Origin of the sequence: Nocardia sp. NBC_00508, from assembly GCF_036346875.1 — a bacterium.
Taxonomy (GTDB): Bacteria; Actinomycetota; Actinomycetes; order Mycobacteriales; family Mycobacteriaceae; genus Nocardia.
The window spans coordinates 2,065,643-2,120,869 of sequence record NZ_CP107852.1 but is presented as its reverse complement, the minus strand read 5'-3'; the positions used below and the strand labels follow the sequence as shown (position 1 = coordinate 2,120,869).

Sequence of the window (55,227 nt, the reverse complement as noted above, 5' to 3'; positions counted from 1 at the left end):
GGCCGGATCGACTGGAACCGATTGGAGTACTCGGTTCCGGCGTTCGTCACCATCGTGATGATGCCGCTGACCTACTCCATCGCCAACGGTCTGGCCATGGGCATGCTGCTGTACCCGGTCGTCATGGTGGCCAGGGGCAGGATCAAGGAAGTGCACCCGGCCATGTGGGCGCTGATGGTGGTGTTCCTCGGCTACTTCTTTTTCCTCGCGGAGTAGCCTGCCGCTCGCCTGCGCGCTGAACCATCCCACTGACCGGACCGTGGAATAGTCCGAGGGGTTGGGCGATCGACCCCTTCGTGCAACAATCGGACCGCAGTCCGGTTTGCCGTAGGCATTATGTCCGGGACGACATTGCAGGGATGAGGACCAGCATGACCATCAAATCCGTACTCGAACGCACCAGCGGGAACACGCAGCTGGATGGAATCTCCACCGACATCGGCTTGCTGATCATGCGAGTCGTCTTCGGCGGATTGCTCGCCGCGCACGGCGCGCAGAAACTCTTCGGCTGGTGGGGCGGCCCGGGGTGGCGAGCCAACGCCGACGGTTTCGAGCAGATGGGCTACAACCCCGGCAAGATCTTCGGGACGCTGGCGGGCCTGAGCGAACTCGGCGGCGGCCTGCTGCTCCTACTCGGCCTGCTGACACCGCTGGGCGCGGCCATCGTGCTCGGCACCATGATCAACGCGATCAACGCCACCTGGAGCGGCGGGTTGCTGACCGGCAAGGGATACGAGATGGGCGTGCTGTTCGCGGCGGCCGCCGCGGCGCTCGCCTTCACCGGTGCGGGCAAGTTCTCGTTGGACGCGGGGCGTCCGTGGGAGCGCAAGGGATTCGCGTGGGGCGTGGGAGCGGTGATCCTCGCGGTCGTGAGCGGCGTGCTCACCCTGATCTTGAAGTGGGTGCTCTGAGCCAGAGCCGAATTCGCGGCGCGGTGACCTCGGGTCGCCGCGCCGCGGTCGTTTGTGGCCAAGGGCATGTCACAAACCAGCCTGCTGTGTCGTCGACTTGCTGTTGCGGCACACGACAACCGAGCAAGGAGCAAAAATGGCCGTCGAGATCAGCAACCCCGCCGACCTGCACGACCCGACCGGGTTCGGCTACAGCCATGTGGCGACGGCGCGGGGTGAACTGGTGTTCATCGCGGGGCAGTACGACTCGGACGCCGAAGGGCAGACCACCAGTACGGATTTCGCGGCTCAGGTGGACAACGCGTTCGGAAACCTCGGGATCGCGCTGCGGTCGGTGGGATTGGACTTCGCCGACGTCGCGCAACTGCGGACGCATATCGTCGATCACGACCTGGACAAGCTGGCCGTGCTCGGCCAGAAGATCGCCGCGATCTGGGGTGGCCGGCCGCCCGCGCAGACGCTGACCGGAGTGGCCGCGCTGGCGTTGCCCGGCATGCTGTTCGAAGTCGACGCGGTGGCCGTGCGCGGCTGAGATCGCTGTCCGACAAGGGGATTCGGTGTCCCCGCGCCGCGTGCAGGGCTTGGCGCGGGGACCATCGGCACGTTCGGTGTGGGAATTGGGGGTCACCGAAGCACCGGCCACCAATCTACTTCCGTATGGAAATATGTACCGACAGGTGTGTGCGGTATCACACCGTCGCGGCGGCAGCGAGGCGGCGCAGCGCTTTGACCACGACGTCGGGGTCGGCGGTCTCCCAGTAGGGCGGCAGCGACGCGCGCAGGTATCCGCCGTAGCGGGCGGTGGCCAGGCGGGAATCGAGAATGGCGACCACGCCGCGATCATCGACGCTGCGCAGCAGGCGCCCGGTGCCTTGCGCCAGCAAGAGCGCGGCATGGCTGGCGGCTACTGTCATGAATCCGTTTCCGCCGCGCGCCTGGACCGCACGCTGTCTGGCCGTGAGCAGGGGGTCGTCCGGGCGCGGGAACGGGATGCGGTCGAGGATCACCAGGCTCAGCGAAGGTCCGGGCACGTCGACTCCCTGCCACAGTGACAGCGTGCCGAACAGCGAAGTCTCCGGATCGTCGGCGAACTTGCGGACCAACGCGCCCGTGGCATCGTCACCCTGGCACAGGATCGGCGTCCGCAACCGGTCGCGCAACGCGTCGGTGGCCGCGCGGGCCGCGCGCATCGAGGAGAACAGGCCGAGCGTGCGCCCGCCCGCCGCCGTGATCAGCCGCTCGATCTCGTCCAGGTACGTCGGCGCCAAGCCGTCGCGGCCCGGTGCGGGTAGGTGTTCGGCGACGTAGAGGATGCCGGACTTGGCGTGGTCGAACGGCGAGCCGACATCGAGCGAGTTCCAGCGGACCGTATCGGCATCCGACGGCGCCTCGGCGCCATTCGCGGTGGCAGGGTCGGTGCGGCTGCCCGACTGCGCGGGCAGGCCCCAGGTGGTCGCGAGCCCGTCGAACGAGCCGCCGATCTGCAACGTCGCGGAGGTCAGCACGACGGTCGCGGTGCCGAAAAGCCTGCTGCGCAACAGTCCGCCGACCGAGAGCGGGGCCATGTGCAGCGAACGGCGCACGACACCGCGGACCTCGTCGGCCGCCAGCCAGATGACGTCGCGCCGGGCGGCCGGATCGGACTCCTCGAACGCCGTCAGCGCGCGGACCGCGCTGTCGTGCACCTCGTCGATCGCGGCGAGCGCCAGATTGCGGGCCGCAGCGCCTTCCGGATCGCCCTGCGCGGTGGTGCCGCCCGGCGGCGCCAGCGCGGTGCGCGCGTTCCATGCGGCATCCCGGATCAGTGCCAGCACCGGCGCGACGCCGTCGGGCAGGATGTCCCAGCGCGCGGCGGGCAGCTCGTCCAGCACGGTGTGCCAGGCCTCGCCGGCACCTTCCAGGCGGTCCACTTCCTGCTCGTCGATGAGTTTGGCGCAGCGCCGGGCGGCCGCGCTGATCGTCGAAGGGGCGAGCTCGGCGGTGGCCACGCCGGTCACCCGGTCGACCAGCTCGTGCGCCTCGTCGATGACCACCACGTCGTGCTCGGGCAGCACCTGGATGCCGCTGATCGCGTCGATCGCGAGCAGCGCGTGATTGGTCACCACCACGTCGGCCTGCGCCGATTCGGTCCTGGCCCGCTCGGCGAAGCAGTCCTGGCCGAACGGGCAGCGCGACTTGCCCAGGCACTCCCGCGACGACACGCTGACCTGCCGCCAGGCGCGGTCGCTCACCCCGGGAGCGAGTTCGTCGCGGTCTCCGGTCTCGGTATCGGAGGCCCACTCGTTGAGCCGCTGCACCTCGCGTCCGAGGCGCGAGATCGCGAACGCGTCGAACAGCTCCGCCTCGGCGGGCTCGTCCGGGATGACGCTGTTGATCTTGTTCAAGCACAGATAGTTGTTGCGTCCCTTGAGGATCGCGAACCCCGGGGTCCGGCCCAGCGGCGTGCTCAACGCCTCGGCCAGCCGCGGTAGATCCCGGTCCACCAGCTGGCGCTGCAACGCGATCGTCGCCGTGGAGACCACCACCGTGCGGCCGGTGCGGACCGCGTGCCGCAGGCTCGGGACGAGATAGGCCAGCGACTTGCCGGTGCCTGTCCCGGCCTGCACCGCGAGGTGTTCCTTGGTGTCGATGGCGTGGTCGACGGCCGCCGCCATCGTCACCTGTCCGGCGCGTTCCTTCCCGCCGAGCGCCTGCACGGCGGTGGCCAAAAGATCGGAAACGGGCGGCAGTTCGGGCACGCGAGCAGCCTACTCGGTGCCTCCGACAGACCAGGCCGGTCAGCCGGACCGGACGGTCTACCTGCTGATGCTTCCTTCCAGATCGACTCCCGCTCCGCGCATGCGGTCCAGCGCGGCGGTGACGGTGTCGGGTGCGACACCGGCGGTGAGATCGAGCAGGACGCGGGTGTCGAAACCCTCGATGCGCGCGTCCAAGGCGGTGGCGCGCACACAGTGATCGGTGGCGATGCCGACCACGTCGACGGCGTCCACGCCGCGGTCGTGCAGCCAGTCGGCCAAAGCGGTGCCGTTCTCGGTCGTGCCCTCGAAACCGGAGTAGGCCGCGGCGTACTCGCCCTTGGAGAAGATCTCCTGGATCGGGCCGGTGGTCAGGGCCGGATGGAAATCGGCGCCTGGTGTGCCGACCAGGCAGTGCGGCGGCCAGCTGTCCACGTAGTCGGGCTGGTCGGAGAAGTGCGCGCCGGGATCGATGTGATGGTCGCGCGTCGCGACCACCGCGCTGTAGTTCGTCGCCGAGAGGTGCTCGCTGATCCGGGCGGCCACCGCGGCGCCGCCGGTGACCGCGAGCGACCCGCCCTCGCAGAAATCGTTCTGGACATCGACGATGATCAGTGCTCGGGGCATGGTGACCTCCCGCGGTGTGACTGGTGACCTCTCACGATTCTGCCGCCAGGTCGGACGACCGGTTCAACCGACGCGCGGGAAATTCCGGTGGATGCGATGTAAACACCTCCACCCCACGCGGTGATTACTGTGTGCCCTCTTTTTCCCGGCCCGGTCCGCCAGGTCGGCCGACTCCCAGCATGGAGACCCCATGAGTCACGCCCGACTGTTCCTCAGCGTAATCCTCGGCACCCTTGTCTATCTCGTGATCTCTTTCGTGCTGGGTGACCGGCCCGCCGAGCCCGCGGCGTGGGTGCGGTTCGCGCTGATGGGGGTCGTGTTCGCGCTGATACTCGGCACCGGGCTGCTCCTGCTGCGTCGCGTCAGCAAGCGCATCGACTGACCTCAGACGAAAGTGGTCACGACGGCCGGTTCGCCCGCCGAGAGCTTGAGGCCCTCCCAGGGCAGGCTGATCAGCCCGCGGGCGACCAGGTCGCGGCTCTCGGACAGCGTGGGCAGGTCCTCGACCTGCTCGCCCCCGCGGATCAGTGGGACGAGGAGCTCACGGGCCTGGAAGCCGTTCGAGGGCGGCACGGGCCCGGCCGCCGGGTACACGATCTCCTCGACGATCGTGCCGGTGTCGCGGGCCAAGCGGATCGCCTTCTTCGTGCCGCCGCGCGACTGCTTGTGACTGCTGCGCTTGGCCACCGGTACCCCGTCCACCTCGACGAGCTTGTAGACCATGCCCGCGGTCGGCGCGCCCGACCCGGTCACCAGCGCCGTGCCGACGCCGTAGACGTCGACCGGTTCGGCGCGCAGCGCGGCGATGGCGTACTCGTCGAGATCGCCGGAGACCACGATGCGGGTCTTGGTGGCGCCGAGCACGTCGAGCTGGTCGCGCACCTGGCGGGCGAGAACGCCGAGGTCGCCGGAGTCGATCCGGACGCCGCCAAGGCCGGTGCCTGCCACCTCGATGGCCGTCGCCACGCCCATGGTGATGTCGAAGGTGTCCACCAGCAATGTCGTCCCGATCCCGAGCGTCTGCACCTGGCTGCGGAACGCTTCGGCCTCGTGCGCACCGTCGGGACCGCTGTGCAGCAGGACGAACGCGTGCGCGCTGGTGCCCGCGCCCGGAATGCCGTAGCGGCGCACCGCCTCCAGATTCGACGTGGCGTCGAAACCGGCCAGGTACGCGGCGCGGGCGCTGTCGGGAGCGGCGAGTTGGTGGGCGCGCCGCGAACCCATCTCGATCATCCGGCGGCCACCGGCGGCGCTCACCATGCGGGCGCCCGCCGACGCAATCGCGCTGTCGTGGTTGAGAATCGACAGCGCCAGCGTCTCCAGCACCACGCATTCGGCGAAGCTGCCGCGCACCGAGAGGATCGGGGAGCCCGGGAAATAGAGCTCGCCTTCGGCGTAGCCGTCGATATCGCCGGTGAATCGGTAGTCGCGCAGCCAGTCAAGGGTCCGCCGATCCGAGAACGGGGCGACGACGGCGAGTTCCGATTCACCGAAACGGAACTGCCGCAATGCGTCGAGCAGCCTGCCCGTACCGCCGACCACGCCATAGCGACGACCATTGGGCAAACGTCTGGCGAACACCTCGAAGGTGCATCGGCGCCGCGCCGAACCGTCGGCGAGTGCCGCGGCGAGCATGGTCAGTTCGTACTGGTCGGTCAGCAGCGCCGTGCTGGCGACGCCGTCACGCAGGTCCACGCAGTCACTGTAGACAGCACGTTCGGGTCACGGCGGCCGGCATCGTCCCGGTGAACCGGGGAATGCGCGAATCGGGGCTGTGTGGGTGTTGTTTATCCGGAGTCGAGTCGTACCCTTGACGTTATGGCCTTGCGCAACATAGTCCGGGGTGACGTCGTCATGGGCGCCGCGAACGCGACAGTGTCGGCGCCACAGGCGACGCCAGAGGCGGTCGAGTACACCGAGATCCTGGAGGCGGAGGATCGCCCCTGGGTGACCGTGGTCTGGGACGACCCGGTCAACCTCATGCACTACGTCACCTACATTTTCCAGAAGCTCTTCGGCTACAGCAAAGCAAAGGCGACCGAGCTGATGCTGAAGGTCCACAACGATGGCAAGGCGGTGGTCTCGTCCGGCTCTCGGGACAAGATGGAACACGATGTCCAGCGGCTACACGCCGCGGGCCTCTGGGCCACCATGCAACGGGACGACTGACCAGGACGCTACCCTGACGCCGTGCGTAAGTGGAGCAGGAAGAACTCGCTGAGCGGTCTCAAACTGCGTTCCGAAATGGACGCACGCGAGGCCAATGTGCTTCGGTCGCTGGTGGGCGCGGTCTCCGGACTGCTCACCGAGCGCGGCGCGTCCGCCCCCGATGACGATCTGGCGGCGCTGACCGGATTGCGATCCGGCAACACCGCCCCGCCGGAGGACCCGCGGCTGCGCCGACTCCTCCCGGACTTCCACCGCAGCGAGCCCGGCTCACCGGACGCCGACCGCGCCGATCTCAACAGCGCGCTGCGCGGCCTGCACGAGCCCGACATCATCGACGCCAAGCTGGCGGCGGGCTCTGTCGTGCTGGACACCGTGCCGAACGCGGGCGGCAAGATCGTGCTCACCCCCGAACAGGCCGACGCGTGGCTGGCCGCGCTCACCGACGTGCGGCTCGCGCTCGGCACGGTGCTGAACATCGACGCCGACACGCCCGACCATCTCGAGCCCGACGATCCGCGCGCTCCGCACCTGGACGTGTACCACTGGCTGACCTGGATGCAGGACTCGCTGCTGCAGGCGCTGGCTCCCTGACGGCTCCAGTGCGAAGATCGGCGCGGTCGACCAGCACCTTCGCGCCATGAGGAGTAGAGATGGTGAATGCCGCGCCGGGGCAGAACAATTCGCTCACCGACGTCCCAGGAGTACTGGTCGGACATCACCACGTCCTCGATCCGGATGCCGCACTGGGCGCCGGGGCGGCCACCGGATGCACGGTCGTGCGCGTGCCGGGTGGCGCGGTGGCGTCGGTCGACGTGCGCGGCGGTGGTCCGGGCACGCGCGAGACCGATCTGCTCGATCCGATGAACACCGTCCGCCAGGTCGACGCGATCCTGCTGGCCGGCGGCAGTGCCTACGGTCTGGCCGCGGCCGACGGCGTGATGCGCTGGCTGGAGGAGAACGGCGCCGGCATCGTGATGGATCCGGCCGACGCGGGCCGGGTGGTGCCGATCGTGCCAGGGGCGGTGATCTTCGATCTTCCGGTCGGGGCATGGGACATTCGTCCCACGGCCGAGTTCGGCTACCGGGCAGCGGAGGCGGCGGCCGTCGATTTCGCCCGCGGGTCGGTCGGCGCCGGCGTCGGCGCACGTGCCGGATCGATCAAGGGTGGGGTGGGTACCGCGAGCATCGTGCTCAGCGACGGCCTCGCCGCAGGGATCACCGTCGCCGCATTGATCGTGGCCAATCCCGTTGGCTCGGTGTTCGATCCGCGCACCGGGCTGCCATGGGGGTGTGGCACCGACGGACCCGACTACTTCGGGCTGCGCGCGCCGACCGCCGAGCAGCTGGCGGCGGCCAATGCGCTGCCGGTGAAAGGCACAGTGCTCAACACCACGATCGGCGTCGTGGCGACGGATGCTCCGCTCGACCCGGCCGGATGCCGGCGGGTGGCGGTCACCGCGCACGACGGCCTGGCCAGGGCGGTCCGTCCCGCGCATTCGCCGCTCGACGGTGACACGATCTTCGCGCTCGCCACCGGGACGGCCGAGGAGGGCTCGGACCTTCCGCTCCCGCCCGCTTTCCCGCCCGACCTCGTTGTCCTGGACGAGATTTGCACGGCGGCCGCGGTGGTCGTCGAACGCGCCATCGTCGACGCGATCCGCTCGGCGCATTCGGTCGCGGGCATTCCCGCTTACCACGACCTGTTGGGTGCGTGATTGCAGCCCCTCCAGCGCTGGGTGCCGGAACCGGGGACCGGTCGATGCCGCCTGGGGAATACCCGAATATTCTGACTCGTTGTCGACTGCGGTAGGTCGGCGTTGCGGAAAGGTGTTCGACTCGTGCTGGTGATCAGGGCCGACCTCGTGGAGGCGATGGTGGCGCACGCGCGCGCCGATCACCCCGATGAGGCCTGCGGCGTCATCGCGGGGCCGGAGGGCTCGGACCGGCCGGAGCGCTTCATCGCCATGGTCAACGCCGAGCGTTCGCCCACTTTCTACCGCTTCGATTCGGGCGAGCAGTTCAAGGTGTGGCGGGAGATGGATGAGGCGGACGAGGCGCCGGTGGTGATCTACCACTCGCACACCGCCACCGAGGCCTACCCGAGCCGGACCGACGTGTCGTACGCCTCCGAGCCGTTCGCGCACTACGTGCTGATCTCCACTCGCGATCCCGAGCAGCACGAGCTGCGCAGCTACCGGATCGTCGACGGCGAGGTCACCGAGGAGCCGGTGCGGATCGTCGACGCGTATGAGACCTAGACCGATACTTGTTCCTGAAACCGAGGAGTACCCATGCCGGTAACCGTGTCCATCCCGACCATCATGCGCGGCCTCACCGGAGGTGAGAAGCGGGTGCGGGCCGAGGGCGCAACGCTGGCCGCGGTGATCGACGACCTCGAGGCCAACCACCCCGGTCTCGCCGAGCGCCTGCTCTCCGGCGGCAAGCTCAACCGCTACGTCAACATCTACGTCGACGACGAGGACGTGCGCTTCGCCGGTGGTCTGGAGGCCGAGGTGCCCCAGGACGCGAGCGTGACCATCCTGCCCGCCGTCGCCGGAGGCTGATCGGTCCCGTGGCGCGTTACGAATCGCTGATCGCGACCCTCGGCAACACCCCGCTGGTCGGCCTGCGCACGCTGTCTCCGCAATGGGACGGCGAGAACCATGTGCGGCTGTGGGCCAAGCTGGAGGATCGCAATCCCACCGGCTCGATCAAGGACCGGCCTGCGCTGCGCATGATCGAACAGGCCGAGGCCGACGGGTTGCTGCGTCCTGGCTGCACCATTCTGGAACCCACCAGCGGCAACACCGGTATCTCCCTGGCCATGGCCGCCAAGCTCAAGGGCTACCAGTTGATCTGCGTGATGCCGGAGAACACCTCGGTGGAGCGGCGGCAGTTGCTCACCATGTTCGGCGCGCAGATCATCGATTCTCCCGCGGCGGGCGGCTCCAATCAGGCCGTCGCGCTGGCAAAGCAGATCGCGGCGGAGAACCCGGACTGGGTGATGTTGTACCAGTACGGCAATCCAGCGAACGCGCTCGCCCACTACGAGGCCACCGGCCCGGAGATCCTGGCCGACCTGCCGGAGATCACGCACTTCGTCGCCGGTCTCGGCACCACGGGCACGCTGATGGGCACCGGCCGCTTCCTGCGCGAGAAGGTGCCGGGCATCGAGATCGTCGCCGCCGAGCCGCGTTACGGCGAACTGGTCTACGGGCTGCGCAACATCGACGAGGGATTCATCCCTGAGCTGTACGACGAGAGCGTGCTGACCACCCGTTTCTCGGTCGGTCCTTATGACGCGGTCAAACGCACTCGCGAACTGGTGCTGGAGGAAGGGATCTTCGCGGGGATCTCCAGCGGCGCCATCCTCCACGCTGCGCTCGGCGTGGCCCGCAAGGCGGTGCAGGCGGGCACGCGCGCCGACATCGCGTTCGTGGTCGCCGACGGCGGCTGGAAGTATCTGTCCACCGGCGCCTACGACGGCACCATCGAGGAGGCGGAAGAGCGGCTCGACGGCCAGCTCTGGGCCTGATTTCCGCCCCGCGCCGGTACCCTCGGTGAGGCGGGGCCACAACCCCGCGCGGCGAGGAGGTGGCCATGACCGGCGCGGGACTCGGGCCGTCGTTCGACCCTGATCGGCTCGCGGCGATCCGTGCGCAGTTGGGCAAGCCCACCGGTGTGCCGGGGCCGTCCACGCGGCCGGAACCGACGCCGACCGGGGGATTCGCCGCTATCAAGCGGCTGTGGGTGCGCTCGGGGGTACTGATCCTCGGATTCGTGGGGCTGCTCTACGGCATCGAAGGAGTCGACAGCATCCTCGACGGTCGGCTCGACTACGGGGGCATCGAGCCGCGCGAGGCCGACGGGCTGACCGGCATCCTGTTCGCCCCGGTTCTGCACGGTGACTGGGGCCACCTGATCGGCAATACGCTCCCGGTGCTGGTGCTCGGCTTCCTCGTCCTGCTGGCGGGGATCGGCCGCGGGTTGGTCGCCACCGCGATCGTCTGGCTCGTGGCGGGGATCGGCACCTGGCTCACCGGAGCGACGGGGAGCGTGCATATCGGCGCCTCCGCCCTGGTGTTCGGCTGGCTGACGTTCCTCATCTCGCGCGGCTGGTTCGCTCGCAACGTCGGTCAGATCGCGCTCGGTCTCGTGGTGCTTGCTCTCTACGGGTCGCTGCTGTGGGGCGTGCTGCCGGGACAGCCGGGAATCTCTTGGCAGGGGCATCTTTTCGGGGCGTTGGGTGGGCTGTTCGCTGGCTGGGTACTCTCTGGTGATGAACGTCGACACCGCCGCGGGGATCGAGCCGGAGTCAGTGCGTCGCCGCGGTGAGCCTGTGACCGGTGGGGAGCTGTGGGGGGATGCTTCCGCGAGCCGGAATTCCGCGTGGCAGCATGGGGGAATGCGCCTTACCGTCCTCGGGTGCTCGGGCAGTGTGTCCGGCCCGGACTCTCCTGCGTCGGGTTACCTGCTGACCGGCCCGGACATGCCGCCGACGGTCATCGATTTCGGCCCGGGAGTGCTCGGCGCGTTGCAGCGCTACGCCGACCCAGGTGAGGTCGACATCTTCCTGACCCATCTGCACGCGGACCACTGTCTGGATTTGCCTGGCCTGCTGGTATGGCGGCGTTACCATCCCACGCCGCCGGAGGGGAAGGCTATCGTTCGCGGCCCCTCGGACACCTCGCTGCGTATCGGCAATGCCTCCGCCGAGGTCGGCGGCGAATGCGACGACTGGTCCGACGTGATCGACATGCAGCCGTGGGCGGAAGGACAGCCGGTCGAATTCGGCCCGGGCCACACCGTCACCGCGCGCCGGATGTATCACCCGCCGGAGTCCTACGGCCTGCGGATCGACACCGCGAGCGGACGCACCTTCGTCTACACCGGCGACACCGCGCTGTGCCCGCAGGTCCACGAACTCGCCCACGGCGCCGACGTCCTGATGGCCGAGGCGTCCTGGACCCACGATCCGGCGAATCGCCCGCCCGGCATTCACCTTTCCGGCACCGAGGCAGGCCAGATCGCCGCCGAGGCAGGCGTCAAGGAACTGCTGCTCACCCACATACCCCCGTGGACCTCCCGCGAGGACGTGATCGCCGAGGCAAAGGCACAGTTCTCCGGTCCCGTGCACGCGGTAGCGCCGGGCGAGACGTTCGATCTCTGACCGACCCGGAAAGAATTCCTCGTGGGCGCTTCCGCCGTGGAGTGCGAACACGCGCCGCAACGGCTCTGCGGCGAGTCGGATGGCAGTATCACGACCATGTGCGCGCAAGACCATCGAGCGCCATTCACGGCTCGTGGTGTGGCCGAGTAGCTGCCGTATTCGTCTCGTAGTCGCCAGCGACATTGGCCTGACCTGGCGGCCAGCAGCAAGCACCGCTCACTGCTTCGCACGATTACCCCTTCGAGCAACCACACTGGCCCCACCCCCGTTTTCGAGCGAAGCGAGACCGAGCATTCCCTGTTCGCGGCCCGGCTCGCGTCCGAGCGGCCGCCGCGTCCGCGACGAAGTCGCCAGCGGCGGTCGCTCGGACGCGAGCCATAAGGGGGCCGCGAACACGCGGCGCCGCAGGCGCCGCAAATTAGACACAGTAGGCTGTGGCCGTGTCGAGACGAGCCGATGGCAGGGCGGACGATGAGCTCCGCGAGGTACGGATCACCCGTGGATTCACCACGCATCCAGCCGGTTCGGTGTTGGTGGAGTTCGGGCAGACACGGGTGATGTGCACCGCGAGTGTCACCGAGGGCGTGCCCCCGTGGCGCCGCGACTCCGGGCTGGGCTGGCTCACCGCTGAATACGCGATGCTGCCCGCCGCCACGCATACCCGCAGCGGCCGCGAGTCGGTGAAGGGCCGGATCGGCGGACGGACCCAGGAGATCAGCCGCCTGGTCGGCCGCTCGCTGCGCGCCTGCATCGACTTGGCGGCCATCGGCGAGAACACCATCGCGATCGACTGCGACGTGCTCCAGGCCGACGGCGGAACCAGGACGGCCGCCATCACCGGCGCCTACGTCGCGCTGGCCGATGCGGTGGCCTACCTCGGCGCGGCGGGCGCCTTGGCCGACCCGCAGCCGATCTCGTGTGCGATCGCCGCGGTGAGCGTCGGCGTGGTCGACGGCCGGGTGCGCGTGGACCTGCCGTACGAAGAGGATTCGCGCGCCGAGGTCGACATGAATGTGGTGGCCACCGACACCGGCACGCTGGTGGAGATCCAGGGCACCGGCGAGGGCGCCACATTCCCGCGCTCCACGCTGGACAAACTGCTCGACACCGCGCTCGCGGGCTGCGAGAAGCTGTTCGTCGTGCAGAAGGAAGCGCTGGCGCTGCCGTACCCCGGCGTGCTGCCGGAGCCGGCCGAGTCGAAGAAGAAGTGATGACCCGCCGTCTGCTGGTCGCCAGCCGCAATGCCAAGAAACTGAACGAGCTGCGCCGCATCCTCGACGAGGCCGGCATAGCCGGCATCGAGATCGTCGGGCTGAACGACGTCCCCCCTTACGACGAAGCTCCCGAGACCGGCGCGACATTCGAGGAGAACGCGCTGGCCAAGGCCCGCGACGGTGCCGCGGCCACCGGTTTGGCCTGCGTCGCCGACGATTCCGGCCTCGAGGTGGACGCGTTGAACGGGATGCCCGGGGTGCTGTCGGCGCGCTGGTCGGGCGGGCACGGCGACGACGCAGCCAACAACGCGCTGCTGCTGGCACAGCTCGCCGACGTTCCGGACGAGCGCCGCGGCGGGCGGTTCGTGTCGACCTGCGCGCTGGTGGCGCCGGGCGGCGCGGAGACCGTGGTGCGCGGCGAATGGCCGGGCTCGATCGGACGGAAGCCGGTGGGCGACGGCGGTTTCGGCTACGATCCGCTGTTCGTCCCGGCGGGTGGCGACATCACCGCGGCCCAGCTGACCCCCGCCCAGAAGGACGCGGTATCGCATCGCGGGCGGGCACTGGCCCAGTTGCTGCCCGCGCTGGCGGCGCTGGCCGCCGACTGACGCGCAGTCAGACGCCGAAGTCCTGCTTGACCTGCTTCGCGTTGACGTGCTCGACGAAGAACGACAGCAGCGGGACGGTGCCCGCGAGCAGGGTGCCGACGGTGCGCAGGACCGGCCAGCGCACCTTGACCGCGAGATCGGCCGTGACCAGCAGGTAGACGAAGTACACCCAGCCGTGCACCACGGCGATCCAGCTCGGGGTGTGCACGCCGAAGCCGTACTTGGCGATCATCTCACCGGTGAGCAGCAGCAGCCAGAGACCGGTGATCCAGGCCAGCGTGCGGTAGCGCAGCAGCGCCGGGGCGATCTTGGCGGCGTTCGCCGTCGGCGCGGGGGCGACGGCGATCTCGGTGGAATTCTCGCTGGTGGTCAACCGGCGCTCCTCTCGCGGGTGTGCAGGCCCGCCGTGCGGACCTGCGCATCGATGTCATTGGCGTGCAGCTCGGCGAGGTATCGGTTGTACTCGGCGAGCACCGGGTCCTCGTCGCGGACGGCCTTCGGACGCTCGGGCAGCAGGCCCGCCGGGATCTCCCTCGGGGCGACCGGTTCGGCAGCGCGCTCGGATGCGGCGGGAGTGCGCCGCGTGTCGGCGGATTCGTGCTGTTGCTCGGCCTCGCGCTCGAGCCGCACGAACCGGAAGTAGGCGAAGACGGCGAACCCCGCGAACAGCGGCCACTGCAGCGCGTATCCGAGATTCTGGCCGGTGCCGCTGGCGGAGTCGTACCGCTCCCACTGCCACCAGGCCAGCGCCAGGCAGCCCAGCGCGGCGACGACCACCAGCGCGATGAGGGCCGGACGATTGTGTGCCGAGCGGCGAGGTGAGGCGGACACGGCTTCTACGGTACCGTGTCTGATTTGCAGCGCCTGCGGCGCTGTGTTGTTTTGCCGCGACTGCGTCGCGGCGTGTTCGCGGCCCCTTTGTGGCTCGCGTCCGAGCGACCGCCGCTGGCGACTTCGTCGCGGACGCGGCGGCCGCTCGGACGCGAGCCGGGCCGCGAACGGACAATGCTCGGTCTCGCTGCGCTCGAAAACGGGAGCGGGGCCGATGTGGTTGCGTTGCGTGGTAGAGGCGGCACCAGGTGTCTGCGGTTGGCTGGTGGCTGATGACGCAGCCGGGCCAGTGGTGCTCAGAACGAGTAGATGACGCCGGTGAGTCGCTCGGATTCCGTCCACAGTCGCTGCCACAGGTCTTTGTTCTTCGACAGGCGGGTGGACGAGGAGGCGCGCACCGGGCCCTGGGTGCCGAAGAACCTGGTCGGGCCCCAGTACACCGTGGGGTCGGCGTCGGGCATTGTCGCGGCGAACAGCGACGAGTGCGCCGCCTTGGCGGGGGAGTGTCCGATCAGGCGGATGAAGGGCTTGGCGACGTGGTCGATCGGCGTCTCGGTGTGCGCGAAGAGGTCGGTGGCCGAGACACCGGGGTGCACGCCGTAGGAGCGTTTGGCCGATCCGGACTCCGTCAGCCTGCGTTGCAGTTCCCGCGCGAACATCAGATTGCACAGCTTGGCCTGCGCGTACGCGAGATTGCGCTGGTAGCGGCGCTTCTCGTAGTCGAGGTCCTCGATCCAGAGCTTCGGGGTCTGCTTGTGCGCGATGCTCGCCAGGGTCACCACGCGATCGGTGATCCGGTCCAGCAGCAGCCCGGTGAGCGCGAAGTGCCCGAGGTGGTTGACCCCCCACTGGGTTTCGAAACCGTCCTTGGTCCGGGAGAACGGGAGATTCATCAGCCCGGCGTTGTTGATCAGCACGTCGAATTCGCCGCTGTCGTCGGCGAACTTGCGCACCGACGCCAGGTCGGCCAAGTCGAGTTCGGCCACTCGGACATCGCCGTCGATGCGGGCGGCGACCTCCTTCGCCTTGGCCGTGTTGCGGCAGGCCATGATCACGGTCGCGCCTTTGGCCGCGAGGACTTCGGTGGTCACGGCGCCGAGGCCGCCGTTAGCGCCGGTGATGACAAAGGTGCGTCCCGTCTGATCCGGGATCTCAGTAGGTTTCCACGCCATGGGCCAACCTTACTTTGGAGTAAGTTCCGGGGGAAGGTCTGTGCGGGTATTCGGCTTAGATCGTCTCAGACGCGGCAGCCCGTGTCCGGGGATCGCCGCCGCGACACGGGCATTCGCATGGTGGGCTAGCGTCCGCTGCCGATCGGCTGCCCGAAGGCGGCCGCGAGCACACATCGACGACCACGGGGTCGGTGAAGGGATTCTTGGTCAGCATGCCGATGTCGTCCGCGAACGGGAACAGCGCCGCCTGATAGCTCGCGCAGAGCTGTTCCTTGCCGGCCATCATGACCTTGCCGAGGCCATTCATGTTGTCGTCGAGTAACTTTCGCAGTTCGGGATATTCCCGCGCGACGCCGAGCGCGCCCGCGAAGATCAGTCCGGCCGAGAGGTTGTCGTTGGCCATCCGCAGGGCCGCGGCTAGGGCAGCCAGCAGCGTCGCTGCGTGCTTGCGGGGAGTGACCACGCGAGAACCTCTTCGTTCCATGGGCAATGTGAGCCCACTTGGTTTCAGACTGGTCGAGTATGCGGTCTGATGACCTGGATCACAAGACGTCGATCGACAGCGGCCGGCGCATCGCGATGTTCGCGCGGATCGGCCGTGGTCGCCGCGATTTCGCTACGGTGAGAGATGTGACGGCGACAGTGGGAAGGCAGTACGGCGGGCGCGCCGTCGTGGAGCGGAAGGCCGAGCGACGTCAGCGGTTCCTCGAGGCGGCTACCCGGATCTTCGCCGAGCGCGGTTACGCGAACTGTTCGCTGGCCGAGGTGTGCGCGGCCGCGGGCCTGTCCAAGCGGCAGTTCTACGAGGAGTTCCATACCAGGGAGGACGTGCTGGTCGCGGCATACGATCGGATCCAGGACGAAGCCGCCGCCGCCGTGCTGGCGAGGATGGGGGAACTCGACGCCCGCTTCGATCGGACCGCCGCGATGACCGCTGTGTTGACCGCCTATCTCGCATCAATCGGTTCCGACCCCTATCGCGCGAAGGTTGCCTTCATCGAAGTGGTCGGGGTGAGCGATCGGATGGAACGGCACCGTCGCGAGCGACGTCATGCCTGGGCGTCCGTGCTGGAGTCCCACGTCGCGCCGGTGATCGCGCCCGGTTCACGGGTGCGCGGCGCGCCCGGATGGGGGGCGAGCGCGCTCATCGGCGCGATCAACGGGCTCGCGCACGAGTGGGTGCTCGCCGATCCGCGTCCGACTGTCGACGAACTGGTGGATCTCCTCGTCCCGATCGCGATGTCGCTGCTCGAGCGGCCGGAAGAGAGCTAGCCGCCGCGGATGGCGTAATCGCCGATCGCCTGCTCCAGCGTGTCGAACGCGGTGCCGATGTATTCGGTGAGGGCGGTGGCGATCTCGTCGTTGGATCGGCCCGCCAGGGTGCGGCGCGCGGTCTCGTCGAACAGCACGCGGTGCACGCCGCCGAGCAGCGCGGCCACCACGCGCGGCGCGATATCGCCGGCGGCGGAATCGGTTTCGGCGGCCAGTGTGACGGCGAGCGCCCGTTCGCGCTCGTCGTGGAACTCGCGCAGCCGGGTAACCAGCGCCGGGCTGTCGGTGATCATCCGGGCGAATTCGGGTCCGGAGAAACCCACCACCGGATCGTGCCCGGCCACCGCGGCCAGATAGGCCCGCCGCAGTGCGGCGAGCGCGGACTCGCCTGATTCGCGTTCCCGGACGACACGGGCGAGCTGGTCGACGAACACCTCGTGCAGATCGAGGGCGAGGTCCTCTTTGCGGGGGAAGTAGTTGGTCACCGTCATCTTGGCGACCTGTGCCGCGGCGGCGACGTCGGCGATCGTCACCTTGTCGAAGCCGTGCTCGAGGAACAGCAGGGTCGCGTGGTGGGAGATGTTGTCCCTGGTCTGCTGCTTTTTCCTGGCACGAAGCCCGAGGTCCGCTGTGCTCATGCCGCCACCATATCTGATATCGACACAAAAATCTGCTTGACATATTTTTAGGTTCATTCTAAGTTTGTGATCGTCATCAGAACGAAGGAGTGTCAGCGCGGATGAACCACGGACTTGTCGAAGCGACCTCGGCTCACATCAGCTCCACCGTCGACCGAAAGGGATCAGCCACCATGACCGACAAGGCCAGCGCTGACGCCGTCCTCGAGACCGCGGTTCGCTTGCTCCTCGCCGAAGGAGATGGCGGAACCGGCGCCCGACGGATCACCGCCGCGGCTCGCTCCACCCCCGCATATCCGAGTGTGGTGCGCCGAGAACGAAAGGGAGTCAAGCCGATTCGGCCTGCAATGGCCTATCGCGCCAAGCCGCAGCGTCCGCTGCGGATTCCCGGGCGCGGCTGACCGCCGCCCCATCCCCGCCCGTTCGGCGGCGTGCTCGACACGCCGCCGAACGGTTCGCCCGGCAGAAAGGAACGTTCTGTGACCCAGCTGTGCACCCATCCCGCCCGTTTCACGGGCACCGTCAGCGAGGACCCGATCAAGGACTATCTACGGCTCATCGGCCGCACCCCGCTGCTCACCGCCGCGCAGGAGGTCGAGCTCGGCGAGCGGATCGAGGCGGGCCACCTGGCAGCGCGTCGCCTCGGCAACGCCGGTGCCGCAGAGGAACTCGCCACCGGAGAGCGTCGAGAACTGCGTCGTCGGATCGCAGACGGTCAGCGCGCCAAAGACCATATGGTCGAAGCGAATCTGCGCCTGGTCGTCTCGATCGCCAAGCGGTATCCCACGCCGACGGGCACGTCGCTGCTGGACCTGGTCCAGGAGGGCACGCTCGGCATGATGCGCGCGGTGGAGAAGTTCGATCACCGACGTGGCCTGAAGTTCTCCACCTACGCCACCTGGTGGATCAAGCAGTCGATCGGGCGCGCACTGGCCGACCAGAGCCGCACCATCCGCATCCCGGTGCATGTCGTCGAGGTGCTCAACCGATTGCACCGGGCGCAGCGCACGCTCGCGCAGCACCGGGGCCGGGCGGCCACGGTGGCGGAACTCGCCGCCGAGCTGGAACTGTCCCAGGAGAAGGTGCGCGAACTCCTCGACATCGGCCGCGAACCGCTCTCGCTGCACACACCGGTCGGGGAGGATGCCACCGAATTCGGCGAGCTGATCGCCGACACCGCGCCGGACCCGTCCGACACGGTGACCGCGTCCGCGCTGCGTGGCCAGCTGGACAAGGTGCTCGGTTCGCTGACCGAACGCGAGGCGGAGGTGATCGCGCTGCGCTTCGGCTTGCGCGGCGGCGAACCGAGGACACTCGACGAGGTCGGCAAGTCCTACGGAGTGTCGCGCGAACGCGCTCGCCAGATCGAGGCCAAGGGGATGGCGAAGCTGCGGCGGCCCGGGCGAGCGACAGCGTTGGAGGGCTTGCTCGGCTGATTCGCTGCTGTGTCGCTGGGATGCTGTCGCGGCGGCAACGTCCCATACTGAGCTAATGACCGGTGCGGTTGCTGTCGCCGACGACCCCGCTGCTCCACTGGGCAGGGCCAAGACCAACATCGTGTTCGGCACGATCGTGCTCGGCATGCTGATGGCGGCGCTGGACCAGACCATCGTGTCCACCGCGCTGCCCACCATCGTCGCCGATCTGGGCGGGGCGGGGCATATGGCGTGGGTGGTCACGTCGTACCTGCTCGCCGAGGCGGTGGCGACCGCGCTGGCCGGAAAACTCGGCGACCTGTTCGGGCGCAAGCTCGTGTTCCAGATCAGTGGGCTGATCTTCATCGTCGGTTCGATGGTCGCGGGCCTGGCCAACGGCATGCTGTTGCTGGTCATCGCCCGCGGCGTCCAGGGCTTCGGCGGCGGCGGACTGATGGTCACCTCGATGGCGTTGATCGCCGACATCATTCCGCTGCGGCAGCGCGGCAAGTATCAGGGCGCGCTGGGCGCGGTGTTCGGGGTGACCACGGTGATCGGCCCGACGCTGGGTGGTCTGTTCACCGACCACGCCAGCTGGCGCTGGTGCTTCTACGTCAACGTGCCGCTCGCGGTGCTGATGATCGCCCTCGCCGCGCGCACCGTTCCGCGGGTACGCGCCGCCGCCAAGCCGATCATCGACTACGCCGGTATCGGGTTGGTGGCGCTCGGCGTCTCCTGCCTGATCCTCGGATTGGAATGGGGCGGAGAGCAATACGCGTGGGGTTCGGCGATGATCAGCGGCCTGTTCGTCGCGGCGGCGATCCTGCTGGGTGCGTTCGTAGCCGTGGAGTTGCGGGCCGGCGAGCCCATGCTCCCGATGGGGTTGTTCCGCAGTCGCGTGTTCACGGTGTGCTCGGTCCTCAGCTTCATCGTCGGCTTCGCGATGCTCGGTTCGATCACTTACCTCCCTGCGTATCTGCAATATGTGAACGGGGTTTCGGCCACTGCGTCCGGCATACGCACGCTGCCGCTGGTGGCCGGACTGTTCGCCACCTCGATCCTGTCCGGCCAGGTGGTCGGCAAGACCGGGCGCTACCGATACTTCCCGATCGCGGGCACGCTGGTCATGGCGATCGGCCTGTATCTGATGTCCACCATGGGCCCGGCGACGGGCATCTGGCTGGAATCGCTGTACATGCTGGTGCTCGGACTCGGTATCGGCCTGGCCATGCAGGTGCTGACCATCGTCGTGCAGAACACCGTGCCCTATGCCCAGCTGGGCACCGCGACCTCCGGGGTCACGTTCTTCCGCACGCTCGGAAGCGCCTTCGGCACGGCCATTTTCGGCACGCTGTACAGCAACGAGATCGGCCCGAACCTGACCGACGCGCTGACGCGGGTCCGTGTGGTGCCGCCGGAGGTCGCGGCCGATCCGCAGTCGCTGCGCGCTCTGCCCGCTGAACAGTCTGCGCCTATCATCGACGCGTACGCGACCTCGATCGATCACGTGTTCTTCTGGGTCGTTCCGGTCGCGCTGGCCGGGTTCGTGGTCGCCTGGTTTCTCCCGGAGGTGCCGCTGCGGGACAGCGCACGGGCGGGCGCGGGCGATGTGGGCGAAGGGTTTTCGGTACCCGATTCGCCGGATCGGGTGGTGCAGCTGGAACGGGCGATCGCCGCGGCAGTGCGCAAAGCGCGGGACGAGGAGCCGATCGGCCCGCGCATTTTCGCCGACGCCGACAGCGATCTGACGCCCGGCGAAGCGTGGGCGCTCGGTCAGGTGTATCTGCGCGACCGCATCACCGGCGATGCCACGCTCGCCGCGATCGCACGGGCGCACAACTTGCCGGACGAGGTGATCGAACCGATCTACGACCAGGTCGGTGCGGAGGGCTACCTGAGCAGAGAGGGAAAACGATTGCGGCTCACCGATTCCGGCGCCGCCGAACTCGATCGGATCAAAGCCGCGTGGCGGCGCTGGCTCGACAGCAGGCTCGACGACTGGAACGACGCCGATCCCACCGACCGCGCACTGCTGGATCAGGCGCTGACGAACATCGCCACCAAGTTGCTGGAAGACCAGGCGCGCGCGGAGGAATCCGTGCCCGCCTGAACACTTGCGCCCGTGATATTCGTGCACGTATATTCGTAGACGAGTAAAGGAGGTGCCGCGGTGCAGAAACGTAAGGTCGACAACCTGCTCGCGCTCGCGGTGCTATCCGTGATGGTCGAGCGGCCGATGCATCGTTACGAGATCGCGCAGACCCTGCGCGACCGGGGCAAAGAGCGCGACATGACGATCAAGTGGGGTTCGCTCTACACCGTCGTGCAGAACATGGCGAAGGTCGGCTTCCTCGAGGTCGTCGGCAGTGAACGCGAGGGCGCGCGGCCGGAGCGGGTGATCTATCAGATCACCGATGCGGGCCGCGCCGAGATGGCCGACTGGACCAGGGAACTGCTGTCCACGCCGGAGCCGGAACAGCACCGTTTCGTGGCGGGGCTGTCCATTCTCGCGGTGCTGCCCCCCGACGAAGTGATCGAGTTGCTCGGCGAACGCCTCGACGCGCTGGAACGGACCACCGAGACGGTGCGCCGCGAACTCGATGAACTCGCCACGACGACGCTGCCCCGGCTGTTCACCGTCGAGACCGAGTTCGGTGTGGCGATGCTGGAAGCCGAAGCGGCATGGACGCGTTCCCTGCGCGACGAGCTGACCGAGGGCACCTTTCCCGGGCTGACGCAGTGGCGGGCGTGGCACGACCGTGGCATGCGCCCGTCCGAAGTCGCCGACCTGGAGGAGAGGGGGATGGCCGAGAACTAGCCGAGACCGGACCCGGCGAGGTGCGGCAACACCACCGCCGGGCCCGATCGAAACAGTCTCGAACCGTGCCCGCGAACGCGCACCCGGCTACAAGGCTGGCAACCACAGGATAACCGGGTGGATGGCGCGCGGGTCGGTTCGGGGAACCGAAACCCATCGCACGAATCCTGGAGATACCTATGTCCACGACACGTACCGCCCTGGTGATCGGAGGCGGCATCGCCGGTCCCGTCGTCGCGACGGCCCTGCGCAAAGCGGGCATCGACGCCCGCGTCCACGAGGCGTACCCCGGCCCGTCCTACGGCATCGGCAGCGGGCTCGCGCTCGCGCCGAACGGCATCGCCGCGCTCGACATCATCGGAGCAGGTGATCCCGTGCGCGCTATCGCGCTGCCCGTCACGGGGATGACCATGTCGATCGGCGACAAGCTGCTGTCCCTGCCCGCCCTGTCCGATGTGCCGCCCCTGCAATTGGTCGATCGCAGCGAACTGCACCAGGCGTTGCACCGGCACGCGGTCGCCGCGGGCGTCCCGTTCGAGTACAACAAGCGCCTGGTCGACGTCCGCGAGGACGAGTCGGGCGTCACCGCCCGGTTCGCCGACGGCAGTACGGCCACCGCCGATGTGCTGATCGGTGCCGACGGCATCCGCTCGACCGTTCGCACGCTGATCGACCCGAAAGCGCCGGGCCCCGACTACACCGGCATGCTCGGCTTCGGCGCGATCACCGAGTGCGATACCGACATCCCGCCCGGCACCATGACTTTCGCGTTCGGCAAACGCGCGTACTACCTGTACTGGCCGCTCGGGGACGGCCGGGTGGCATGGGGCGCCAACCTGCCGCACAAGGAGTACCTGTCGTTCACCGCGGCACGGGCCATCCCCAGCACGCGGTGGCTGCAGATCCTGCGCGAAACCTACGCCGACGACACCCCCGGCGGCGAACTGGTCCGGCGCACCACAGAGGAGCAGTTGGAGGTGGTCGGCGCGCTGCACATCATGCCGCCGGTGCCACACTGGTACCGCGGACAGATGGTGCTGGTCGGCGACGCGGTGCACGCGCCGTCCAACAGCTCCGGCCAGGGCGCTTCGCTGGCGATCGAGAGCGCCGTGCAGCTGGCCCGCTGCTTGCGCGATCTGCCCGCCGCGGAGGCGTTCGCGGTCTACGAGCGTTTGCGGCGCGGCCGGGTGGAGGGTGTCGCGGCGCGTGCGGCGAAGATCAACCACAGCAAGACGCCCGGTCCGGTGGCGCGCAAGATGATGCAGCTGCTGGCGCCGGTCATGGTCAAGACGGTGATGAACCCGGAGAAGACCATGGGTCCCGAGCAGCGCTACCGGATCGACTGGGACGCGCCCGCCGACAGCGAACTCGCGGCGGCCTAGTGGAGAAGTCCTGCCGGTCCGCCGGACCGGCAGGACATCGCACCACCAGGGGGTCTGTCATATCGCCAGGGAAATAGACTTGTGCGGTGAGTGATAGAGATTCCGATGGGAATGTCGATCTGAACCAACTGCGCACGTTCCTGGCCGTGCACCGGGCCGGATCGATCACGGCGGGGGCGCGGATGGTCGGGCTGTCTCAGCCGACGGTAACCGGTCAGTTGCAGGCATTGGAGAAGCGGCTCGGCGCGCGGCTGTTCGAAAGACTGCCGCGCGGGGTGGCGCCGACCGCGGCCGCAACCGAGCTGGCGGCGCGGATCGCCGCACCGCTGGACGCGCTGGGCACGGTCGCTGCCCGTCGCGGCGAACCCGCTCCGCAGCCCGCGGTCCGGCTGGCGGGTCCCGCCGAAGTACTTGCGGTGCACGCGCTTCCGGCGCTGGCGCCACTGGTCGCCCGGGGCGTGCGGCTGGTGGTCGGCGCGGGGCTGTCGGACGAGCTGCTCGGCGCGCTGCGCGCCGGACAGTTCGACGTGGTGGTGTCCGCGGTTCGGCCCAGAGGCCGGACGGTCATCGCCGAACCGCTGTTCGACGAGGAATTCGTCCTCGTGGCCGCGCCGTCGGTCGCCGCGCGGATCGACACGGGAGTGCTGCGCGCCGAAGCACCGGCAGCGCTGTCCGGCTTTCCGCTGCTCAGCTACGCCCCTGACCTGCCGATCCTGCGGCGGTACTGGCGACACGTCTTCGGCATCCGGCTCACTGCGGAGGCGGCGGTCGTGGTCGCCGACCTGCGGGCGGTCACCGCGGCGGTGGCGGCGGGCGCGGGTATCAGTGTGCTGCCGCGTTACCTCTGTGCTGCCGAACTGGATTCAGGGGCGCTGGTCCCGCTGCTGGAGCCGGACGATCCACCGATCAATACGGTGTTTCTGGTGCGCCGTCCCGGTTCGCCGGCCCCACACGTCGAGTTGGTCTACCAGCGGCTGATCACGGCCGCTCGGCAGTGGTGACCGGCGGCGGGCGCTATCGAGTTTCCCTGACGCTCAGGGGCAGGCGCTCAGTACCCGGACCATGGCGTCTTTCTCGGACTGGGTGACCCAGAGCTGGTAGGCCGCCTTCACCTGAATCTGCCTGGTCACGTAGGCGCAGTGGAAGCCTTTGTTCGGCGGCAGCCACTCGGCCGCGTCGGAATCGCTCTTGGACTGGTTGGTGGGGCCGTCCGCGGCCTGCAAGTTCAGCGGATCGTTCGCCAGGTCGCGTCGGCGTTCGGCGGAAAGCTTCTGAGCGCCTTTCTGCCAGGTATCCGAGAGCGCGACGACGTGGTCGATCTGCACATCGTCGGAGGACTTCACGCCGCGCTCGAAGTGAATGGTCTTGCCCGTGTAAGGGTCGCCGAGCGTCCCGGTCGAGACGATGCACTTGCCCGACTTGAACGTCACGTCGGTCAGGTCGCGCTGCAGGATGTCGTTGCGGGTGTCGCAGCCGTTGTTGCCGCCGGGCACCGAGACGTTGTCCGACCACGGCGGGCCGAATTCCTCTCGGCTGTAACCGGTTCTGGCGGCGCGGTCCGCGACCCGCAGGGAATTCAGTAGGGCGAGGGCCTCGCGACTGGGTATGGCGGCGGTGCATGCCTTGCCGCCGGAACCGCAACCTGTCGCCGCGGTCGACTCGCTGGTTGTGAGGGAGGAGCAGGAGACCAGTCCGAGGGAAGTCGCGACCATCACGCTGATCAGGGCAAGGCGGTGTGCTGTGGATTTCATGGAACTTCCTAACGCCGAACCCACCGGAAACTGTAACCGGCGTCAAACTATCCATTGCTCGCGCCGACACAAATGACTGGCGCATATGAGATTCGGCACAGCCGCCCGGATCGGACTGGTGCCCCAAGGTGATTCGACAGCAGTAGTGGGCCCGCCCCCGAATCGCCGTGCCGGCGCCGACTCGGGGGCGGTTTGTCACGAGCAGACCATGCGAGCCGCGCGGTTGTGCGGACGGTTGTCCACTCCGAAGACCGCACTGGGACGACACCACGGGGCTGATGAGGGGGAGGTCCCGAGGTGTCGAGCCGCGCCTGCTCCGGACTCACTCGTGACGATCAGGGATGATCGGGATCCGGCGGGTGCGGGTGGTTCGGTCCACCTGTATCCGGTTGTGCACCAGCACCTTTTCGCTCCGTCTCGATCACGCTTTGTTCTACGTATCGAGACAGTAGATAGCCGAGACGTTGATTGGCAAGTTCGTTCGGATGTTCCGGAAGATTTCTCAGATGATCTTCAGTTTCCGCTATTTATCTACTGCATGGCTACGGATGTACGCGTCGCGACGGCGCGTCGACGACTGTGATGAGCATCACCTCGCGGCCGGTCACAGGTGGCCCTGATCGTGTGTCGAAACGGGTGAAGGCAAGCAAGCCGGAACCTGGAAGGACGACATCATGCCCACCGTCGAAGTACTCGACTCGTTTCTCAACTACCGCGACACCGGCGCTGGCACGACCCCGGTGGTGTTCCTGCACGGCAACCCCACCTCGTCGTACCTGTGGCGCAACGTGCTTCCGCACGTCGCCGATCGGACCCGAGTGTTGGCGCCCGACCTGATCGGGATGGGGGAGTCGGGCAAGCCCGACAGCGGCTACCGCTTCACCGATCATGCCGCCTACCTGGACGCCTGGTTCGACGCGCTCGGCCTGGACCAAGTTGTCCTGGTCGGTCACGACTGGGGTGGCGCGCTCGGCATGCACTGGGCTGCTGGGCATCCCGGGCGGGTGCGTGGCATCGCGCTGATCGAGACCTTCTTGCGGCCGATGGCCTGGGACGAGCTGCCCCCGCTCGGCGCCGAGCTGTTCCGCAAGTTCCGGTCCGCCGATGGCGAGCGAATGATCCTGGAGGAGAACACCTTCATCGAGTTCAACCTGCCGAAGGGCGTCGCGGACCTCGCCGTCGAGGACCATGACGTCTACCGAGCACCGTATCCGACCCCGGTGTCGCGCAAGCCGCTGCTGGTATGGCCGAGGGAGTTCCCGCTCGGCGGGGAACCGGCCGACGTGGTCGCCATCGTGCGCGAATACGGCGCGTGGGCGGCCGCGACGCCCGAGGTGCCGAAATTGCTGATGGCGCTGGATAACGGCGTCGGCTTGGGGTCGCCGGAGATGATCGACTGGGCCGCGACCACCTTCGCGAGCGCCGAGGTCGCGCCGATCGGTCCCGCGGGGCACCACGCGCCGGAAGATCGGCCGGACGAAATCGGTCGCGCGGTCGCGGACTGGTTGGACCGGCACGCTCTGGTCGGGGCAGCCGCGCGGTCGTGACGCGGGCTCCGCGCCGAACGACCCCGGCGGGGCCCGCACCAGGCTGCTTGCGTCAACCGCGAGGCAGGCCGAATGATGGCCGGATGGGCACCGAGCACGACCTGGTCGCGGCAGAGGAGAAGGACATGGTCGCCCGCGCGATCGCGGGCGACCGGGACGCGGTCGCTCAGGTGGTGCGCCGGCTGCAGGACCCGCTCTACCGGCTGGCCCTGCGCATGGTCTGGCGGCCCGCGGAGGCCGAGGACGCGACCCAGGACATCCTGCTGCGCGTCCTCGACCACCTGCACACCTGGCGCGCCGAGGCGAAGCTGCTCACCTGGGCCTACCGCATCGGCGTCAACTACCTGCTGAACCTGCGACGGCAGACCCCGCAGGAGGCAGCCCAGCTGAGCCTGGACGCTTACCGGGAAGGGCTGGCCGACGGCTTGGCGGACGCGGACTACCGGGGACCGGAGGCGCAGTTGCTGACCGCGGAGGTGCGGCTCACGTGTAGTCAGGGCATGTTGCAGTGTCTGGCACGCGACGAACGGATCGCCTTCGTGCTGGGCGACGTATTCGAGCTGAGTTCGACAGAGGCAGCTTGGATCCTCGGTATCACCCCCGCCGCCTACCGGAAACGGTTGCAGCGAGCGAAGCGACGGCTGGGCGAGTTCCTGAACGCCACCTGCGGCCTGGTCGACCCGACGGCATTCTGCCGCTGCTCGCGCCGAGTGGACAAGGCGGTGGCCCTCGGCCGGGTCGACCCGCGCAAACCGGTGTTCGCACACCATCCGGTCAGCGCGGGCGGTCGCACCGCGGCCGAGGCCGAACAGCAGATGATCCACCTGCATGACGCGGCATCGGTGCTGCGCGCACACCCGGACTACGCGGCGCCGCAAGCGAAGATGGACGCGATTACCGGCCTGCTCGGCTCGGGCCGCTTCCCGATGCTCGGTGAGGCGTGATCTCGACAGGACCTCAGCCGGGTGCCTGGATCAGCGCCGCGCCTTTGACGATCCTGCACCGCCGGATTCCGGTCGGCGCCCTGGCTGCGGCAAAGGATTCGCGGTAGGGGGATCTCCTGACGGCGGGCTCTCGACCGAAGGCTCAGCGGGGCGACGGACCGGCGGACCCGAGATCGGTCGCGGTTGAGGTTCCACGGAGCTCTGATGCGAGGCGGGCGATGTGGGCGGGGCCGACGCGGCAGCATCCGCCGATGACGCGGGCGCCTCGTGCGACCCAGGCGGGTGCCAGAGCTGGGGCGAACTGGGCGGGGCCGGTCCACCTGTGGCGGGCGGGGTCCCACCCTTCGCCGCTGTTCGGGTAGGCGATCACGGGTTTGCCGGTACTCGCGGCGAGGCCGATCGCGGCCTCGACATCGGCGGGTGCGCAGCAGTTCACACCGATCGCGACGATCGCGTCCGACCCCGCGGCCACAGCGAAGGCGTCCGCGAGCGATTGCCCCGCCCGGGTGCGGGTCCCCTCGATGGTGTAGCTCAGCCACGCGGGTACGCCGATGCCGGTCACCAGGTCGACCATTGCCTCGGCTTCGTCGATGTCGGGAACGGTTTCCAGCGCGAGCAGATCGGCGCCCGCGTCCGCAAGCACCTCCATTCGCGGCCGGTGCCAGGCCCGCAGTTCGGCCACGCTGCGTCCATAGCGCCCGCGGTATTCCGAGCCGTCGGCAAGGGCCGCGCCGTACGGGCCTACGGAGGCCGCGACCCATCGGCGTCGCCCGTCCGTCCAGGCGGCACGTGCCGCGCGGGCCAATGCGACGCTGCGGCGTAGCAGCCGAGTCGACTCCGCTCGGCTGAGCCCGCGTGCGGCGAAACCCTCGAACGAAGCCTGGTAGCTCGCGGTGGTCGCGATATCGGCGCCCGCCTGGAAATAGGCCGCGTGCACGGCCTCGATAGCGCCGGGATCGTCCACCAGCAGCCGGGCCGACCACAGCGCGTCGGACAGGTCGTGCCCGCGCGCCTCCAACTCGGTGGCCAAGCCGCCGTCCGAGATCAGCACCCCCGCCGCGGGGTCGAACAGCACGGTTCCACCCTACCCGGGCAGGAGGAGAAGGAGTCGATCCAGACCCGCTAGCGCAGGCTCGAATTCATCGGAATGCTTTGGCGCACACCGATTCCGGCGCCGGGTTCGGGAGGCACGGTCGAGCTCGGGAACCAATCGCGCTCACCCACCCCGCTCGGTGGACTTCGGCTCTACCAGGTACTCGGATCGGGGGGACGCCGGCCGGTGCGCAGGCTCACTCGTCGTCGTTGGGCTGAGCGGTCGGGGGGACGCCGGTGTCGAGGAAGCGGATCAGCCGATCGATGCGTGCGGTGTGATCGACACAGCGCTCTAGGTGGTGCCCCAGCAGTGCGTTGTCGATCGCCATATCGGTGGACGGTTGAGATGTGGGGTCGCGCAATGCCGAATGCAATTGCTGGTGCAGCGTTTCCATCGACGGGTCGGTAGGAGTCTCCGCGGACAGTGGTTGGTGGCCTGCGACCGCCCAGCCTGCCAGTGCCGTGCGCTCGGCCGCCAGCTTCCCCATCGCGGCGAGGATGTCGAGCATCGGTTGCCGCGCCACTGGTCCCGGGTGGCGCTGGTACACCTGGTCGGCGACCCGGCTGGCCAGCCATCCGATTCGGGATAGTTCCCCGGCGATCTGGATCGCGGTCACCACATGTCGCAGGTCGCGGGCGACCGGCGCCTGCAACGCCAACAGCACCACGGTGCGCGCCTCGCACGCGCCGTACATCTTCTGCAGCTGCTCGTCGAGCGCGAAGACCTCGTAGGTGGCGGTGAGGTCGGCGTCGACGAGCGCGTCGGTGACACGCTCGACGGCGTCGTGGGCGAGCGTGCACATCAGCGTCAAGTCTTTGGTCAACGCGATGAGCTCGGCAGTGAACTGGGTCCGCACCGCCAAATTCTCACCCATCGATCGGTACCGGGTCGATTCCTTGCCGGATGTTCTTCGGTAACGACATCGCCTCGGCGCCTCTCCGCAACGCCCGCCACGGTCGAACAGACGAAGGGGCCGGTGATTCCGCCCTGGTGCGATCACGTGAAATCGCTGTTGCTGCCGCTGGTCCAGTGTTGCCCCGCCCGCTGTCGCGCGGTTCGGCGAAATGATAAGGCGGCGATACGGCACGGTTCAGCCCCCATGTGCCCACCGCCGATAACTCGCGACAGCTGGTGCGGCACTGCGGAACGCGGCTCGGCCGCGGCCGAGCCGGTCCGTTGGGCTGACATGCAGAGGCCGAGGAGTTGTGGCATATATCACGCAATGAGATTCGTGGACATGACGACTCGTTCGATTACGCACAGTGCGACCGGCCACCCCGGGTGGTGCGGCCGCCGGTCAGTACTGCGCTATGCCGCTGCCGGGTGTTCGCGACCCGGTGCCTACGCGTGCGGAAAATGCGTCTCGAGTTGTATGCGCCCTGCTCGGTGACCGAAACGCGGATGCGCTGACGCCTGCCGACGAGTACCCGGTGTTACCGTCGCGGCATGCCGAACATGCGCGACATTCAGCATCGGGTGGTGACGGCGCTGCAGCGCCGAGTCGGCAATCCGATTCTTCGCACTGTGCCCAGTCAGACGCTCCTGGAAACGACCGGCCGAGTCAGCGGTCAGCCGCGAATCACCCCGATCGGCGGACGAAAGTTCGGAAACCAGTTCTGGCTCGTCTCCGAGTTCGGCGAGCGATCCCAGTACATCCGGAACATCAAGGCGAACAACCACGTCCGGCTACGCCTGCACGGACGCTGGCATACGGGCACCGCGCACCCGCTGCCCGACGACGACGCGCGTACCCGCCTCGCCTCCCTGCCACGCGCCAACAGCGCGGCCGTCCGATTGGTCGGCACCGACTTGCTCACAGTCCGGATCGATCTGGACGACTGAATCACGGTCCCGACGTTCGGCGGTGCATCAGGCACAGGTGGTGCAGGGACACCGGCCGGTAATGACTTGCGCACGGTACGTATGGATCTCGACGCCTGGCCCCTGGTCGCGTGGGGGTGGAGAGTGATCACCTGATCGGGATGCGAAGAATTTGCTGGGAGGATGGTGGGCATGATCCGTGTGTTGATCGCCCGCTGGACCGTTCTCGTACCACTCCTCGCTCTGCTCGCTCTCGCGGCTGTTTGGGGCCGAAGCCTGCCCGGTGTCGCGGTGACGATGGTGATGGTCGCGTTGATCGGTGCGGTGCTCGCGGCGGTGCACCACGCGGAGGTGGTCGCGCGCCGGGTCGGTGAGCCGTTCGGTTCGCTGGTGCTCGCGATAGCGGTCACTGTGATCGAGGTCGGGCTCATTCTCGCGCTGATGAGCTCGGGCGGCGATCAGACTGCCACGCTGGCCCGCGACACGGTCTTCGCGGCGGTCATGATCACCTGCAACGGCATCCTCGGTCTTGCGCTGTTGGTCGGGGCGGTGCGCAGGCGGGTTGCGGTGTTCAACGCGGAAGGTACCGGCGCGGCGCTGGCCACCGTCGCGACCCTGGCCACGCTCAGCCTCGTGCTGCCGACCTTCACCACGAGTAAGCCCGGACCGGAATTCTCCCCTGCGCAGCTGGCCTTCGCCGCCGTGGCATCCCTCGCGCTCTATGGGTTGTTCGTGATGGTGCAGACGGTGCGTCATCCGGGCGACTTCCTGCCGGTCGAGGCCGACGGCGTCGTCATCGAGGACGAGCACGCCGAGCTGCCGAGTGCGCGCGCCGCCGTGATCAGCCTCGCGATGCTGTTCGTCGCCCTGATATGCGTGGTCGGGCTGGCAAAAGTGGTCTCACCCGCTGTGGAATCGGCGGTCGAGTCGGCAGGTCTGCCGCAATCGGCAGTCGGTGTGGTGATCGCACTGCTGGTACTGCTGCCGGAAACGCTCGCGGCGGTCCGCGCCGCTCGCCGCGACCAGGTACAGATCGGCCTCAATCTCGCGCTGGGTTCGGCGATGGCCAGCATCGGCTTGACCATTCCTGTGATCGCCGTGGCGAGCATCTGGCTGGACGGACCGCTGGTGCTCGGTCTCGGCGCAACCCAAATGGTGCTCCTGGCCCTGACCGTCGTGGTCGGCGGGCTCACGGTGGTGCCAGGACGCGCGACTCTCCTGCAAGGCGGCGTCCACTTGGCTCTGTTCTCGGCCTTCGCGTTCCTCGCCGTCAGTCCCTGACGCGACATCTCCGCGCGAGATCCGGGCGCAGGCGCGGCTGCTCGATACCGTGAGATCCATGCACAACGACGCGGGTCCGCTACGTATCCCCGAACTGGACGCGGTTCGGGGATTTGCACTGTGCGGGATGCTGGTGGTGACTATCTGGCAGATCACGGGCATGGCGGTGACGGACGAGACCGGCATGGTGAATCCGGTCCGGCATGCGCTGACGGTGGCGTTCGAAGGACGGTTCTTGCCGATCTTCTCGTTCGTGTTCGGGCTCGGCTTCGCCTTGTTGCTGAATGAACAGAGCGAGCGCCCGCGACTCGTCCTGGCCCGCCACCTGGTCGCGCTCGGGGTCGTCGGTCTGGTCCATCAGCAGTTCCAGCCGGGCGCGGCGCTGCTGCCGTACGCGCTGGTCGGGGTGGCGATCCTGCTGCCCGCGTCGGTGCTGCCGAATTGGGCGGTCCTGCTCGCGGGCCTGGTCGGCACCGTCGGCGTGGCTCTGGCGCTCGGTGGCGAACTAGCTCTGGTGCCCGGGTTGTTCCTGCTCGGCTCGGCCACCGCCCGTGCGGGGATCGCCGAGACACTCGGCGAGCGAGGTTGGCAGATCGGCGCGGTCTTCGCTCTCGCGCTACCCGCCGCGGTGGTGGCGGGCAGGTGGGAGTATCGCACCCCGTATCTGGAGCTGTGGTCCACACCGGCCGCGGCAGTGGCGGGCCTGCTCGGCGCGCTCGCCTACGTGACCGGATTTCTGCTGTTGCTGCGCATCGAACCGGGACGGGTGCTGTCCGAAGTACTCCAGCCGCTGGGCCGCATGGCAGCGACGAATTATGTCGGCGCGACGGCGCTGATCCTGCTCGCCGAACCGCATCTCAGCCTGTCCGGCTCCGCCGACTATGCGGCGCTGCTGGGTTCGGCGGTCGCGATCATCATGGGGCAGGCGCTGTTCAGCGCCGTGTGGCTGCGGTTTTTCGACTACGGTCCGCTCGAATGGGCGTGGTGGTGCGTCACCTGGTGGTCGGTGGTTCCGATCCGTCGTGCGCCGGTTCCGATCCGCCGGTACTGACCCCAGCGGAGCCGGCTTCCAGCGTGGCCAGTGTCGCGGGCACCAGCGGTGCGGTGTCGAACTGGGTGGCGACCTCGACCAGCCACGCCAGCTCGCCGGCCAGCGTGGGCTGGTTCGGCTCGGTGAAGGATTCGCCGTCGAGGGTCGGTGGCAGCCCCAGCCGGTAGGCCCGCAGGGCGGCGGCGATGCGCGCGGCTTCGATCGCGGCGGACCGTGTGCGCTCCGGTACCTCCAGTGCGCTCGCCAGATGCTCGGCGACTGCGCTCGCCTCGGCGGACAGGTGCGGTTGCAGGCGAAGCAGCCAGTCGCGAATCTCGATCACCCTGCGGTACACCCGATCCCGGGTCGCCGGACGCCGCAGCGACGACGTGCGCGCCAGCTCCGGAGCCACCTCGCGCAGAGCGAGCCACAGCGGACGCAGCCGGGGCAGCGCCCGCAGGCGCGCGACCGTGTTCAGCAGCCACGGGGCCAGCGAGGGGCACAAGTAGCCGACCAGCATGACGGTCGCGCCCAGGCTGGCGAACGCGGGCGCGATGTCGGTGTTGAGGCGTCGCAGCCCGATGTCGAACCACGCCGCGACGATCGCGACCACCTTGCCGACGCTGTAGCCCAGCGCTATGGCGCTGCCCACCGCGAGCAGCCGCAGGCCGCGCCGCAGCCAGACTCGATCCACCTCGCCGATCCACCTGCGGCACAGCAGAATGATCCGGATCAGCGCGGCCGAGTACACGGTGAGATAGACACCGAGGAACGCCACCGCGAGCGGAACCTTCGCGTAATGGTCGTCGAAGTCGGTGGGATGACTCTCGTCGTGCACCGGGGCCACCGTGAACAGCAGTGCCAGTACCGCGAGCACGAGCAACGGCAGCGCGAGGATGCGTCGCCGGGCACGACTATCCGGCTCCTGAGGCGCCACCATGAACCCGGTCCAGACGATCTGGGCGAGGACCGCGGTCGCGACAGCGCCGTACACCACGAGCGAAGCCAGATTGGGACTGCCGGAAACGTCCCCCAGCCAGGTATAGGTCTGCGGCACAGCGGCTTCGAACCCGATGCCCGCCGCGAGAATCGCGAACGCGACGGCCCAGCGTGCGGGATTGCCCGGGCTGCGCATGGCGAGGCCGACGCGCCACAGAAACGCTGCGAACGCGAAGGCGCCGATGCCGCCGTACACCACCGCGAACCACATCGGCTCAGCCCTGTCCTGGGCCGAGCGCGTCCAGCAGCCGGCGCGCGGTGACGGGCGCGGAATCGGGCAGCACCCACTCCTCCCGGGCGGTCCAGTGTGTGATGTGGTGGGCCATCAGCATATTCGCGATGTCCTCGGCCTCCTGCTCCTGCGGCTGCGCATAGCTGGTGCGGCCGAGCATGCGCCGCACCACCGCCGGGTCGATATTCGGGGCGAGCAGTCGCACCGCTTCCGCGCCGCGCACGTCGACGGTGCGATGCCCGGCCAGCAGGTGGCCGAGTTCGTGACACACGATGTGGTCCTGGTGCACTTTGGAGGTATTGCGCTGGTAGGCAATGAAATCGATCGCGTCGGTGACCAGCAGGCCGCCGGTGAGACCGGTCACCGGGAAGTTCTCCGGGCGAAGCCGCAGCGGCCGGGCGCGGTGCTCGGCCACCGCCTCGGCCAGCTCGCCGACGGTGAACCGGCCGGGTAGCCCGAGGCCACGCAGTTCGCGGCGCAACCATCGACGATCCGGCACCGGATGGTCACCTCCGTCCTTGCTCCACGCCGCGATCCGCATCGCTCACTCGCGGTCTTCGTTCTCGATGCGCCGCAGGATATCCAGCATCGCCAGCACCGACTCCGCGCGGACCGTACCTTGTTGCAGCCCGTCGCGCAGCACCAACTCCAGCGCCTCGTGTTCGGCATCTCCCTTGAGCGCGTTGATCAATGCCAACTCGCTGCCGCGCGCCGCGGCAAGCTGCGGATCGGTGAACGGGTCCAGGCTGTCCAGCCCGAAGTAGCCGCGGAACACCTCGAGCGTCTCGTAGGACGGGTTCACCGCCTGCCCGGTCCGCAGCTTCCAGAGGTAGTTCGCGGACAGCCGCGCTCCGGTGGTGTGGTGGATGTCCTCGGCCAGGGCTCGGTGGGTGATCTCCAGCGGCCGTCCGTCTTTGCTCGCGGGCGGATGCATTCCGTTGATCAGCGCGTTGAGAGCCCGGGTGAACGGGTGTGCAACCTCCCCCATGATCAGCATGTCTCCTGTAGTTGACAGGGTATGTGTCGTAGATCATACTCGTCCATGCTCCGCCAGCGCATGCCGGTGTGGTCTCCCCGGGGAGCTGTGTTCCGCGATGGCGTGGCACGCATTCCCCGTACACGCGGGGATGATCCGCGGGGTAGGTAACCGCGAGAGGCCCGGTGCCCGAGAGCGGCAGCAGGTGGGGCGATCATCGTCGCTCGCCCCATCTCATCGGAGCTTCATCGGCAGCGCGAGCGGTCCGCGATGCCGAAAGCCGGAGCGCCAGACGATCTCCCGCTCGTCCACCAGCAGCACCGAATCCGGCCACCGGGTCAGGACGTGGTCCAGAACCGCCGCGGTCACCGTGTGCACGAGCGCGTTGCCCAGGCAGGCGTGCACGCCGTAGCCGAGTGCGAGCTGCGCGCCGCGGTCCCTGGTGAGGTCCAATTCCTCAGGCCTGGCGAAGATTTCGGCATCGTGATTGGCGGAGGCGAGGCACAGCAGCACGGTCTGTCCTGGCTGGATCGTCGTCTCGCCGATGGTCAGCTCGGCTGTCGCGAAGCGCGGTCCGGCGAGCACCTGCGGGGAAAGGTAGCGCAGCAGCTCGTCGACGGCTCCCTGCTTGTCGGGCATTGCGCGCAGCAGTTCCCGCTGATCCGGGCGGCCGAGCAAGGTGAGCACCGAACCGGCGACCAGATCGACGAGCACCTCGTACCAGACGAACAGCAGGTAGAACAGCAGCCCGGCCAGTTCGTCGGCTGTTGGCGACCCGGAGTCCATGTGCGCGGCCACCAAGCGGCCCAGCACCGTGTTCGTGCGGTGCGTTCGCGCGTGTGCGGTGGTGTCGGTGATGATCGCCAGCATTGTGGTCAATGTGTCCCGGGCGCGCGGAGGCGACCCTGACGGGAGCAACGTCGAATTCGCCCACCCGCGTAGGCGTTCCCGGGTCGGCTCGTCGAGGCCGAGCAGCTCGCCGAGCACCGCGGCGGGCAGCGGCACCGCCAGTTGTTCGACGAAATCGATCGGCTCGCCCGAATCCAGGTCGCGCAGCAAGGAATTCACCAGGTCGGGAGCCAGCCCGGACCACTCGGCCAGCCGTCGCGGCGACAGCTCGGCGGTCACCAGACCGCGCAGTCGGGCATGGTCGGCCGGGGCGGCGTTGAGTAAGTTGTCCAGCGGTGGTGGCACGGCGAAACCGCGATAGTCGTCCGAGTTCGCGTACCGTACCTGGGTGGACAGCCGGTGATCCAGCAGTCCGGCCCGCACGTCGCCGTATCGGGTCACCAGCCAGGCGGGGGGACCGTCGGGCGTTCGGATGCGATGCACGCCGCCCCCGGTACGCAGCCGGTCGAGCGTGGGCCACGGGTCTCGCGCGAATTCGGGGTCGAACACGTCCGTCACCCGGCCATCATCTCGCACTGCCTCGCGTCGGATACGCATGATGCGTTGACACCTCCGTGACAGCGCCCGAAGGTGCCCGAATCCGGCCGGCCGCCGGCCCGCGCGGCTGAAGACTCGATCAGGAGGCGGAGGCTCCGGTCTGCCGGATCGCGTCGAGGACTTCGCCGTAGGTGAGGGTGGAATTCACCAAGGCGCGCTCCGACGGCACATCGATGTCGACCGAATCGATGCCGTTGACGCCGCGCAGTGTCGCTTCGATGGCCGAGGCGGACTCCCGAGAGACATTGTGCAAAGTAATCGTGTACGTCATGCGTTTCGGATACACCGATTCACCGGAGTCAAACAATCCGTTTCGCTCGGGTTTGATCGTCCCGACTGCGGGAATAGCCGAGTTGTTCAACGACTCGACGCAACAGGGATTGTCATGATCATCATCATCGGACTCGCCGTCTTGATCGCGGCGGTGATTATCGGGGTTGCCGCAGTAGTGGGCAACACCGGCGAGGTTCAGCAATTCGCCGTATTCGACTACCAGTTCCATGGCTCCATCGGAGCGCTGTTCGCTTACGGGATCGTGCTGGGCGCCATCGGGATGCTCGGGCTTGCGCTCGTGCTGTCCGGTGCCTGGCGGGTCACCCGGCAAGGCGCGACGGCACGTCGTGAACTCAGGCAGTCACGTCGCGAGATGGCTGCGGTACGGCGTGATCTCGCGGCAGGGACCCCTGAGCCGGGTGAGCGAACCACCGGAGAGCCTGCGTGGCGGCGGTGGTTGCACACACCCGCGCGGGGCGACCGTGGGGCGACGGCTTCCACCTCGAAACCGTTGACTGCGAAATAATTATCAAGAAAAGGAAACACGGCAATGATCGTTCTCGGCCTCATCCTCCTGGTCCTCGGTTGGCTGCTCGGAATTTCACTGCTCACTACCGCGGGCATCATCGTGCTGATCATCGGTCTGGTGCTGCTCGTGGCGGGCTCGGTGGGCCGTCCGGTCGGTGGCCGCCGCTGGTACTACTAGCGACATCGGAATTGGACATGAAGTTCGAAGATCGCGTCGCGCATCAAGCGCGGGCCACCCGGGGCAGGGTGAAGAAACTCCTCGGCAAGGCGACCGGAAGCGCCCGGCTGCAGTCCGAGGGGCGTCGTGAGCAGTTCCGCGGCAACCTGGAGCGCGCCGCGGACAAGCTGCGGGACGCGTTCCGGCGCTGATGCGCGGATCAGATCCCAGCGACGTCGGGCGAGCCGGCCGATGCCGTAGGTGACCGCCATGGCCAGCGCGCCGCCGATGACCACTCGGAGCACGGCCCGCCCGCGATCGCTTCCGCCGAGCCGGGCACTGACCGAACCGGTGATCGCGAGCGCAGCCGGCACGGCCGCGAAGGTAACCGGGATGCGCGCGGTCACCGGCGGCAACCGTGCGCTGCCCCTCCGCCCAGGCGGCTATTTCGGTTGGCGAAGGACCGATGGCGGACTCGGGAGCATCGTGCGGTGGGTCACCTGCAGGATCAGCAGGAACAACACCGAAAGGCCCGCGGTGGTGTAGTCGCCGAACAGGACGGCCAGCCCCGCGAACGCGCTGAAGATTGGAATCTCCAGCAGTGTGCACCAGCGCAGGATCCGCAGCCGCCTGGCGTTGACGTTCAGCCGCCGCACACCGTCGTCGATGATGGTGAGCGCGGTCTCGTAGCGCACCATGCCGTCGCCGACCTGCACGAACATGTGCACCGCTTGGTCGCGGCTGAGCTCGCCGAGCCAGGCACGGTCGATCAGGCGCTTGCCCTCCTCGGCGACCTCCTTGACAACCGCGTCCATGCGGCCCCCTTCCCAGTCGATCCCGCAGAGTGTAGCGGCCGAATCGCGTCTTCCCAGGAGGGATTCGAGGGCGCTGTTTTCAGGTGTGGTCGGCTTCGAGGCGGTCGTCTCGGATACCGATCCAGGCGTAGTCGCGCGCCCGTGTGATCGCCACGAGTTTCTGGCGGTCGGCGAGTTCGGCCCGTTCGCGGCTCGCTCCGGTGCGCGGTCGGTCGTCGTCGGACCAGGTCGGGTGGAAGACCGCCGCGAAGTCGATGCCCTTGGCACGGTGGACCGTGCCGACTTTGACCGCGGCGCTCGGTGTTCCGTTGAAGTCGGTCAGGGGGAGCGTCGCGATCCCGACCGCGTCGAGCGCGCCGATGAGCCGGTCGACTTCCTGATTCGTCCTGGTCAGCACAGCGATATCGGACAGCGGTTTGCCGCACTCGTGAATGCCGGTCACCAGTGCGCTCTCCAGGTACTGGTCGGGACCGCGCCAAATGTCCACGGCGCCGTCGGGCAACGTGACATCGGCGTCACGCAGCGCCACACCGCCGTCGCCGTCGAAATCGCCGAGCGCGTTCACCGCGTCGATTCCCGCCGCGTTCTCCCAGACGCGACGGCGATTGCGGTAATTGACCCGGAGGATCTCGCCACGGCCACGCAAGGTGATGCCCGCGTCGGCCATCCGCCAGCCGCCCGCGTACACCTGCTGCTGGCCGTCACCGAGCAGCAGCAGCGGACTCGATCCGTCTCCGCCCGCGATGGCGTGCGCCAGCCGCAGCCCGGCCAGCGTCATGTCCTGTACTTCATCGACCACGACCGCGTCGTAGGGTTGCGCGAGCGGTTCGTTGCGGATCTCGGCCAGCGCGATGGCGATGACGTCGCTGTAGTCGGAGATGCCCAGCGTCCGCATGTCGCGCACGTACGGGACGTAGAGCTTGTGCCACACATCGGCGCGTTGCACATCATCGAGTCGAATTCCATTGCGCCCGTTGCGTTCCGCGCGCAAATAGACATCGAGATCGTTGATCTCGCGGCCTTTGATGACGCGGTCGATCTCCTCGCGCCAGTAGCTGTCGTGCGGCTCGATGGTCTCGAAATCGGCTCTCGCCCGATCCCACACCCGGCCGAAAACGCGATCGGCGCCGCGCGGATCGAGCCTCGGCGGCGCGATCCGCTGCCCCAGGAAATCCATCGCCCAAGCATGCAAACCGGCGAACTGGACATGTCTCTCGGTCCCCGGCGCGAGCTGGCGGAAGTGTGTTTCCTGACAGTTCGCCAGCGTCTTGACGAAGGTCGTGTACAGCTGCCGTCCGGTGGATCGTTTCGCCTGCCTGGCCATGCGGTGCAGGGCTACGACCGTCTTGCCGGTGCCTGCCGGGCCGGTCAGTCGTGCGGGGCCGGTGTACGTGCGCGACACCAGCGCCTCCTGATCGGGATCGAGGAAGGTCATCCAGTGCTGGAACGGCCTCCGCAGTGCCGCATCGCGCTGTGGGGCAGTGACATCCGACCGGTCGAGCAGAGCTGGAGCTGCGTCCGGCTCCTCGATCTCCAGTAGGTCGTAGTCGAGGGTCTGGTCGGCGACGGTGCTCGCGATCGCGTGGACCCGGCTCGGCCGCAACTGCCGATGTCGTGTGCGGATCACCCGATCGAGATCGGCCGGTCCGGCGAGGGCGAACCTACCGTCCGCGGCGACGCCGATCTCGCCGGGAACGAGCAGCACGAGCTGCACATCGTGAGCGACGACCTTCTCCCGCCCGAACTGCACCTTGCCGAACCTCGCCTCGGCATGGCGGCGGATTCCGTCCAGCCGCGCGGGGACATCCTGGGCGAAGCGCAACGCGAAAAGCCCTGTGCCACAGACGAGAAGCGCGTGGGCATGGTCGTCCGGCGGGTGCGCCACGTTTCGATGGATGAGCAGGCGCCGGTCCGGCTCCAGCAGGGCTTCGGCCAGGCATGACCGCTGTCGCGAGGTCAGTCCGGGGACGCGGCCCAGCGCCTCCGCCACGCGCCCGCGCCAGCTGTCGGTGGTCATGACTCCGCCTCGCCGACGTGCGGCTCCGCCGTGACCACCGGGGTGGCTGCGCTGATTTCGCGCTCGCTACGCTCGCTCATGGGTCCCCCTTCCGGCACACACCTACCCGGTATTCGACGGTAGAGACCGAGCGTCGAGGAGGGAATGGGTCGGGTGCTTTCGGGAGCAACCGTTACCGAACCGGGCGAATCGGACGCTGGACCGTTGCCGTGCTGTCACCCGAAAGTGTTGTGCGGCTGGATCGTTCCGTGCGATCCCGTGCGCCGCAGCGCGGTAGGCGTTGTCCCCCACCATCTTCGGGCGCACCGGGTGAACGTCGCCTGTTCGGACAGCCCGATCAGCGAGGCGACCTGGCTCATCGGCATGTCCGTCGTGGTCAGATACCGCCGCGCCGCATCCCGCCGGACCTCGTCCAGGATCGCGGCGAACGAGGTGTGCTCGGCGGCCAGACGCCGTTGCAGTGTACGCGGATGCACCGTCAGAAGCCGTGCTACAGCGCTGATTTCGGGCGCGGCCGTGCCGAGCAGCTGACGCACGGCGGCACGCACCTTCGGCGCGATCGCCGCGTCCGCGCCGCCGGACTGCTCGGCGAGGAACGCCATGGCCAGCCGGTGCAGGTTCTCGTCGCCGCCGGTGAGTGGGCGGGTCGCCAGGCTGCTCGGCACCCGCAGCGCGGCGGACGGCCGCTCGACGCGTACCGGTGCGCCGAAGAACTCCTCGTAGCTCGCGATCGGCGCCTTCGGTCGGTAGGGCAGTTCGACCGAGCGCAGTCCGTAGCGGTCGTCCACCAGGCGCTGGATGGTGCGATGCACGAAGGCCAGCCCCAGGTCGGTGCCCTGCACGGGCATCGCGAGCCCCGGCTGCACGCCGTATCGGAGCGCGATCACGCCGCGCTCGGCATAGGGGTCCGGCTCCAGCGCCAGAGTCAGCGAACGCGCGTGCAGGAACAGATATCGCGCCGAGCACTCGATCACGTCGGACACCGACGGTGAGTTACGGATGGCCAGCGCCAGCGGACCGAGCATGTCCAGGTCCTGGCGCTGGGAAACTCGCAGGCCCAGGTCGGGGCAGTGCAGCCGTTGCGCGGCCAGCTCCAGGACGGCCGCTACCTGCTCCTCGGGAACGAGCAGGTCGTCGGTGTCGAGCGTGGCCGCCGGCAAGCCGCAGGCCGTGGCCAGCGCCTCGGCGTCCCCGCCCAGCTCGGCCACGGTGGCACGGAACCCGCGCAGCCCCGCCGATCGAATCACGGACATGTCGTCGAGGATCAAATAGTTGTCGCGCAAAGTCAAGAAAGCGGTTCGTTCGGCTCGCACACTGGAGGGATGACCGAGACCGCCGCACCGCCGGAACACCTCGATGTCGTGATCGTCGGGGCCGGACTATCCGGCATCGGCGCGGCCTACCGGCTGCAGACCGAGTGCCGCGGCAAGACCTACGCCATCCTGGAGGCGCGTGACGCGCTCGGCGGCACCTGGGATCTGTTCCGGTATCCGGGCGTTCGCTCGGACTCCGACATGTTCACCCTCGGCTATCCATTCAAGCCGTGGCGTGGAACCAAGGCGCTCGCCGACGGTCCCTCGATCCTGCGCTACATCACCGAGACCGCCACGGAGTACGGCATCGACCGGCACATCCGCTACCGCACCAAGGTGCTCGCCGCCGACTGGGATAGCCGGAGCGCACGCTGGACGCTGACGCTCGAGCACCGCGACGAAGCGGGCGCCCTGGAGACCCGCACCCTCACCTGCGGCTTCCTGTATTCCTGCGGCGGGTACTACGACTACCAGCGGCCGTACGCGCCGGAATTCCCTGGCATCTCCTCCTTCTCGGGGACGGTGGTGCACCCGCAGTTCTGGCCGGAGGACCTCGACTACCGCGGCAAGCGCGTCGTCGTGATCGGCAGCGGCGCGACCGCTGTCACGCTGGTTCCGGCGCTGGCCGAGCAGGCGGAACTGGTGACGATGCTGCAACGCACGCCCACCTGGATCAGCGCCGTGCCCGGCCGCGACAAGCTGGCCGACAAGATCCGCGCACTGCTTCCGCCGCGGTTGGCGCATCGGGCGATCCGCACCAAGAACATCCTGTTCACCATCGGCTTCTACCAATATTGCCGTCGCCGCCCGGAACGCGCGCGCAAGCTGCTCACCGGCGTCACCGCGCGAATCCTGAAGGACGACAAGCTCGTTGCCGAGCACTTCACGCCCAGTTACAACCCCTGGGACCAGCGCCTGTGCGCCGTGCCCGACGCGGATTTCTTCAAGGCGATGAAGAAGGGCAAGGCCGAAGTCGTCACCGATCACATCGATACGTTTGTGCCGGAAGGCATTCGACTGAAGTCCGGCCGAGTCCTGGAGGCGGATGTGGTGGTCACCGCCACCGGGCTGCAACTGCTCGCCTTCGGCGGCATCACCCCGAGCGTCGACGGCGTGCGGGTCGCCCTGTACGAGCAGTTCGTCTGGCAGGGGACGATGATCACCGGCGTGCCCAACTTCGCCGTGTGCATCGGGTACACCAACGCCTCGTGGACTCTGCGCGCCGATCTCACCTCCCGGCTGGTCTGCAAGGTGCTCAACCATATGGACCGCAAGGGCTATGCCGTCGTGGTGCCCGAGCCGCGGGGGAAACTGGACGAGCATCCGCTGCTGGATCTGGCCTCCGGCTACATCCAGCGCTCCATCGGCGAGTTCCCGCGCCAGGGCGACCGCCATCCCTGGCGGGTCCGGCAGAACTACTTGCTCGATTCGGCCACCACCCTGCGCACGAACCTGGACAAGTCGCTCACCGCGACACCGAAATCGGCGCTCCGCCAGCCGGTGTCCGTTTCCTAACGCTGTGCAAACACCTTCCTGATGGACTAGGGCCAGGTTTCGAAGTGGCTCGATCACTTCTCCGGGTCGGCTGCAGATTGTCGAGTTCGGTCGCGGTGGATGGTAGGAACGGATGCATGGAGCTACGAGCTGCTGTAGCTGGGCTTGCCGATGCTGCTCTCCCGACCGAGATCGAAGACCGTTCGGGCCGCGATGGGTTCCAGCAGCAGAACGGGATTCCCGACCGGGTGACACCGATGCTCATTGCCGGACGAGCCTCGGTCGATCCGTCACGGATCGGCGCGAACACCCGTATACAGGGGCACGGTGTGCTAACCCTGACCGCCTGTGGGCGTCGCCTGGGGCACCGCGGCGCGGGCAACATGTGAGAGGCATTCGTTTCAGATAGATCCGAGTAGGCTCGCGCATGATCACCAACGACCCCGGGAGAAACGGCCATGGCAGGCGACTGGAACACCCAGATCATCGAAGAATTCCGGGCCAACCAGGGCAAGGTCGGCGGTCCTTTCGCGGGCCATGAGCTGCTCCTGCTCACCACGACCGGCGCCAGATCCGGGCTTGCGCGCACCAACCCCCTTGCCTTCATCCGCGACGGCGACGACATCGTCGTCATCGCCTCCAAAGCAGGCGCCCCGACCAACCCCGACTGGCTGCACAACGTCCGCGCCGATCCCGAGGTCACCCTCGAAATCGGCTCCGAAACCGTCCCGGCGACCGCGACTCCGCTCACCGACGGCCCGGAGCGCGACCGGCTCTTTGCCGCCATGGTCGAGGTGATGCCCGGCTTCGCCGAGTACCAGGAAAAGACGGACCGAATCATTCCGGTCGTCAAGCTCAGGCCGCACTGAGCCAGGGCTGCCCCAGTCGACACAGGGTGTGCGCGGCCGTTCGAGCCGGGCTTGTGCAGATCGGCGCGGTTGCGCATCGCCGATCTCGCGTACCGCTCGTGTCTCCGACGTCGCGAACCAGAATTCTGCAGTCGCCGATGTGGATTCGGGCCGAAGCTGTCTCGGTGTCGTTCTCGGTGGGCGCGACCGCGGCGACATCGTTCGTCCGGGCTTGCTCTGGAGCCGCGTCGAGATGCTCATGCTCGCAGGTGAATTGAGTGCCGCGCAGCCGCTGCGAAGACCAGAAGTGGTCAGCCTGCCGTGATCCCGGTGATCAGGGTCTGGTCGGTACCGGTCCGGGTGGTGATGAACTGCGTGAAAGTATTCGTTTCCTCGCCGGGGAGCTGTTGGGTCAGCCGGACTTCCCACCGCTCCTGTCCGGCGGGACTGTTCACTGCGCGAGTGATCAACACGCAGTAACGGGTGCCTACCGGCACGTGGTTGATGCCGCGCTGAATCTGATCGGCGGGCGCCACCGCCGCGTCCGGCGCGACCACCGCACGCGCTCGGTAGCCGGAACGCTCGGCGTAATAGGCGTATTCGAAGGCGAGGATGGCATCGGGGCCATTGCCGGTGCCGCCCGGGTCGGTGCCGGAGACGACGTCGGGGGCGCGCCGCTGCTCGCATCCCGGGGTCGCGATGGCCCACGGCGGCTTGGCCCACGTGGTGGACGTCGAGGTGGACTGCGCGGAACCCGCCGAGCGTGCGGGAGATGTCGCCGCCGCCGTGCGCGTCTTCGTATCGGAACCGTAGATGATGGTCAGCCCGATCGAGACGGCAGCGACGGCGATACCGAGCACGATCAGCACGGTCAGCGACCAGTTGCGGCGCGGCTGATCCGCCTGCCGCCGGGGATGGCGCACCGGATTGCCGGGATGGACGCCGGATCGATTGATGATCGCGGGCATCTTACCGTTGCTCTGCTCGACGGCAGGCGGCTCCGGCTCGGGCGGCGCGCTGCGCTGCTGCACGGGCGGTTCCGGCTGTTGCTCGGCCGGGGACGCCGGTTCGAGCCACTGTTCCCACTCGCCGAATTGCGGCCGGGTGCTCTGCTTGTCCGGCGCACGCGGCGGCTCCGCGGCCGCGAACTCCGGTTCGCGGCGACGGATCACCTTGCGGCGGCCGTGCGGACGCCGCCGCTTCGACGGCTTGCCCGCGGGGATGCGCAGCATCGGCAGACCCGTGTCGAACGGATTGCCGTGGCCCACATTCTGACTGGGATGCTCCCGGTCAGGGGGCATCGTCGTCGAATTCGCCCAGCACCGGCACCACCGCCGTCACGGCGGACGGGATGGTCACCCCGAGCTGGCCGTCGCGCGGCTTGTGTTCTTGGTCGCTACCGCCCGGAGGCGGCGCCGGTGGCAGCATCATGCCGCCGGTCGGGCCTGGATGGCCGGGGTGGTCCGGGCGGCCCGCGGGCGCGGGAGGGGCCGAGTCGACGGCGGGTGGTGTTCCAGCGGGCGCGGGCCTGCTCTCCGGTCGCGGCGCGTCCGATCGAGTGGTCGGTGCGGAGTTGTTGGGCGGAATCACCGAATTGGCGCCACTGGAGGAGGGCTTGTCCTGCGACCCGCCGAAGTCGAACAACTTCGAGGAGTTCCGCGAGTCGTCGCCGTTCGCGCCGTGGTTCGTGGTGGAGCCAGGGTTGATCAGTTCCGGAATCGCTTTGTCCGCCGACGCCGCGACGGTGTCGATGGTGTGCATGCCGACTTCGGCGATCTTGTCGATGATGTGTGTGCCGATGTCGACGCCCGCGTTGATGGCCGTGCTGCCGAGTTGCACTCCCGCGGCGATGAGCTGCTGCTGCAACTGGAGCTGTGCGGCCGCGGCAGGGTCCATCGGCTGCGTGGTGGCCGGTGTCGTGGTGCCCGGGACGACGTGCCCGGTGGTGCCGGGCTGTATGGTCCCGCCCTGTGCGACGCCGCTCGGCGCGGTCACCGTGAGCGGTCCCATGTCATCGAGTCTTCTGGTGTGGTCGCTCATTTCGGTGCGTGCCGCGGTCACCGTGGTGATGGCGTCGCGCAGCGCTCGGGTGGCGCGCGCGATGACGGCGTCGGTCTCCGGCGCCGAGCTCGCGTTGTCCAGGATCTCGCGCGCGTCGCGCCGGAACTCGGCGATGATCTGGTCGACGCGCTGGGCCGCACGCCCGGAGGTGGCGTGCGCGTCGGCGAGGACGGACAGGTAGGCAGGCCCGCGATCGGAGATGTCACCGATCTGGGTCTGCGTCGTACGCAGCGCGGGCACCGCGGCGGCGGCGGCGCGTGAGGTCCAGGTCGACTCCAGGGCGTGCAATCCTTCGCGGTGCGGATCCTCGGTGTCGGACGCCTGCGTGGTGGCGGCCGAAAGCGCGCTGGTCGCAGCCGCATTCGGCACGCCGACACCGGTGCCGAGCGAGGAGCGCAAGGTCAGCAGTGGGCGTACCAGCGCGGCGACGATGGGCGGGTCGACGCCCGGCTCCGTGCGCGGCGGCCGGGTGGCCTCGGCGGCCGGGGTGGCGTGCGCGCGTTTTCGCAGTCCCATCAGGCTTCTCATGCCATCTCCTCCCCAGCCTGGGTGATGGCACCCGCCGTGGCGGCGTCGACGTCCTGTGCCTTTTCGCGGTAATCGCGCAGGACTTTGCCGTAGACGCCGACCAACTGCCCCGCGGTTGACAACGCCTCCGCGTGTTCGGACACCGCCGCGGAGAACCGGGCCGCGAATTCCGCGCCGACGAGCCCGAGATCGCCGGCCAGCTGGTCCGGATTCACCGCGCCGGAGGCAACCGCGGCGGCCGACGCCAATTGTTCGGACACCGCGTCCGCGATCGCGGTGTAGGCGGCCACCGCCGCCGGGTCGAGCTCGAGCGTATCCACTGTTCCCCTCCCGGATCCCAGTCTGTCGCTACCGCGCCATGATTCACCGCCAAGCGTACTGTGCCGACGCGCCGTTATGCGCCCGATCCTGGGTGGTCCGTTTTTCTGCGACCGTCCCGATGCCGCGCGCCGGATGTCCGGTCCGCGATCGCGGAGCCCGTCCGATCCCTCGGCGGCGATGCGTCCGGGCCGCCGACACGCCTGTTCACGAGCCCTCCTCGGCCCCGCGACCGCTCATGCGGACCGGCGTTCACCTGAGGGAATGCGCGTATATCGAGATTGTTATCGGGAACAACAAATTACCTATTGTGCGGTCCGTCACAGTCCGATATGTTGCCGTGAACAACATTCGCTCCACTCCGACCGGCCCGGGCACTACCGCGGCTGGTGTATGAAAGGCCCACTCATGCGTCAGGGCATGTTCACCGCCGCGGCTTTGTCGGTCGCGCTCATGACAGCACTCACCGCTTGCGGCGACGACTCCGCGGATTCCGGCGGAAAAGCGCAGATCGGCGTAATCCTCCCGGACAGCAAGACTTCCGCACGCTGGGAGACCGCGGACCGGAAGTACTTGCAGCAGGCGTTCGACGCCGCGGGCGTCAAGGCCGATATCCAGAACGCCCAGGGCGACAAGAACGCTTTCCAGACCATCGCCGACCAGATGATCACCAACGGCGCGTCGGTGCTGGTGATGACCAACCTGGACAGCGGCACCGGCAAAGCCGTGATCCAGAAGGCGAAAGCCCAAGGTGTCACCGTGATCGACTACGACCGGCTCACCCTCGGCGGCGGCGCGCAGTACTACGTCTCCTTCGACAATGTGAAGGTCGGCAGCCTGCTCGGCGAGGGCGTCGCGAAGTGCCTCACCGATCGCAACACGGTCCGCCCGGTGGTCGCGTACCTGAACGGGGGGCCGACCGACAACAACGCCACCTTGCTGAAGACCGGCTACGACGGCGTGCTGAAACCCAGGTTCGACGCGGGCCAATACCTGAAGGGTCCGGATCAGGCTGTCCCGGAATGGAACAACATCACGGCGGGCACCATATTCGAGCAGATGCTCACCGGTCGGCCGGACATCGCGGGCGTGGTCGCGGCGAACGACGGGCTGGCCAACGCCGCGATCGCGGTGCTCAAGAAGCAGAAGCTCAACGGCCAGGTCCCGGTCAGCGGGCAGGACGCGACCGTCCAGGGCCTGCAGAACGTGCTCAACGGCGATCAGTGCATGACCGTCTACAAAGCGATCCAGAAAGAGGCGGAGGCCACCGCGAAACTCGCTGTCGCCCTGGCGAAGGGGGAGCAGGGCACGACCAACGGCACGGTGCGCGACCCGGAGTCGAACACGGACGTTCCCTCCGTGCTGCTGGAACCGAAGCCGATCTATCCGCAGAACGTCAAGGACGTCGTGGCCGACGGCTACGTCACCAAAGCCGAGTTGTGTGCGGGCGAGTTCGCGAAACTCTGCGCGGACAACGGGATCTGATGCCGCACGCCCCTTCCGCGGTTCGATGAGGGGACGGCGGAAGGGGCCCCACCCCTTTCAGAGGAGCTACCCCATGTCCGAACTGCCGGTCATCGAATTACGGGGAATAGAAAAGAGTTTCGGCCCGGTCCACGTCCTGCACGAGGTCGGTTTCAGCGCCTATCCCGGCGAGGTCACCGCGCTCGTCGGCGACAACGGCGCAGGCAAGTCCACGCTGGTCAAGTGCATCGGCGGTACGCATCCGATCGATGCGGGCGAGTTCTTTTTCGCGGGCAGGCCGGTGCAGGTGCACAACCCGCGCGACGCGGCGGCGCTCGGCATCGAGATCGTCTACCAGGATCTCGCGCTCTGCGACAACCTGGACATCGTCCAGAACATGTTCCTCGGCCGGGAACGCAGACGCGGCCTCGTGCTGGACGAGTACGCGATGGAAGAACTCGCCGTCAAAACGTTGGCGAGCCTGTCGGTGCGCACCGTCAAATCGGTCCGTCAGCAGGTGTCGAGCCTGTCCGGTGGCCAGCGCCAGACAGTGGCCATCGCGAAAGCCGTGCTGTGGAACAGCAAAGTGGTGATCCTCGACGAGCCGACCGCCGCGCTGGGCGTGGCGCAGACCCAGCAGGTGCTCGAGCTGGTTCGCCGGCTCGCCGACCAGGGCCTGGCGGTGGTGCTGATCTCGCACAACATGAACGACGTCTTCGCGGTGTCCGACCGGATCGCCGCGCTCTACCTCGGCCGGATGGCGGCCCAGGTCCGGACCTCCGACGTGACGCACTCGCAGGTCGTGGAATTGATCACGGCAGGCCGCAGCGGCGCGCTCGGTCTCGAAACGAGCGGAGTCACCCGATGAACGCCGTAGCGACCGAGCAGCGACCGGCGGCGGCGCCGGTGACCGACCTGGTGACCGGCTACGTCGGCCGGGTACGCGGCGGCGACATGGGCGCGCTGCCGTCGGTGATCGCGCTCGTCGTGCTCTCCGTGATCTTCTGGGCGGCACGCCCGGTCTTCATGTCCGAGGCCAACTTCGCCAATCTGTTCACCCAGGGTGCGGCGATCGCGGTGATCGCGATGGGCCTGATCTTCGTGCTGCTGCTCGGCGAGATCGATCTGTCGGCCGGGTTCACCAGCGGGGTCTGCGCCGCCGTGCTCGCCGTGCTGCTCACCGACAAAGGGTGGCCGTGGTATCTGGCGGTGGGTGTCTCCCTGCTCACCGGCGTGGCGATCGGGCTCGTGATCGGCACGGTCGTGGTGAAGATCGGCATTCCGTCGTTCGTGGTGACGCTGGCCGCGTTTCTCGCCCTGCAGGGCGTCGCGCTGAAAATCATGGACAACGGACGCAATATCGCGATCCGCGACGAGACGATCGTCGCGGTCGCGAACAAGAACGTGCCCCCGCTACTGGGTTGGGCGCTGTACGCCGTCCTCGTCGCAGGGTTCGCGATCGTCCAGTACCGGAAGCTGCGGGCCCGCACGAAACTCGGCCTCACCGGTGCGACGGCGCCGGTGGTCGCGGTGCGCGTCGCGGTGCTGGCGATCGTGGCGGGCGCGGCGGTGCTGGTGCTCAACGGCGAGCGCAGCCGCAATCCGGAGCTGCATTCGCTGACCGGCATGCCCATCGTGGTGCCGCTGATCGCCGCGCTGTTGCTGCTGTGGACGTTCCTGCTCGATCGCACCTCGTTCGGCAGGCACATCTACGCGGTCGGCGGCAACGCGGAGGCCGCCCGACGGGCGGGCATCGCGGTGGACCGCGTGAAAATCACCGCCTTCGTGCTGTGTTCGACGATGGCGGCGGTCGGCGGACTGATCGCGGCCTCGCGGGCGAACTCAGTAGATCCGAATACCGGCGGCAGCGATGTGCTGCTCACCGCGGTCGGCGCGGCGGTGATCGGCGGCACCAGCCTGTTCGGCGGACGCGGGCGGATGCTGGACGCAGTACTCGGCGCCGCGGTGGTCGCGGTGATCAACAACGGGATGGGGCTGATGGGCTACAGCGCGGGCACGAAATTCGTTGTGACAGGATTCGTGCTGCTCTTGGCCGCCGGAGTGGACGCGCTCTCCCGGAGGCGTGCACTCCTGCATCGATGAATCCCTGTCCCGCGACGAAGGCCCGGTGAATGCGAGCAGCACCTTCCCCCGAGGAAATTCGCACGCGCAATCTCGCCACGCTGCTGCGACACGTGCACCGCGGCGGCGCCGTGTCGCGTGCGACCCTCGCTGAACGAATGGGGTTGAACCGCAGCACCATCCTCGCCCTGACCACCGACCTGGCCGCCGCGGGTTTGGTGAGCGAGGAGCTGCCCGGCCAGACCGGGCGGGCGGGCAGGCCGTCTCTGGTGGTGCGGCCGCAAGAGCAACGCGTGTACGTCGTCGCGCTCGACGTCGGCGCGGACCGGCTCGCCGCCGCACGGGTCGGGCTGGGCGGCGCCGTGCTCGATCGCACCGAGACCGCCCGCCCCCGCGGCGCCTTCGACCCGGAGGACGTGATCGCCGCACTGGTGGCGATGGCCCGCACGATGATCGATGCGGCGGCAGCGGATTCGGTCTGCGTCGGCGTCGGCGTCGCGTTCTGCGGCATGGTCCGCGAGGAGGACGGCGTCGTCCGGTACGGGCCCAACATCGGCTGGGTGGACGTCGCGTTCGGCGCGAAGATGACCGAGCAACTCGATCTCGGGCTCCGGGTCGCGGTCGGTAACAACGCCAACTTGGGCGCGCTGGCCGAACGCGAACGCGGGGTGGGCGAGGGCCTGGCGAACCTGATCTACCTGCATGGCGACGTCGGCATCGGCGGCGGCATCATCATGAACGGCGAGCTGCTCGGCGGCGAAGGCGGCTACGGCGGGGAGGTCGGGCATATGATCGTGAACCCGGGCGGGCGGGCCTGCGCCTGCGGTTCCCGCGGCTGCTTCGAGGCCGAGGCGGGCGAACTCGGGTTGATCGCGGCGGCAGGTCGTTCCGATCCACCGGGACAGGCGGCGGTCGACGCCATCGTCGAGGCCGCCGCGCGCGGTGACGCCGCCGCGCGGGACGCGCTGCACCAAATCGGCGAATGGCTCGGCTACGGCGTCGCCAATCTGGTCAACATCTTCAATCCGTCGATGGTGGTCTTCGGCGGCGTACTGCGCGAGATCTACCTGGCCGCCGCGGCGCAGGTGCGCAGCCGGGTGGCGGTGAACGGCCTGCAAGCCGTCCGCGAACGGGTCCGGTTGCGCACCAGCGCACTCGGCGGCGACGCGACCCTGATCGGCGCCGCGGAACTGGCTTTCACCGATGTGCTGACCGATCCCTTGCAGACACTGGTCCGCACCGCCGCCGCTCGCGCTTGACGACAGCTTCGTGATCGGGTCAGCCGCCGAGCGCCACCGGAAGCGCGACCAATCCATGGGCGCGCCACGAGTCGCGGTAGGTCAATTCGGACTCGGGGACGGTGAGCCGTGCCTTGGGATATCGCGCGAAGAATTCCGGGACGACGGCGTCCACGATGAGGTCCGCGGTCTGCGCGCCGAGACAATAATGCGGTCCGCGACCGAACATGAGGCTCGGCCTGCCCGCGCGGGCGGGATCGGAATCGGCGCCGAATATCGAGAGCAGGACGGTGTCGCCGCGGGAGATGGTCTGGCCGCCGACAGTCAGCTCGGTCACCGCGAAACGGCGGATGGCGAACGGGAGGGGATTGGCTCGCTCCATCAGGTCGCGGCGGCGGGCTGGCCAGTCGGCCGCGGTGACGCCCCCGGAGCCGAGCAGGGTGGCGATCAGATTGCCGCACAGGTGTACCGCGTTCTCCAGTCCGGCCAGCATCATCAGGAACGCGAGCGAGACCAGTTCGTCCTCGGAAAGCGTCCGGGCGTCGTCGGCGGCGCACAGCCATTCGCTGATCAGATCATCGCCCGGCCTGGCACGTTTCGCGGCGACCAGATCGGTGAAGGTCGTGGTCAGCCAGCCGATCGCGGCGACGAGCCGCCGTCCGGATTCGGGCGACGCCGCGTCGAACGTCACCATGGACGTGGCGGCGTCACGCAGGCCGGGATGCAGATCTGCTGGTACACCGAGTAATTCGCCGATGACCAAGGCGGGCACCGGAAGACACAGGCGGTCGAGCAGATCGACCGCTTCGCCCGGCGCCTCGTCCAGCGCGTCGAAGGTCCCCTCGGCGATCCGGCGCACAAGGGGCCGCAGGTTCGCGGCCGCGCCGCGGGAGAACGCGGGCCCGGCCAGTCGTCTGATCCGGCCGTGTTCGTCGCCATCCATGTTGAGCAGATTGCGGTCCAGCGCGGGTGGCAGCGCGAACCCCGCGTAGCCGCCGCCGGAGCGCCGCTTGTCCAGGCTGAGCCGTTCGTCGGAGAGCAGGGCGGCAACCTCGTCGTATCCCGCGACCACCCAAACAGGTTGTCCACCAGGAAGTTCGGCCTGCCGGACCGCACCGCGCCAGCCCGCGTGCTCGTCCCACCGTTCCCGCGCCGCCGTCCGGATCGTCCGCACCATCACCAACCTCACTGCCGCCGTCTTCGTAGAATAGGCGGCTGCCTCGCCTTCGCTCGGCCCGGCGCGGGCTACGGACGGACTTCGTCCGACTGCGTTTGTTCATGCGGCTGCCTCGCCTTCGCTCGGCCCGGCGCGGGCTACGGACGGACTTCGTCCGACTGTGTTTGTTCATGCGGCTGCCCGTCGTCTTCGCTCGGCCCGGCGCGGGCTACGGACGGACTTCGTCCGGCTGTGTTTGTTCATGCGGCTGCCCGTCGTCTTCGTTCGGCCTTGGGCTGGCTATTGACGGACTTCGTCTGATTGTGTTTGTTCATGCGGCTGCCGTCGTCTTCGCTCGGCCCGGCGCGGGCTACGGACGGACTTCGTCCGGCTGTGTTTGTTCATGCGGCTGCCCGTCGTCTTCGTTCGGCCTTGGGCTGGCTATTGACGGACTTCGTCTGATTGTGTTTGTTCATGCGGCCGCCGTCGTCTTCGCTCGGCCTGGGGCTGGCTACGGACGGACTTCGTCCGAAGCTGTCTCCGGCTTCGCTCCCACGCCCGGTGTGCTGCTGGCGGGCTGCGTCCGACTGTGCCGGTATGCTGCGCTTTCGAACCTGTGCAGGCTGTGTGCGCTATTCGCCTGCCTGCGGCTGCACTGTTGCTCGGCGCGGGTGTCGAGTGAACAGGGCGTATTCGGCGGTCGTGTTCAGCTTGTGCTCGCGCCGGACACCGACAGGTGCGTCGCGAGCAGGCGCACGCGTACTCGCTGTTCCTCGGTGGTCTCGTCGGGATGGTGGATCTCGATGCTCAGCCGGTCGTCGAAGGTGCTGATGATGATGGTGCCGCTCGGCTGCTGGAGCCGGTGGCCGGTCTTATCCGGCTTGCCGAGCATGATCGAGCGGAAGTCGGTGACCCGCAGCGCGTCCGGCACCCGGGGCCTGCACACCCGGCCCCAGTTGGTGGCGAGCACGATGCCCGGCGCGCGTGGCGGGGGACCCGCGGCGATTTCAGGGATGTGCAGCGGGGTCTGCTGCACGATGCCCGAGCCGAGTCCGTCGCGTAACGCATCGCTGATGGCACGAGCCAGCTCGACCAGCGTCGCGCCGGGCGTGGGAACGAAATTCGCGAAGCCGAGGACGTTGGTGCCCTCGGTCATGCCGATCGGCGGCCGCACCCGGGTGCGCAGGTCGACCGAGTAGGTGTAGCTCAGCTCGGTCAGCGACAGGCCGCGCAACTCGGCCTCGGTGAGCAAAATCGCGGCGGAGGCGAGCCCGTTGATCGTAGTCTTCTCCCGGTGCCCGAGTTCGATCAGCGCCGCGGTCTGCTCCCGGGTCAGCCTGCAGCGGGCCGTGCGGGGCAGCAGGTAGTCGAGATCGTCCGGGCCGCAATGGGTCTGGGCGACACCGGCCGCGCGGGGCGGCAGCGCTGGTGTGTCGATCTTCTCGACGCCGCGTTTGCGCAGGAGGTCTTCCACCGACCCCGGGAATCCGTGCGGGGCCAGCTCGGGCAGGCAGCCTCGGGTGAGATCGGTGTAGCAGGACCACAGCTCGGCGAATACGGCCAGCGAATGACAGGCATCCGCGATGCTGTGGTGAGTCACCAGGGTGACGCCCGCGTTGGCGCCGTCGCGTACCACGCACAGGGTCCCGAGCATTCTGCGCTGATCCAACCGGGCGCCGGTGAGCAACCGTTCGGGATCACCGTCGGTGACCGAGATCTCCGGCGGCGAACCCGGCGATTCGAGTAGCAGATGCCCGCCGTGCTCGTCCGATTCCAGGCGGGCGCCGAGGATCGGGCGGGCACGGACCACGGCCTCGAACGCGGCGGACAGCGCGGTGAGATCCAACCGACCCGTCACTCTGATCGAATAGCCGACGAGGACTTCGCTATTGGCGAAGATCGCCTCGCTCGGCGCCAGCGGACGGATGACGGTTGCTGCGGTCATGTCGCTTCCTCCACCTGAGCCTGTCCCAGAGGCTAGCCCGAAGCCAGGACGCGCCAGGCTCTTCGGCACCCTCACCTTGGCCCTCTATCGGCGAATCCGCAGCCGCTGTTTCGTGTCGTTTCCGCAACGACACGTGCTCGCGACCCGGGCCCCCACGCTGACGCCCGCGGGTAGCTGAGGCGGACCCGCGCCGGTGGTTCGGCGGTAGCGGCATGGCCCCGGATGCGCAACGTCGGTTGCGCGGGGGCGGTGTGTGATCGACAGTGGTTGTCGAGTTACGGGGTGCGGCGACGGGAGGCCACTATGGACCGCGCGGATGTGGTTGTCGTCGGCGCAGGCTACGCCGGATTGTGCGCGGCGCGAGCGGTGCGGGCGGCGGGGCGCGAGGTCGTCGTTGTGGAAGCCGCCGATCGGGTCGGCGGCCGGACGCTGACCGCACGGGTCGGCGACGGATGGGCAATCGACCTCGGCGGACAGTGGATCTCGGGAGCGCACACCAGCTTCGCCGCGCTGGCCGAGGAGTACGGCGCCCTGACGTATCCGCCACCGGCCGGGGTCGACCTGCTGGTCGAAGGCGTGGTCCGGCGGCGGTTCACCGGCGCGCGTCCGCCGCTACCCACACTCGTCCTGGTGGTGCTGGCCCAGGCCATGTGGCGACTGGAACGGATGGCCGCCCGCGTCGACCTCGCGCGCCCGTGGACCACGCCGGGCGCGGATCGCCTGGACGCGATGACCGCGGCGACCTGGTTGCGCCGGAATCTGCCCGAGCGGCGCGCTCGGCACCTGGCGGAGGTGATGATCGGCGAAGAGTTGTGCGTCGACGTCGGAAGCATCTCGATGCTCGGCTTGCTGACCACGATCCGCTCGGCCGGTGGCGTCGAAGCGGGGATCACGGCCGAGACGGTGAC

59 protein-coding genes and 1 pseudogene (2 of these 60 only partly in view) are annotated in these 55,227 nt (G+C 68.4%); 35 read left to right on the top strand and 25 right to left on the bottom strand.

Annotation, left to right across the window (positions count from 1 at the left end; translation table 11 throughout):
• The 3 genes from OHA40_RS09580 to OHA40_RS09570 all read left to right on the top strand — a co-directional run.
• Positions 1-216, top strand: the final stretch of a protein-coding gene (locus OHA40_RS09580; protein WP_330232706.1) for an NCS2 family permease. Its footprint begins 1,146 nt before the window's first position; 216 of the gene's 1,362 nt are visible here — the last part of the coding sequence; its start codon lies off the left edge, out of view; the stop codon is at positions 214-216.
• A gap of 155 nt (positions 217-371) precedes the next feature.
• Positions 372-911 (top strand): DoxX family protein, encoded by a 540-nt coding sequence (locus OHA40_RS09575; RefSeq protein WP_330232705.1) that lies wholly within the window; start codon positions 372-374, stop codon positions 909-911.
• Positions 912-1,047: 136 nt separating this feature from the next.
• Positions 1,048-1,443, top strand: a complete 396-nt coding sequence (locus tag OHA40_RS09570; protein ID WP_330232704.1) for a RidA family protein — start codon at positions 1,048-1,050, stop codon at positions 1,441-1,443.
• Between the two features lie 157 nt (positions 1,444-1,600).
• On the opposite strand, the gene OHA40_RS09565 is transcribed toward OHA40_RS09570, so the two are convergent.
• On the bottom strand, positions 1,601-3,649 hold the full coding sequence (locus OHA40_RS09565; protein WP_330232703.1) for an ATP-dependent DNA helicase: 2,049 nt from the start codon (positions 3,647-3,649) through the stop codon (positions 1,601-1,603).
• 57 nt (positions 3,650-3,706) lie between these two features.
• A complete protein-coding gene (locus OHA40_RS09560; RefSeq protein WP_330232702.1) occupies positions 3,707-4,273 on the bottom strand; it encodes an isochorismatase family protein in 567 nt (188 codons plus the stop codon).
• A 190-nt stretch (positions 4,274-4,463) separates the two neighbouring features.
• Here OHA40_RS09560 and OHA40_RS09555 point away from each other — a divergent pair, with 190 nt between their 5' ends.
• On the top strand, positions 4,464-4,655 hold the full coding sequence (locus OHA40_RS09555) for a hypothetical protein (protein WP_330232701.1): 192 nt from the start codon (positions 4,464-4,466) through the stop codon (positions 4,653-4,655).
• Between the two features lie 2 nt (positions 4,656-4,657).
• Here the strand turns inward: OHA40_RS09555 and OHA40_RS09550 are convergent, their stop codons facing one another.
• Positions 4,658-5,908 (bottom strand): nicotinate phosphoribosyltransferase, encoded by a 1,251-nt coding sequence (locus OHA40_RS09550; protein WP_330234108.1) that lies wholly within the window; start codon positions 5,906-5,908, stop codon positions 4,658-4,660.
• A 183-nt stretch (positions 5,909-6,091) separates the two neighbouring features.
• On the opposite strand from OHA40_RS09550, the gene clpS reads away from it, so the two are divergent.
• The 10 genes from clpS to rdgB all read left to right on the top strand — a co-directional run bounded on the left by clpS (position 6,092) and on the right by rdgB (position 13,434).
• Positions 6,092-6,442, top strand: coding sequence for an ATP-dependent Clp protease adapter ClpS (gene clpS / locus OHA40_RS09545; RefSeq protein WP_330232700.1), 351 nt, complete (start codon positions 6,092-6,094; stop codon positions 6,440-6,442).
• 21 nt (positions 6,443-6,463) lie between these two features.
• On the top strand, positions 6,464-7,033 hold the full coding sequence (gene aosR / locus OHA40_RS09540; protein WP_330232699.1) for an oxidative stress transcriptional regulator AosR: 570 nt from the start codon (positions 6,464-6,466) through the stop codon (positions 7,031-7,033).
• A 59-nt stretch (positions 7,034-7,092) separates the two neighbouring features.
• Positions 7,093-8,157: a P1 family peptidase gene (locus tag OHA40_RS09535; protein WP_330232698.1), complete on the top strand. Its 1,065-nt coding sequence runs from the start codon at positions 7,093-7,095 to the stop codon at positions 8,155-8,157.
• 123 nt (positions 8,158-8,280) lie between these two features.
• A complete protein-coding gene (locus OHA40_RS09530) occupies positions 8,281-8,700 on the top strand; it encodes a M67 family metallopeptidase (RefSeq protein ID WP_330232697.1) in 420 nt (139 codons plus the stop codon).
• 33 nt (positions 8,701-8,733) lie between these two features.
• Positions 8,734-9,006, top strand: coding sequence for a MoaD/ThiS family protein (locus tag OHA40_RS09525; protein WP_330232696.1), 273 nt, complete (start codon positions 8,734-8,736; stop codon positions 9,004-9,006).
• 8 nt (positions 9,007-9,014) lie between these two features.
• Complete coding sequence (locus OHA40_RS09520; protein ID WP_330232695.1) at positions 9,015-9,977, top strand: PLP-dependent cysteine synthase family protein; 963 nt, start codon at positions 9,015-9,017, stop codon at positions 9,975-9,977.
• Between the two features lie 65 nt (positions 9,978-10,042).
• Entirely contained in the window at positions 10,043-10,777 is a 735-nt protein-coding gene (locus OHA40_RS09515; RefSeq protein ID WP_330232694.1) for a rhomboid family intramembrane serine protease, read from the top strand.
• Positions 10,778-10,847: 70 nt separating this feature from the next.
• The gene (locus OHA40_RS09510; protein ID WP_330232693.1) at positions 10,848-11,612 is read left to right on the top strand and encodes a cyclic nucleotide-degrading phosphodiesterase; all 765 of its coding nucleotides are present in this window, start codon (positions 10,848-10,850) and stop codon (positions 11,610-11,612) included.
• Positions 11,613-12,052: 440 nt separating this feature from the next.
• Positions 12,053-12,823, top strand: coding sequence for a ribonuclease PH (rph, locus tag OHA40_RS09505; RefSeq protein ID WP_330232692.1), 771 nt, complete (start codon positions 12,053-12,055; stop codon positions 12,821-12,823).
• Positions 12,823-13,434: an RdgB/HAM1 family non-canonical purine NTP pyrophosphatase gene (rdgB, locus tag OHA40_RS09500; RefSeq protein WP_330232691.1), complete on the top strand. Its 612-nt coding sequence runs from the start codon at positions 12,823-12,825 to the stop codon at positions 13,432-13,434. Before rph ends, rdgB begins: the two co-directional genes overlap by 1 nt.
• Before the next feature lie 7 nt (positions 13,435-13,441).
• On the opposite strand, the gene OHA40_RS09495 is transcribed toward rdgB, so the two are convergent.
• From OHA40_RS09495 to OHA40_RS09480, 4 genes are all read right to left on the bottom strand, one after another.
• On the bottom strand, positions 13,442-13,807 hold the full coding sequence (locus OHA40_RS09495) for a DUF3817 domain-containing protein (protein WP_442943965.1): 366 nt from the start codon (positions 13,805-13,807) through the stop codon (positions 13,442-13,444).
• On the bottom strand, positions 13,804-14,265 hold the full coding sequence (locus tag OHA40_RS09490; protein WP_330232690.1) for a transcriptional regulator: 462 nt from the start codon (positions 14,263-14,265) through the stop codon (positions 13,804-13,806). Before OHA40_RS09490 ends, OHA40_RS09495 begins: the two co-directional genes overlap by 4 nt.
• A 296-nt stretch (positions 14,266-14,561) precedes the next feature.
• Positions 14,562-15,437 (bottom strand): oxidoreductase, encoded by an 876-nt coding sequence (locus OHA40_RS09485; RefSeq protein ID WP_330232689.1) that lies wholly within the window; start codon positions 15,435-15,437, stop codon positions 14,562-14,564.
• 55 nt (positions 15,438-15,492) lie between these two features.
• On the bottom strand, positions 15,493-15,900 hold the full coding sequence (locus tag OHA40_RS09480) for a hypothetical protein (RefSeq protein WP_330232688.1): 408 nt from the start codon (positions 15,898-15,900) through the stop codon (positions 15,493-15,495).
• 167 nt (positions 15,901-16,067) lie between these two features.
• Here OHA40_RS09480 and OHA40_RS09475 point away from each other — a divergent pair, with 167 nt between their 5' ends.
• Positions 16,068-16,709, top strand: a complete 642-nt coding sequence (locus OHA40_RS09475) for a TetR/AcrR family transcriptional regulator (RefSeq protein ID WP_330232687.1) — start codon at positions 16,068-16,070, stop codon at positions 16,707-16,709.
• Here the strand turns inward: OHA40_RS09475 and OHA40_RS09470 are convergent.
• Complete coding sequence (locus tag OHA40_RS09470; protein WP_330232686.1) at positions 16,706-17,347, bottom strand: TetR/AcrR family transcriptional regulator; 642 nt, start codon at positions 17,345-17,347, stop codon at positions 16,706-16,708. The genes OHA40_RS09475 and OHA40_RS09470 overlap by 4 nt on opposite strands.
• A gap of 173 nt (positions 17,348-17,520) precedes the next feature.
• On the opposite strand from OHA40_RS09470, the gene OHA40_RS09465 reads away from it, so the two are divergent.
• The 6 genes from OHA40_RS09465 (at position 17,521) to OHA40_RS09440 (ending at position 23,963) form a co-directional block, all read left to right on the top strand.
• Positions 17,521-17,748: a hypothetical protein gene (locus OHA40_RS09465; protein WP_330232685.1), complete on the top strand. Its 228-nt coding sequence runs from the start codon at positions 17,521-17,523 to the stop codon at positions 17,746-17,748.
• Positions 17,749-17,826: 78 nt separating this feature from the next.
• Positions 17,827-18,783: a sigma-70 family RNA polymerase sigma factor gene (locus OHA40_RS09460; RefSeq protein WP_330232684.1), complete on the top strand. Its 957-nt coding sequence runs from the start codon at positions 17,827-17,829 to the stop codon at positions 18,781-18,783.
• Between the two features lie 55 nt (positions 18,784-18,838).
• Positions 18,839-20,872, top strand: a complete 2,034-nt coding sequence (locus OHA40_RS09455; protein ID WP_330232683.1) for an MDR family MFS transporter — start codon at positions 18,839-18,841, stop codon at positions 20,870-20,872.
• A gap of 60 nt (positions 20,873-20,932) precedes the next feature.
• The gene (locus OHA40_RS09450; protein ID WP_442943964.1) at positions 20,933-21,580 is read left to right on the top strand and encodes a PadR family transcriptional regulator; all 648 of its coding nucleotides are present in this window, start codon (positions 20,933-20,935) and stop codon (positions 21,578-21,580) included.
• Positions 21,581-21,759: 179 nt separating this feature from the next.
• The gene (locus OHA40_RS09445; protein ID WP_330232682.1) at positions 21,760-22,962 is read left to right on the top strand and encodes an FAD-dependent oxidoreductase; all 1,203 of its coding nucleotides are present in this window, start codon (positions 21,760-21,762) and stop codon (positions 22,960-22,962) included.
• 86 nt (positions 22,963-23,048) lie between these two features.
• Entirely contained in the window at positions 23,049-23,963 is a 915-nt protein-coding gene (locus OHA40_RS09440; protein WP_330232681.1) for a LysR family transcriptional regulator, read from the top strand.
• Between the two features lie 33 nt (positions 23,964-23,996).
• On the opposite strand, the gene OHA40_RS09435 is transcribed toward OHA40_RS09440, so the two are convergent.
• Positions 23,997-24,713, bottom strand: coding sequence for an HNH endonuclease family protein (locus OHA40_RS09435; protein WP_330232680.1), 717 nt, complete (start codon positions 24,711-24,713; stop codon positions 23,997-23,999).
• Positions 24,714-25,387: 674 nt separating this feature from the next.
• On the opposite strand from OHA40_RS09435, the gene OHA40_RS09430 reads away from it, so the two are divergent.
• Both OHA40_RS09430 and OHA40_RS09425 read left to right on the top strand, forming a co-directional pair.
• Complete coding sequence (locus OHA40_RS09430) at positions 25,388-26,260, top strand: haloalkane dehalogenase (RefSeq protein WP_330232679.1); 873 nt, start codon at positions 25,388-25,390, stop codon at positions 26,258-26,260.
• Positions 26,261-26,343: 83 nt separating this feature from the next.
• Positions 26,344-27,204: an RNA polymerase sigma factor gene (locus OHA40_RS09425; RefSeq protein WP_330232678.1), complete on the top strand. Its 861-nt coding sequence runs from the start codon at positions 26,344-26,346 to the stop codon at positions 27,202-27,204.
• Between the two features lie 142 nt (positions 27,205-27,346).
• On the opposite strand, the gene mmuM is transcribed toward OHA40_RS09425, so the two are convergent.
• Positions 27,347-28,276 carry a homocysteine S-methyltransferase gene (gene mmuM, locus OHA40_RS09420; RefSeq protein ID WP_330234105.1) on the bottom strand — a complete coding sequence of 310 codons (930 nt, stop codon included), beginning with the start codon at positions 28,274-28,276 and terminating at the stop codon, positions 27,347-27,349.
• A 217-nt stretch (positions 28,277-28,493) separates the two neighbouring features.
• Complete coding sequence (locus tag OHA40_RS09415) at positions 28,494-29,171, bottom strand: phosphate signaling complex PhoU family protein (protein WP_330232677.1); 678 nt, start codon at positions 29,169-29,171, stop codon at positions 28,494-28,496.
• 572 nt (positions 29,172-29,743) lie between these two features.
• Here OHA40_RS09415 and OHA40_RS09410 point away from each other — a divergent pair.
• From OHA40_RS09410 to OHA40_RS09400, 3 genes are all read left to right on the top strand, one after another.
• Entirely contained in the window at positions 29,744-30,139 is a 396-nt protein-coding gene (locus OHA40_RS09410; protein WP_330232676.1) for a nitroreductase/quinone reductase family protein, read from the top strand.
• A 171-nt stretch (positions 30,140-30,310) separates the two neighbouring features.
• The gene (locus OHA40_RS09405; RefSeq protein WP_330232675.1) at positions 30,311-31,399 is read left to right on the top strand and encodes a calcium:proton antiporter; all 1,089 of its coding nucleotides are present in this window, start codon (positions 30,311-30,313) and stop codon (positions 31,397-31,399) included.
• A 58-nt stretch (positions 31,400-31,457) separates the two neighbouring features.
• Positions 31,458-32,450, top strand: coding sequence for a DUF418 domain-containing protein (locus OHA40_RS09400; RefSeq protein ID WP_330232674.1), 993 nt, complete (start codon positions 31,458-31,460; stop codon positions 32,448-32,450).
• Here OHA40_RS09400 and OHA40_RS09395 read toward each other — a convergent pair.
• The 5 genes from OHA40_RS09395 to OHA40_RS09375 all read right to left on the bottom strand — a co-directional run bounded on the left by OHA40_RS09395 (position 32,392) and on the right by OHA40_RS09375 (position 36,584).
• Complete coding sequence (locus OHA40_RS09395; RefSeq protein WP_330232673.1) at positions 32,392-33,639, bottom strand: MAB_1171c family putative transporter; 1,248 nt, start codon at positions 33,637-33,639, stop codon at positions 32,392-32,394. The two genes, OHA40_RS09400 and OHA40_RS09395, sit on opposite strands and share 59 nt — an antisense overlap.
• Before the next feature lie 4 nt (positions 33,640-33,643).
• Positions 33,644-34,159 carry a hypothetical protein gene (locus OHA40_RS09390; RefSeq protein WP_330232672.1) on the bottom strand — a complete coding sequence of 172 codons (516 nt, stop codon included), beginning with the start codon at positions 34,157-34,159 and terminating at the stop codon, positions 33,644-33,646.
• 45 nt (positions 34,160-34,204) lie between these two features.
• Entirely contained in the window at positions 34,205-34,648 is a 444-nt protein-coding gene (locus OHA40_RS09385; protein ID WP_330232671.1) for a hypothetical protein, read from the bottom strand.
• Between the two features lie 222 nt (positions 34,649-34,870).
• The gene (locus tag OHA40_RS09380; RefSeq protein WP_330232670.1) at positions 34,871-36,043 is read right to left on the bottom strand and encodes a cytochrome P450; all 1,173 of its coding nucleotides are present in this window, start codon (positions 36,041-36,043) and stop codon (positions 34,871-34,873) included.
• A 118-nt stretch (positions 36,044-36,161) separates the two neighbouring features.
• Positions 36,162-36,584: a hypothetical protein gene (locus OHA40_RS09375; RefSeq protein WP_330232669.1), complete on the bottom strand. Its 423-nt coding sequence runs from the start codon at positions 36,582-36,584 to the stop codon at positions 36,162-36,164.
• A 321-nt stretch (positions 36,585-36,905) separates the two neighbouring features.
• Here OHA40_RS09375 and OHA40_RS09370 point away from each other — a divergent pair, with 321 nt between their 5' ends.
• On the top strand, positions 36,906-37,061 hold the full coding sequence (locus OHA40_RS09370) for a DUF6131 family protein (protein WP_174188126.1): 156 nt from the start codon (positions 36,906-36,908) through the stop codon (positions 37,059-37,061).
• A 17-nt stretch (positions 37,062-37,078) separates the two neighbouring features.
• A complete protein-coding gene (locus tag OHA40_RS09365) occupies positions 37,079-37,252 on the top strand; it encodes a CsbD family protein (RefSeq protein WP_330232668.1) in 174 nt (57 codons plus the stop codon).
• 8 nt (positions 37,253-37,260) lie between these two features.
• Here OHA40_RS09365 and OHA40_RS09360 read toward each other — a convergent pair.
• The 4 genes and pseudogenes from OHA40_RS09360 to OHA40_RS09345 all read right to left on the bottom strand — a co-directional run.
• Positions 37,261-37,456 (bottom strand): annotated as a pseudogene (locus tag OHA40_RS09360) (VIT1/CCC1 transporter family protein); the annotation flags it as partial.
• Between the two features lie 27 nt (positions 37,457-37,483).
• A complete protein-coding gene (locus OHA40_RS09355) occupies positions 37,484-37,855 on the bottom strand; it encodes a hypothetical protein (protein ID WP_330232667.1) in 372 nt (123 codons plus the stop codon).
• 79 nt (positions 37,856-37,934) lie between these two features.
• Positions 37,935-39,872 (bottom strand): UvrD-helicase domain-containing protein, encoded by a 1,938-nt coding sequence (locus OHA40_RS09350; protein WP_330232666.1) that lies wholly within the window; start codon positions 39,870-39,872, stop codon positions 37,935-37,937.
• 215 nt (positions 39,873-40,087) lie between these two features.
• Positions 40,088-41,125: an AraC family transcriptional regulator gene (locus OHA40_RS09345; RefSeq protein WP_330232665.1), complete on the bottom strand. Its 1,038-nt coding sequence runs from the start codon at positions 41,123-41,125 to the stop codon at positions 40,088-40,090.
• A 69-nt stretch (positions 41,126-41,194) separates the two neighbouring features.
• Between OHA40_RS09345 and OHA40_RS09340 the strand changes: the two genes are divergently transcribed.
• Both OHA40_RS09340 and OHA40_RS09335 read left to right on the top strand, forming a co-directional pair.
• The gene (locus OHA40_RS09340; protein ID WP_330232664.1) at positions 41,195-42,700 is read left to right on the top strand and encodes a flavin-containing monooxygenase; all 1,506 of its coding nucleotides are present in this window, start codon (positions 41,195-41,197) and stop codon (positions 42,698-42,700) included.
• A 437-nt stretch (positions 42,701-43,137) separates the two neighbouring features.
• Complete coding sequence (locus OHA40_RS09335) at positions 43,138-43,548, top strand: nitroreductase family deazaflavin-dependent oxidoreductase (RefSeq protein WP_330232663.1); 411 nt, start codon at positions 43,138-43,140, stop codon at positions 43,546-43,548.
• Positions 43,549-43,838: 290 nt separating this feature from the next.
• On the opposite strand, the gene OHA40_RS09330 is transcribed toward OHA40_RS09335, so the two are convergent.
• From OHA40_RS09330 to OHA40_RS09320, 3 genes are read right to left on the bottom strand one after another with little or no spacing between them, the layout of a single operon-like run.
• Positions 43,839-44,828: a hypothetical protein gene (locus OHA40_RS09330; RefSeq protein WP_330232662.1), complete on the bottom strand. Its 990-nt coding sequence runs from the start codon at positions 44,826-44,828 to the stop codon at positions 43,839-43,841.
• On the bottom strand, positions 44,818-46,116 hold the full coding sequence (locus tag OHA40_RS09325; protein ID WP_330232661.1) for a hypothetical protein: 1,299 nt from the start codon (positions 46,114-46,116) through the stop codon (positions 44,818-44,820). The genes OHA40_RS09330 and OHA40_RS09325 overlap by 11 nt, the downstream gene beginning before the upstream one ends.
• Positions 46,113-46,436 (bottom strand): hypothetical protein, encoded by a 324-nt coding sequence (locus OHA40_RS09320; RefSeq protein WP_330232660.1) that lies wholly within the window; start codon positions 46,434-46,436, stop codon positions 46,113-46,115. The genes OHA40_RS09325 and OHA40_RS09320 overlap by 4 nt, the downstream gene beginning before the upstream one ends.
• Positions 46,437-46,827: 391 nt before the next feature.
• Here OHA40_RS09320 and OHA40_RS09315 point away from each other — a divergent pair, with 391 nt between their 5' ends.
• From OHA40_RS09315 to OHA40_RS09300, 4 genes are all read left to right on the top strand, one after another.
• Entirely contained in the window at positions 46,828-47,919 is a 1,092-nt protein-coding gene (locus OHA40_RS09315) for a sugar ABC transporter substrate-binding protein (protein ID WP_330232659.1), read from the top strand.
• Positions 47,920-47,992: 73 nt separating this feature from the next.
• The gene (locus tag OHA40_RS09310) at positions 47,993-48,766 is read left to right on the top strand and encodes an ATP-binding cassette domain-containing protein (protein WP_330232658.1); all 774 of its coding nucleotides are present in this window, start codon (positions 47,993-47,995) and stop codon (positions 48,764-48,766) included.
• A complete protein-coding gene (locus tag OHA40_RS09305; protein ID WP_330232657.1) occupies positions 48,763-50,001 on the top strand; it encodes a sugar ABC transporter permease in 1,239 nt (412 codons plus the stop codon). Before OHA40_RS09310 ends, OHA40_RS09305 begins: the two co-directional genes overlap by 4 nt.
• Positions 50,002-50,030: 29 nt before the next feature.
• Positions 50,031-51,239 (top strand): ROK family transcriptional regulator, encoded by a 1,209-nt coding sequence (locus tag OHA40_RS09300; protein ID WP_330232656.1) that lies wholly within the window; start codon positions 50,031-50,033, stop codon positions 51,237-51,239.
• 19 nt (positions 51,240-51,258) lie between these two features.
• Here the strand turns inward: OHA40_RS09300 and OHA40_RS09295 are convergent, their stop codons facing one another.
• The gene (locus OHA40_RS09295; RefSeq protein WP_330232655.1) at positions 51,259-52,395 is read right to left on the bottom strand and encodes a cytochrome P450; all 1,137 of its coding nucleotides are present in this window, start codon (positions 52,393-52,395) and stop codon (positions 51,259-51,261) included.
• A gap of 685 nt (positions 52,396-53,080) precedes the next feature.
• Positions 53,081-54,319, bottom strand: coding sequence for a phthiocerol/phthiodiolone dimycocerosyl transferase family protein (locus OHA40_RS09290; protein ID WP_330232654.1), 1,239 nt, complete (start codon positions 54,317-54,319; stop codon positions 53,081-53,083).
• Between the two features lie 303 nt (positions 54,320-54,622).
• Here OHA40_RS09290 and OHA40_RS09285 point away from each other — a divergent pair, with 303 nt between their 5' ends.
• On the top strand, positions 54,623-55,227 hold the start of the coding sequence (locus OHA40_RS09285; RefSeq protein WP_330232653.1) for a flavin monoamine oxidase family protein. It continues 748 nt past the right edge of the window; the window shows 605 of its 1,353 coding nt (coding positions 1-605); its start codon is at positions 54,623-54,625; the stop codon falls past the right edge of the window.

What these genes read in the sequence shown, in the direction of transcription:
- OHA40_RS09575 (WP_330232705.1), top strand. Translation starts at nt 372, where the DNA reads ATGACCATCAAATCCGTACTCGAACGCACCAGCGGGAACACGCAGCTG.
- OHA40_RS09570 (WP_330232704.1), top strand. Translation starts at nt 1,048, where the DNA reads ATGGCCGTCGAGATCAGCAACCCCGCCGACCTGCACGACCCGACCGGG.
- OHA40_RS09560 (WP_330232702.1), bottom strand. Translation starts at nt 4,273, where the DNA reads ATGCCCCGAGCACTGATCATCGTCGATGTCCAGAACGATTTCTGCGAG.
- OHA40_RS09555 (WP_330232701.1), top strand. Translation starts at nt 4,464, where the DNA reads ATGAGTCACGCCCGACTGTTCCTCAGCGTAATCCTCGGCACCCTTGTC.
- OHA40_RS09550 (WP_330234108.1), bottom strand. Translation starts at nt 5,908, where the DNA reads ATGCTCGCCGCGGCACTCGCCGACGGTTCGGCGCGGCGCCGATGCACC.
- clpS (WP_330232700.1), top strand. Translation starts at nt 6,092, where the DNA reads ATGGCCTTGCGCAACATAGTCCGGGGTGACGTCGTCATGGGCGCCGCG.
- OHA40_RS09535 (WP_330232698.1), top strand. Translation starts at nt 7,093, where the DNA reads ATGGTGAATGCCGCGCCGGGGCAGAACAATTCGCTCACCGACGTCCCA.
- OHA40_RS09525 (WP_330232696.1), top strand. Translation starts at nt 8,734, where the DNA reads ATGCCGGTAACCGTGTCCATCCCGACCATCATGCGCGGCCTCACCGGA.
- OHA40_RS09515 (WP_330232694.1), top strand. Translation starts at nt 10,043, where the DNA reads ATGACCGGCGCGGGACTCGGGCCGTCGTTCGACCCTGATCGGCTCGCG.
- OHA40_RS09510 (WP_330232693.1), top strand. Translation starts at nt 10,848, where the DNA reads ATGCGCCTTACCGTCCTCGGGTGCTCGGGCAGTGTGTCCGGCCCGGAC.
- rdgB (WP_330232691.1), top strand. Translation starts at nt 12,823, where the DNA reads ATGACCCGCCGTCTGCTGGTCGCCAGCCGCAATGCCAAGAAACTGAAC.
- OHA40_RS09485 (WP_330232689.1), bottom strand. Translation starts at nt 15,437, where the DNA reads ATGGCGTGGAAACCTACTGAGATCCCGGATCAGACGGGACGCACCTTT.
- OHA40_RS09470 (WP_330232686.1), bottom strand. Translation starts at nt 17,347, where the DNA reads ATGAGCACAGCGGACCTCGGGCTTCGTGCCAGGAAAAAGCAGCAGACC.
- OHA40_RS09465 (WP_330232685.1), top strand. Translation starts at nt 17,521, where the DNA reads ATGACCGACAAGGCCAGCGCTGACGCCGTCCTCGAGACCGCGGTTCGC.
- OHA40_RS09455 (WP_330232683.1), top strand. Translation starts at nt 18,839, where the DNA reads ATGACCGGTGCGGTTGCTGTCGCCGACGACCCCGCTGCTCCACTGGGC.
- OHA40_RS09445 (WP_330232682.1), top strand. Translation starts at nt 21,760, where the DNA reads ATGTCCACGACACGTACCGCCCTGGTGATCGGAGGCGGCATCGCCGGT.
- OHA40_RS09435 (WP_330232680.1), bottom strand. Translation starts at nt 24,713, where the DNA reads ATGAAATCCACAGCACACCGCCTTGCCCTGATCAGCGTGATGGTCGCG.
- OHA40_RS09430 (WP_330232679.1), top strand. Translation starts at nt 25,388, where the DNA reads ATGCCCACCGTCGAAGTACTCGACTCGTTTCTCAACTACCGCGACACC.
- OHA40_RS09425 (WP_330232678.1), top strand. Translation starts at nt 26,344, where the DNA reads ATGGGCACCGAGCACGACCTGGTCGCGGCAGAGGAGAAGGACATGGTC.
- OHA40_RS09415 (WP_330232677.1), bottom strand. Translation starts at nt 29,171, where the DNA reads ATGGGTGAGAATTTGGCGGTGCGGACCCAGTTCACTGCCGAGCTCATC.
- OHA40_RS09410 (WP_330232676.1), top strand. Translation starts at nt 29,744, where the DNA reads ATGCCGAACATGCGCGACATTCAGCATCGGGTGGTGACGGCGCTGCAG.
- OHA40_RS09405 (WP_330232675.1), top strand. Translation starts at nt 30,311, where the DNA reads ATGATCCGTGTGTTGATCGCCCGCTGGACCGTTCTCGTACCACTCCTC.
- OHA40_RS09400 (WP_330232674.1), top strand. Translation starts at nt 31,458, where the DNA reads ATGCACAACGACGCGGGTCCGCTACGTATCCCCGAACTGGACGCGGTT.
- OHA40_RS09395 (WP_330232673.1), bottom strand. Translation starts at nt 33,639, where the DNA reads ATGTGGTTCGCGGTGGTGTACGGCGGCATCGGCGCCTTCGCGTTCGCA.
- OHA40_RS09385 (WP_330232671.1), bottom strand. Translation starts at nt 34,648, where the DNA reads ATGGGGGAGGTTGCACACCCGTTCACCCGGGCTCTCAACGCGCTGATC.
- OHA40_RS09375 (WP_330232669.1), bottom strand. Translation starts at nt 36,584, where the DNA reads ATGGAACTGGTAGTCGAATACGGCGAATTGCTGAACCTCGCCGGTGTT.
- OHA40_RS09370 (WP_174188126.1), top strand. Translation starts at nt 36,906, where the DNA reads ATGATCGTTCTCGGCCTCATCCTCCTGGTCCTCGGTTGGCTGCTCGGA.
- OHA40_RS09365 (WP_330232668.1), top strand. Translation starts at nt 37,079, where the DNA reads ATGAAGTTCGAAGATCGCGTCGCGCATCAAGCGCGGGCCACCCGGGGC.
- OHA40_RS09355 (WP_330232667.1), bottom strand. Translation starts at nt 37,855, where the DNA reads ATGGACGCGGTTGTCAAGGAGGTCGCCGAGGAGGGCAAGCGCCTGATC.
- OHA40_RS09350 (WP_330232666.1), bottom strand. Translation starts at nt 39,872, where the DNA reads ATGACCACCGACAGCTGGCGCGGGCGCGTGGCGGAGGCGCTGGGCCGC.
- OHA40_RS09345 (WP_330232665.1), bottom strand. Translation starts at nt 41,125, where the DNA reads ATGTCCGTGATTCGATCGGCGGGGCTGCGCGGGTTCCGTGCCACCGTG.
- OHA40_RS09340 (WP_330232664.1), top strand. Translation starts at nt 41,195, where the DNA reads ATGACCGAGACCGCCGCACCGCCGGAACACCTCGATGTCGTGATCGTC.
- OHA40_RS09335 (WP_330232663.1), top strand. Translation starts at nt 43,138, where the DNA reads ATGGCAGGCGACTGGAACACCCAGATCATCGAAGAATTCCGGGCCAAC.
- OHA40_RS09330 (WP_330232662.1), bottom strand. Translation starts at nt 44,828, where the DNA reads ATGCCCCCTGACCGGGAGCATCCCAGTCAGAATGTGGGCCACGGCAAT.
- OHA40_RS09325 (WP_330232661.1), bottom strand. Translation starts at nt 46,116, where the DNA reads ATGAGAAGCCTGATGGGACTGCGAAAACGCGCGCACGCCACCCCGGCC.
- OHA40_RS09315 (WP_330232659.1), top strand. Translation starts at nt 46,828, where the DNA reads ATGAAAGGCCCACTCATGCGTCAGGGCATGTTCACCGCCGCGGCTTTG.
- OHA40_RS09310 (WP_330232658.1), top strand. Translation starts at nt 47,993, where the DNA reads ATGTCCGAACTGCCGGTCATCGAATTACGGGGAATAGAAAAGAGTTTC.
- OHA40_RS09305 (WP_330232657.1), top strand. Translation starts at nt 48,763, where the DNA reads ATGAACGCCGTAGCGACCGAGCAGCGACCGGCGGCGGCGCCGGTGACC.
- OHA40_RS09300 (WP_330232656.1), top strand. Translation starts at nt 50,031, where the DNA reads ATGCGAGCAGCACCTTCCCCCGAGGAAATTCGCACGCGCAATCTCGCC.
- OHA40_RS09295 (WP_330232655.1), bottom strand. Translation starts at nt 52,395, where the DNA reads ATGGTGCGGACGATCCGGACGGCGGCGCGGGAACGGTGGGACGAGCAC.
- OHA40_RS09290 (WP_330232654.1), bottom strand. Translation starts at nt 54,319, where the DNA reads ATGACCGCAGCAACCGTCATCCGTCCGCTGGCGCCGAGCGAGGCGATC.